A 57013-nucleotide genomic window follows, 5' to 3' on the forward strand; every position below is an offset into this window, starting at 1 on the left:
GAGGCCCTCCGCGACCCGCCGGGCTATCGGCGGCGTATCAGCAATCTCGCGGGGCGATAAATCAGCCCCAGAAGAAGTTATTATAGACGGTCACGACACGGCCGGAGCGCATGTCCACCATGGCAACGTCATTGCCGTAGCGAACCCAGCGGTGGCCGGCGCGCGGCGGGGCCAGGCGGTAGCGGCCATAGTCGTTCACCCAGTAGCGATTGCCGTAATAGGCCGGAGCGAAGCGGTAACCGACCGACACCGGGCGATAGGCATAGCCACGCGGGCCGACATAGGCCGGGCGGCGATAGTCGTTGCGGTGGGCCTGGCGGTAGTCGCGCCAGTCCTCATGCATTTCGCGACGATCATTACGCGCCTGGCGGTAGTCTCCACGCCGTTCGTCGTGGCGCACGTCGCGCTGGTCCTGCCGCACTTCGCGCATCGACTGGGCGGAGGCCATAGTGGGAATGGCCAGGCTGGGGACCGCGACGCTTGCTGTCAGCACCGCCATGATGATCTTGCGCATTATGGTTCTCCTTGAAATGGCGACCTTCTTTCGGGTGTTGCCCGATAAGTTCAGTTTCTAACCCCGCTACATGAACGGGGTTGCAATGATCTGTGCAGGAATCGGTCAGAAGTGTCGCTGGCTTGCGACAAACCGTTCAAACCGCGCCGAAATCCGGGGTTATCCCCCAGGAAGCGGGCAATTTTCGAAAACCCCCGCCTTGCGCGCAGCGACGCGCGGAGCCATCTTCGGGACAGAACGAAGCATCCTCACCCGAAAGGAGCGCATGGCCCGAAAAGCAGCCCGTGCCGGAGATCCGGCGCAGTTCCGCCCCGAAACCAATCGCAGGGCGCGTGCCGAGGTCGAGTTCGACGAGCCGACGCTGTTAGGAGCCGTGTTCGGCCAGTTCGATTCCAATCTCGTGCAGGTGGAAAACCGGCTTGGCGTCTACATCTCGGCGCGCGGCAACCGCATCCAGATCGAAGGCCCCGAAGATTCCGTCGCCCGCGCGCGCGATACGATCAAGGGCATGTATCACCGGCTGGAGATGGGCCAGGATCTCGATTCGGGCGCGATCGAGTCGCTGATTGCCATGTCCTCGGAACCGACGCTGGAAGGGATTATCAGCGGCGATGCCGGCGCACCGCCGATCATGATCCGCACCCGCCGCAAGACCATCGTGCCGCGCTCCGCCACGCAGATCGAATATATGCGTGCGCTGGCCCGGTCCGACGTGATTTTCGCGCTTGGCCCGGCCGGTACCGGCAAGACCTATGTCGCGGTGGCACAGGCGGTTTCGCAGTTGATGACCGGCTCGGTCCAGCGCCTGATCCTCTCGCGCCCGGCGGTCGAGGCCGGTGAGAAGCTGGGCTTCCTGCCCGGCGACATGAAGGACAAGGTCGACCCCTACCTGCGCCCGCTCTACGACGCGCTCTACGACTGCATGCCGCCCGAACAGGTGGAACGCCGCCTTGCCAACGGCGAGATCGAGATCGCACCGATCGCCTTCATGCGTGGCCGCACGCTGGCCGATGCCTTCATCATTCTCGACGAGGCGCAGAACACCACGCGCGAGCAGATGAAGATGTTCCTCACCCGCTTCGGCCAGAACAGTCGCATGGTCGTCTGCGGCGACCCCCGGCAGGTCGACATCCCCGGCGGCGACCGCATGAGCGGCCTTGCCGACGCGGTGCAGCGGCTTGAAGGCGTGGATGGGATCGATGTTACCCGCTTCACGTCGGCCGACGTTGTGCGCCATCCGATCGTCGGGCGGATCGTCGAGGCTTATGAGGGTAAGCCGGAATAGGAAGAACAAGCGGGGTCCCCGCCTTCGCGGGGACGACGTGGTTTTTGGGGCCGATGTTGGCTGTGCCCAACGTCGGTTTCGAATTGGCGGTGGTTTTCGAATTTCGCGCCAAAACTGATCGTCGGCTTTGAACGGAAGCCCGCACAAAAAAGCATCGTCGCCCCCGCGGAGGCGGGGGCCCCGCTTTTCTGGCGTCACAGCGCCCCGCCAAGCCGATCGAACATGTCCTCCCAGTCAGGGTTCATCGCCTCGATCAGTCGGATCTTCCACTCTCGCCGCCATTTCTTCACCGCCTTCTCCCGGCGAATCGCATGTTCGATTTCGTCGTACCGCTCGGCGTAAACCAGCCTTGTGAAACCGTATTCGCGGACAAACACGGACCCCGAACCCTCACGGTGCTGCCAGATACGGCGTTGGAGATGCGAGGAGACCCCGGTGTAGATGCCTCCGCGATAACGGTCGCTGGTCATGTAGAGCCAGCCGCCTTTCTCCATGTCGATGGCTCCAAGAAAAGCGGGGCCCCCGCCTTCGCGGGGGCGACGAAAATGTTTGCGGACACCTCATCTTCGTCACTCGATATATCCGCCAATTAAAACTCCCTCACCCAACCCCGTCATCCCCGCGAAGGCGCGCATCCCGCTTCCTTTTCTCTCCCCTCCGCTCGACCGAACGCGCGTCTGCGCGTAAGGACCCGGAAATGGACCTCGAAATCGACATCGAAGCACCCTGGCCCGCGGAAACCGACTGGGCCGACCTTGCCGAACGCGCGCTGGAAGCGCTGGTCGAGGTTGCGCCCGAACTGGACAATCAGCGGCTCATCACCAGCCTGCTGTTCACCTCGGACGAGGAAGTCCACGTCCTCAACCGCGAATGGCGCGCCAAGGATAAGCCTACCAACGTGCTGTCCTTCCCCATGCTGGACCGCGTCGACCTGCTCGCCCTCGCGCCCGACGGACCGCCGGAGATGCTGGGCGACCTCGCCCTCGCCTGCGAGACCTGCACGCGCGAGGCGGCGGAAAAGGGCATTTCGGTCGAGAACCACGCCACGCACCTGATCGTCCACGGCCTGCTGCACCTTGCCGGGCTCGACCACGAGATTTCCGAGGCCGATGCGGTGGCGATGGAAGCGCTGGAAACAAAGGCCCTTGCCCTGATCGGCATTCCCGACCCATATGGGGATCGAATTTAACGTCAGGGATAACCAAGCACGATGGCCGAGAATGGCCGCCACACCGAGCCCGGCTCGGGAGAAGGTGACAGTACCGGCACGCTCTGGCGTGTCTTCCGAAGGCTCTTCCAGAACGACGTCGATCAGTCGCTCCGCGCGCAGATCGAAGGCGTCATCAACGAGCACGAGGGCGACGCCGAGGAAACCAGCGCCGCCAAGGGCGATCTTTCGCCGCTGGAACGGCAGATGCTGCGCAACCTGCTCCACTTCAGCGAGCATGATGCCGACGACGTGGCCGTACCGCGCAGCGAGATCGTGGCGATCCCCGCCTCGGCCAAATGGGCCGACGTGATCGAGGCCTTTGCCGAGCACGGCCACAGCCGCATGCCGGTCTATGGAGATTCGCTCGACGCCATCAAGGGCATGATCCACATCAAGGACGTGTTCCCGATCCTCGCGCGCGGCGAACAGCCACCCGAGGATTGGTGCACGCTGCTGCGCCAGCCGCTCTACGTGCCGCAATCGCGCGGCGCGCTGGACGTGCTGGTCGACATGCGCGCCCAGCGCACGCATCTGGCCGTGGTGATCGATGAATATTCCGGCACCGATGGCCTCATCACGATCGAGGATCTTGTCGAGGAAATCGTGGGCAACATCGAGGATGAGCACGATGATGCCCCCGAAGAGTTGCTAATTTCGCAAGAGAGCGGTATCTGGGACGCCGACGCCCGCGTCGAGCTTGAGGATGTGGCGGAACGGATCGATCCGCGCCTCGCCGAAGTCGAGGAAGCGGTAGACACCCTGGGTGGCCTGGCATTCGTCCTGGCCGGTGGTGTCCCGGAAGTCGGCACGGTCCTCGAACACGGCAGCGGTTGGCGGATCGAAGTCACCGACGGCGACGAACGGCGCGTGACGCGGCTTCGGCTCCATCCGCCCGCCCCGGAGGCGGCGGAAACACCAGATTAACCCCGGCGTCGCCATTCCGGTCGGCGCTGTATTCCGAGTGAAAAGACGAGACATTGCCAGTACGCCGACTCCCCCCGCTGCGCGCGCTTGAAGCCTTCGTCCGCGTCGTCCGCCTTGGTTCGGCCAAGGCGGCGGCTAACGAACTGGCGCTTTCCCCCTCCGCCCTCTCGCGCCGCGTTGCCGCGCTGGAGGATTTCACCGGCAAGCGCCTGTTCACGCGCCAGCACCAGTCGATGAAGCTGACCGACGAAGGCATGGCCTTCTACAACGTGGTCGGCCCCAAGCTGGAAGAACTGGCCGAAGCGGTGGAATCGCAGATCGATCGCGGTCAGGTCCTGCGCCTGCACTTGGGCGTGCCGTCGCTGTTCGGCGGCCAGCGCCTGTTCCCGCGCCTGCCGGAACTGCGCAAGCTGCACCCGCGCCTGCATATCGACATCGATACCGGCACGCACCTTGAAGACCGCGTGGGCGACACGCTGGACGCCGCGATCATCCTCGCCAAGGAGCCGGACCCGGCCTACTATCGCATCCAGCTGGACCACAACAAGGTCTACGCCATCACCTCCAAGGAAATGGCCGCCGAGATCGGCAATGTCCCGGACGAGGCGATCCTGTCCAAGCAGACCTTCCTGATCCATCAGGACCTGCCCGAGAGCCTCGACGCCTGGAAGCAGGCGATGGGCATGAACAAGCTGGAGCCCGCCTCGGTAGACCGTTTCGATTCCGGCCAGCTGGTGCTGGAAGCCGCGGCGCAGGGCCTTGGCATCGCCATCATGCACGACGATCACTTCCGCCGCAGCCACGATAACCGTCTGGCCCGGCTGTTCGACGTCGATGTCGAGAGCCCCTATCGCTACTGGTTCGTGTGCAAGCCGAAGGCGCTGGAGAGCCGCCCGGTGCGCATCTTCCACGAATGGCTGCTTCAGGCGGGGCTCTGAAACCTCACGTCTTTGCCGGATGGGCCGTCAGCCACGCCAACGCTTCGGCGGCGGCGGCCTGGGTTGATGCCCCCAACAGGGGCGTCGCGCCGATGATGTGAACCGAGCCGCCGAGGTCCAGCTTGCCGGCTCGGGTCAACTGGTCCGCCAGCGCCGGACCTACACCGCTGAGGTAGAGCACGCCGCCGGCCTGGGCGATCTCGTCGGCATAGCGGTCCAGCACTTCGATGAACGTGGCCCCGGCCGGGCTATAGCCGCGCAGCCGCAGGATCGCCACGGGCGCGATCGCCTGCGAGGGATCGGGCAGCTTTTCGCCCAGCGTGCGCGCACCGGCGAAGAACAGGCTGCCGCGCACCTCCACAATGGTAATCGCGTGCGACGGCAGACGGGCCGGGGGCGCATCCTCGCGCACGCCGCCGTCGCTCTGGCGGGTCAGCGCGAACAGCGAAATGTCCGAAGCGGAGGACAGCAGGAAGGTCGCCACCGTCATCGCGACGCCCACCGCGACGGCATTGGGGATGGACGTGAGCAGGGTTGCCGCGAAAGTCACCACGATCGCCCAGCGCGCGCCGCCGCCCACGCGCCAGACGCTCAGCGCCTCGCGCCAGTTCAGTGCGCCGATCCCTGCCACCACCATCAGCGCGGCCAGCACCGGCATCGGTACTTTCGCCACCAGATGCGGGATCAGCACCACGAAGATCAGCATCCAGAGGCCGGAGAATATCGCCGCCCAGCGGGTGCGCGCGCCAAGGCTGATATTGAGCGCGGTCTGCCCCACCGATCCGCCCGCCGGAATCGCGCCGAACAGGCTGCCGACAAGGTTGGCCGCGCCCTGCGCGATCATGTCGCGCGACACGTTCGGCTTCGATCCGTCGAGATTGAACGCGCCCTGGCTCACGCCCGCCGCCTGCACGGCGATGACCAGCGCGATCGCCAGCGCCGTCCCCGCAAGCTGCGCGGTCACGATGCCAAGGTGCGGAATCTGCGGGAGGGGCAAGCCGCTCTCCCCCTGCCGGCCCACCGTCGCCACATCGCTCCAGCCCAGCCACGCGATCAGCACCGTGGGCACCAGCAGCGCAATCAAAGGCGCCCAGTTGTCCAGCCTCGTGGGGCGGAGCAGCAGCAGGATTGCCAGCGCCAGCCCGCCGATGGCCGCCGCCTTTGGCACGATCGCATCCAGATGCGCGAACAGCGCCACCGTCTGCATCACCAGATTGCCCGGCGGCGGATGATAGCCCAGCAATTGCAGCAACTGGTCCAGCACCAGCGCCGCCGCCACGCCGAGCAGAAAGCCGGTCATCACCGCGTGCGAGACGAAGCGCACCAGTCGCCCCGCGCGCAGCAGCCCCAGCACAACCAAAAACCCGCCGATCAGCAGCACCAGCGCGGCCAGCGCCTGAGGGCGCAACCCGGCGGGGTAGGCGGACAGCGCCTCTGCCGCAGCAATGGCCGAGGCACTGGTGGCGCTGATGAGCAAACACTGGGTACTGACAAGCGCGCCGCCCACGGCAGGCGAGATGGCGCCGGTATAGAGACCCAGCACCGGATTGACGCCGACCATCGCCGCCGCCGCAAGACCATCGGGAATCGCAACGACTGCCGCGATCAGGCCCGCGATGGGTTCACGCCCAAGCCTGCGCCACTTCCCGTGCGATCGGCTGTCGTCTGGAGAAGGCCCCGCGCTCATGCCCGGTGAATGCGCGCTATCTGCCGCGATGGATATACAGACTATCCCCGGTTCGGCAGGGCGACGGTACCAGAGGCGAAAAAGGGCGGCTCCTCACGGAACCGCCCCTTCGCATTTTCAGGCTTTCCCGAAAGGCCGATCAGCCTTCCGAAATGGTCGCCTTCACGATCTTGCCCGGCTCGCGCGGCGGCTCGCCCTTGGGCAGCGCGTCGACGTTTTCCATGCCTTCGACCACCTGGCCCCACACGGTGTACTGCTTGTCCAGGAAGCGTGCATCGTCGAAGCAGATGAAGAACTGGCTGTTGGCCGAGTGCGGCGCGCTGGTGCGGGCCATCGAGCAGACGCCGCGCACGTGCGGCTCGGCGTTGAATTCGGCCTTGAGGTCAGGCTTGTCCGAACCGCCCATGCCGGTGCCGTTGGGGCAGCCGCCCTGCGCCATGAAGCCCGGGATCACGCGGTGGAACTTGATGCCGTCGTAGAAGCCCTCGCCCACCAGTTCCTTGATGCGCTCGACATGGCCGGGCGCAAGGTCGGGGCGCAGCTTGATCTTGACGTCGCCGCCTTCGCCATTGCCGGTGTCGAGAGTGAAGGTCAGAAATTCGTCGGCCATCGCAGTAGTCTCCAATGTTGTCCGTCCACGCAGAACTGGCCGCGCGGCACTGGCTTGCGACCGATATAAGGCGGATGACCGTAATGTCACGTCCACCTGAATTTGTGCCCCAATTTGCGCACATTTCCCTGCCCCGGTTGCAATTGCGGATTTGCCGCTTAGACCGGCCAGCATGACGGAAACGGATCTTCAGGAAGAGCAGAGGGATCGCGCGTTGGGTGCGCAGGACGCTCCTCCCGATCCGGAGCCTGAATCCGGCCGCGATTCGGGCAAGGATTCGGATAGCCTCGACCGCGACAACCACCTGAAATCCGACTTCGTACGCAGCGTGAAGGACGCGCTGCACGACGAGGATTTCGAGCGCGTCTACGACCTTGTCGAGCCGCTCCACCCGGCCGACATCGCCGACCTTTTCGAGCTGTTCGACGAGCACGAGCGCCTCGACCTTGCCCGCGCCATCCGGGACCTGATGAGCGTCGAGGTGATCGCCGAACTCAACGACTGGGTGCGCGAAGCACTGGTCGAGGCGCTGCCCGCCGACGTCGTGGCCGAGATCGCCGAACAGCTGGACACTGACGACGCCGTCGCCATGCTGGAAGACCTCGACGAGGAGGACCAGCAGGCCGTCCTCGCCGAAATGGAGCCGGAAGACCGCGCGGCCATCGAAACCGCGCTGTCCTACCCCGAGGAATCCGCCGGCCGCCTGATGAGCCGCGATTTCGTCGCGGTGCCCGAGTCCATGACAGTGGGCGACCTTATCGATTTCCTGCGCGAACATCGCGAACTGCCCACCGAGTTCTGGGAAGTGTTCATCGTCGATCCGATGCACCGCCCGATCGGCACTTGCGCGCTCTCGTGGATCCTGCGCACCCCGCGCAACATTCCGCTGGGCGATGTGATGTCCCGCGATCAGACGCTGATCCCGGCCGACATGGACCAGGAAGAAGTCGCGCTGCGCTTCCAGAAATACGCGCTGATTTCGGCGGCGGTGGTCGACGGCGTGGGCCGCCTGATCGGCCAGATCACGGTCGACGACATCGTCCACATCATTCAGGAAGAAGCGAGCGAGGATATCCTGCGCCTGTCCGGTGCAGGCGACGGCGACATCAACGAACCGATCCTGGTCACCGTGCGCACGCGACTGGCGTGGCTGGTGGTCAACCTCGGCACGGCGATGCTGGCGTCCAGCGTGGTCGGGCTGTTCCAGGGCGCGATCACCAAGTTCGCGCTGCTGGCGGTCCTGATGCCGATCGTTTCGGGCATGGGCGGCAACGCGGGCACCCAGACGCTGGCCGTGGTCGTACGCGCGATCGCCACCAACCAGCTCACCGATTCGAACACCTGGCGCATGATCTTCCGCGAATTCCGGATCGCGATGACCAATGGCTTTGCCCTTGGCGCGCTGATCGGCACGGGGACGTGGCTGCTGTTCAACAACCCGCTGCTGGGTGCGGTGATTGCGACCGCCATGCTGGTGAACAACCTGACCGCAGGGCTGGCCGGCATCCTCGTGCCCGTCGCGCTCGACCGGTTCCGGATCGACCCCGCCGTATCTTCAGCCGTGTTCGTGACCACGGCGACGGATACGATGGGCTTCTTCTCGTTCCTTGGGCTGGCGGTGTTGACCGGACTGGCGTGATCGCCGAGTTCGCGCTTGGCGAAAGTTGAGAGGGCGCAAAGGCAGCGGGGCCCCCGCCTTCGCGGGGGCGACGAAAGTGTTGTGGCCGGCTCGTCAGACATTTCCCTGAACAAGGCCCGCACCCCACCGCCCCTTGCCTCGAACAAACCGGCGGCAACGTCCCCTCACCACCACCTCCAACCCGCTCAGCCTGAGCCTGTCGAAGGCCCCGAGACGAGGCGCCACGCCTCCCCATCCTTCGACAAGCTCAGGATGAGCGGAGTGGGGGCACCCGCCAGCCGCAAAGCTTTACACAAAACCCACTGGCCCTCACCCCCGCCCGCTCCTATCTAGCGTCGATGCCGCTGCACATGACCAAGATCGCCTTCTCCGCCGAGAGCCCGGCGGACCTTCGCGCATGGCTGGAAAGCCACGATGACGTGGGCGAGGCGCGGCTCACCACGCGCTATCTGCCCAAGCGGCACGAAGAGATGGTCGGCGGCTCGCTCTATTGGATCTACGAGCACGCGCTGATCGGCCGCTCCGAAATCCTCGGCTTCGAGCAGCGCGACGATGGCCGCTGGTGGATCCGGCTGGCGCCGCAACTCGTGCCCGTCGTCACCAAGCCCAAGCGCGCGCATCAGGGCTGGCGCTATCTGGCCGAGGCCGACGCCCCGCGCGACCTTCAGGATGGCGAGACCGCCGGCGACGCCATGCCGCCCGCCCTCGCCCGCGAACTGGCCAAGCTCGGACTGGTCTAACTCGGGCCGATCTGGCCTCGATCCATGGCGCGCAGCGGCCGCCCCGTCGCTTGCGCTTGAAAGGCGGGCAAGGCTCCACTAGCCTCCGCCCGTCGCCTCATAATCCAGATTCGCCCATGTTGTCCGAAACTTGCCGGACGACCCGGGCGCGCATGTTCGACTTTCCTCTCCTCCCCAACATGACGGAAAAGGACCGAGCCATGAGCTTCGTCACCACCAAGGACGGCGTTGAAATCTTCTTCAAGGACTGGGGCCCCAAGGAGGCCCAGCCGATCATGTTCCACCACGGCTGGCCGCTTTCGGCCGACGACTGGGACGCGCAGATGCTGTTTTTCCTCCAGCACGGCTTCCGCGTGGTCGCGCATGACCGGCGCGGCCATGGGCGGTCTACGCAAGTGAGCGATGGGCACACGATGGACCACTATGCCGCCGATGCTTTCGCGGTGGTGGAGCATCTTGACCTGCGCAACGTCGTGCATATCGGCCATTCCACCGGCGGCGGCGAAGTGGCGCGCTATGTCGCGCGGCATGGCCAGCCGTCCGGGCGCGTGGCCAAGGCCGTGCTGATGAGCGCGGTGCCGCCGCTGATGCTGCAGACTCCGGAAAATCCGGGCGGCCTGCCGATCGAGGTCTTCGACAGCTTCCGCGCCGGGCTCGCCGCCAATCGTGCGCAGTTCTATATCGACGTGCCGAGCGGGCCCTTCTACGGCTTCAACCGCCCCGGTGCCGAGGTGATCCAGGGCGCCATCAACAACTGGTGGCGGCAGGGCATGATCGGCAGCGCCAAGGCGCATTACGACGGTATCAAGGCCTTCTCGGAAACCGACCAGACCGAGGACCTGAAAGCGATCACCGTGCCCACGCTCTGCCTGCACGGGGATGACGATCAGGTCGTCCCGATCGACGACGCCTCGCGCAAATCGGTCGAACTGCTGCCGAACGGGTCGATCAAGGTCTATCCCGGCTATCCGCACGGCATGCACACGACTCATGCGGACGCGATCAACGCCGATCTGCTGGCGTTCATCCAGAGCTGACCGGTAGAGGGCGGGCTAACACTGCCATCGACCCGTCGCCCCCGCGAAGGCGGGGGCCCCGCTGCCTTTTTGCTACGCCGCAAGAAGAAGCGGGATCCCCGCCTTCGCGGGGATGACGGGTGGAACACGGGCGCGTGGTAGTGGAACGCACTGTAATTTGACGCAAAGCGACGAAACGGTCAGCATCATCGGATGATCCGCCGCCTCGTCGCTTTCGCGCTGTGCCTTGCACTCCCGCTATCCGCCGTCGGGGCCGCAACTCCGGCTCCGCCGCAGATCCTGACCGAAGACGTCGACCGCTTCTTCCGCCTCTACGACGCAGCGAGCGGACATCCCACTGCCGAGCAACTGGACAACGATTACCTCAGCCCCGGCACGGCCGGCCTGCACGAGATCGCGAAACTGCGTACAGTCACTGGGCCCCGGATCGCCGCCAATATCGCCGCTCATCCCCAAGTCTACGAGAAAGCCCGAAGCTGCCTTGCCGTGCTACCCGCCGTGAAGCTGCGGCTGGCCAAGGCTTTCGCTAAGCTGGCGGCGCTCTATCCCGAGGCGAGGTTCCCGCCAGTGACGTTCGTGATCGGGCGTGGGCGGCCGGTCGGGCTCACCGACGACAGCGGGGTGACGATGGGGCTGGAGGCGCTCTGTTCGGCGGACTTCATGGACCCGAATGTCGAGGACCGCTTCGTCCACACCATCGCCCACGAATACGGCCATATCCAGCAATCGGCTGCGCAGCAGGCGCTCGAACCCGATGCACCCGGCGCGACGGTGCTGGCGATGTCACTGATGGAAGGCGCGGGCGAGTTCACCGCCGAACTGATCTCCGGCGGCGTCGGCGACTACCAGCACGCGGCATGGACCAAGGGCCGCGAGGCCGAGATCGAGAACGCCTTCCTGCGAGATATGGACAAGACCGATCTCTCGGCATGGATGTACAACGGCGTCGGCGATGCGGCGCATCCCGGCGACCTCGGGTACTGGGTCGGCTATCGAATCATCAAGGCCTATTATGCCCGTGCGCATGACAAGAAGCAGGCCCTGCGCGAGATCTACGCGATGCGCGATCCCAAGGCGTTTCTGACCGAGAGCGGCTGGAAACCGGGGATGACCATTGCGGGCTAGGACCCGCCGAGTTTCCGCCTGAATCTCGCGCTTTTTCGAACATCGAAATTGGGCATGACGCAGAGATGCACGCACCGTGCCGCAATCTCTTTATCGCACGGCGCGGTAACCGCAGCCTTGGAGAAGAACGCGGCTTGCCACGCAACGCCACTCCTCCGCGTCTCCGCGTGAACCCATTTTTCTTTTTCAGTGCCGGGTTCGATGAGCGGCGGAAATTGCCCAAAAGTTGGCTGCCTCTCCCTCTCACACCCCGCTCATCCTGAGCCTGTCGAAGGATGGAACCTCGCGCCCCGCCTCCGGGGGCTTCGACAAGCTCAGCCTGAGCGGGTTGGGAGGTCAGTCAGTCAATTGGCAAGGTGATGATGGCTGTTTCGGCCCCGGCAGGATCGCGGAGCATGATGGCCGGATTAGAGAAGATGCGAGACTTCCTCCTCCACGTCATCCTGAACTTGTTTCAGTATCCATCTCGCGACCGGTACTGCGCTTTGATCCGCAATGCGCGCTCGCCGCGCCCTTCCCCCGCCGTTCGGAACAGGCCGAGGAATGGATCCTGAAACAAGTTCAGGATGACGATTCGCGAGGAACCACCCTTCCTCCATTGTCATCCCAGCTTCCGCAATGACGGCGAGTCCGGAACGTCCACTCCGACTCAAAACCGCGCGCGACACACCGTGCACAAACGAAAGGCCGGAAGCGGTTGCCCGCTTCCGGCCCTCTCCTTGAGAACAAGCCCGATAAATCAGAACGGCAGCTTGTAGAACCGCACCGCGTTGTCCTGCAGAACCTTCTTCTTGGTGGCGAAGTCGTAACCGCCCAGCACGTCCTTGATGTGCGCCTGCACGCCCGGATAGAGCGAGGTGGGGTGCGGGAAGTCGGTTTCGAACATCACGTTGCCCACGCCGATGGTTTCCAGCAGCAGCTTGGGTGCGATCTTCTCGAACCAGAAGGTGCACATGAAGTGGTCGCGGAAGTAGTCCCAGGGCTGCTTCTTCAGCACGTTGCGCTTGCTGGGCAGCATTTCCTGGAACTGGTGTTCCAGCGCTTCCACCGCGAAAGGCACCCAGCCCATGCCGCTTTCGATCAGGCCGATCTTGAGGTTCGGGTGACGATCCAGACGGCCCGAGACCATCCAGTTGCCCAGCGTTGCCGCGTTGCCGATCGAGAACATCGTGGCGACCACCGACAGCGTCTGTTCGAACTGGAAACCTTCCCAGGTCAGCGTGTTCGGGTCGATCGCGGCGTTGAGGTGGAAGTTGAGCGAGATGCCTTCGGCGTCGATCATCTCCAGGAACGGCGTCCAGTATTCATGGTTGAAGCTGGGCACGCCGACGCGCTCGGGCGTGTCGGGCAGCACGAAGCCGCGCAGGCCCATGTCGATGCAGCGGCGGGCTTCCTTCTCCATCTCCGCCTTGTTCCAGAACGGCAGGTGCGCCATCGGGAACAGACGTTCGCCCGATTCGCGCTGATAGTCGGCGTTGAAATCGTTGAACGTCTTCATGATGGTGACGGCCAGATCGTCATCGCCCAGCGTCATCAGCATGCCCGCCTGGGTGACGCCGGAGTTCTGGAAGCAGATCTGCGCATAGACGCCCATGTCGTCCATCGCCTGAAGACGCGGGGCAATCTCGTGACCGCCCGGATGCGCTTCTTCCAGCGTCGGGAAAGCGAGGCGGCCGAGCAGCTTGTTGTTGTCCTTGCGGATCACGTTGCCGCCCAGCGAACCGCAGTTGCGGTCCCCGATATACCACCGGTCGACGCCATCGGCATCGCGCTTCACGAAAGGCATCTTGCTCTTCAGGCCGATCGGCGCGCGGTCGGTGAACAGCGTCGGCGGTTCGCTGAGGTGGGTGTCGGTATCGACGATCTTGATGCCTTCCAGCGACGGGTCGAGCCCGCCCGACTGCGTGGCGTAGTCCACCTCGCGGATCACCCCGCCCCTGGTGTAGCCTTCGGAGGACCAGTACTTGCGTGCCGAGTCCTTCATTTCCTTGGTGTCTGCATCGGCCATGGCCGTATCTCCCAAAAACGTATTGAGGACTCATGTCGCAACCCACGGGGCTGCAATCAATCGATGAGCCCAACGCCGAGACGATGAATGGCCTTGGTGCCGGTCCGGGACTGTACGGCTGCCTTGCCGCGCCTTGCCGCCGGAAGGATGCCCGGGCATCCATGACCTCGGGAGAGACCATCATGCCACAAATGCAGACGCTCGACGATATCCGTGTCGAATTCGATGCCCCCGACAACGTGCCGAAGGACCGGATCGTCGATCTCGGCTTCGCGATGGGCACCCTGCCCAACGATCTTGTCGACCCTTACGAACCCTGCGGCTGGCTTTCCGGGCCGGAGATTCCGCGCCTGCTGTTCAACCCGCCCTCGATGCACGGCCTCGGCGCCATCAGCGGCAACCGGCGCGGCAACTGGGTGGTCACGCATTACGAGGATATCGAGCGCGTCTATTCGGACAACGAGCACTTCTCGAACGCCGGAACCGCCGAATTCCAGCGCCTGATCGGGGAGACGTTCAAGTCCATCCCGCTCGCCATCGACCCGCCGGACCACCAGAAGTACCGGCTCTACCTGATGCCCTACTTCAGCCCCGCGCGGATCACCCGCGAGCTGGAGCCGTCCATCCGCAAGATCGTGACCGAGATGATCGATGCCGTCGCCGACAAGGGCGAAGTGGACATGGCGTGGGACTTCGCGCGGGTCTATCCGGTGCGCATCTTCATGGGCCTGATGGGCTTCCCGGACGAGAAGTTCGACCAGTTCCTCGACTGGGAGTGGGACATCCTCCACTCCGGCAGCCTCGAAAAGATGCAAGCGGCGCTGCGCGGCGTGCTCGAATTCCTGCGCAGCTTCATCGCCGAGAAGGAAGCCAATCCGGATGAGCACCTCGTCTCGTCCATCGTCCATGGCCAGATCGAGGGCCGCGGGCTGACCGATGACGAGAAGATCGGCATGGTCTGGTTCCTCTGGCTCGGCGGGCTCGATACCGTGGCCGCCACGATCGCGCAGATGTTCCGCCGCATGGCGCTCCAGCCCGAATTGCAGCAGCGCATCCGCGAGAATCCGGAAGTGATCAACTCTGCGGTCGAGGAATTCCTCCGCACCCAGCCGATCCTCTCCTCCGCGCGCTCGGCAACGAAGGACTTCGAGTGGCACGGCATTCAGGTGAAACAGGGGGATTCGTTCTCCTGCCTCAATCCCTCCGGCAACTTCGATCCCACGCGCTTCGAAAACCCGCGCGAGTTCGACCCCGAACGCAAGGCAAACCGCCACTTCACATTCGTCGGCGGCGTGCACATCTGCCTTGGCGCCCACCTTGCCCGGCGGGAACTGCGGCTGCTGCTGGAAGAATGGTTTGCACGCATACCCGAATTCCGGGTGAAGCCGGGCGCGGACACCACGGTATTCCCCGGCCTGCTCTCGATCCGCAACCTGCCGATCGTGTGGGATGTAACGTAAAGAGAACGCGGAATTTCCGGGAGGCCTGCCTTCCGGATCCGCGATCTGTCTGGCGCGCGTTCAGCCGTTCGAGCGCGCGAAAGCCTGTCCTGCGGCCTGTTCCTGTCTCGGGAACGGGAAGAGCGGTTTACGCCTTCTGCCGCCTGACCTTAGATACCTTAGTGATACCGGCGGCAGCACAACCGCGTCAGATCCACGCGGGCTGCGGCAAGTTGTTCCGGCTTAGAAGCCTCTAATAATTCGACCGCGAGTTGTAATACTCTAAAAAAAAGAGTTTCCTGAGTCCTGCTGGTGAAACCGACTTCATAATTGTCCATGTAATCTAACAAAGATACACACTCCTGCATATCGTTTGCAGCTGTCTCCCATGGGCAGTGATAAGTATCGAATATCATCTCGCAGCGACCCCTCGCGCTTAATATTTGTCCAACCAATCCGCTTCGTTCGGCGCGCCCCTAACATTCTTATTTCATTATTCAAATTACAAAACGTTCAGCGATTGATATCATTTAGGTATCGGCATACAACCCTATAGGTATTAGATTGGTCCGTGGCGCCAGGGTCGAAAAATGCGATAAAAAACGGACGGCGACGGGCCTCGCGCCGACAGATAATTTCTGAGCGTACTTATTATTTAGGCAAATTAGTAATTTGCGACAGATGCGAGGCAATCGCAGTAAGAAAAGTTTGAAGATTTTATTTCCCGCGCACTGCCCGGGGGGGGCGTCAACAGCCCCCGCAATCGCCATTCACGCCATCGCGCTGATGGTCGAGCGGAAGCGGGCCAGCGCGATCGCGAAGAACGCCGCGCCAATGCCGATGGTGGCCGCGAACTGCGGCCAGACCACGTCGAACCCCGCGCCCCGGAACAGGATAGCCTGCCCCAGTTCGACGAAATGCGTAGTCGGCGCGAGCAGCATCACGTTCTGCACCAGCTCCGGCATCGATTCGCGCGGCGTACTCCCGCCCGACAGCATCTGGAGCGGCAGCAGCACCAGGATCATCAACATGCCGAACTGCGGCATGTTGCGCGCGATGGTGGCGAGGAAAATGCCCATCGAGGTGGTCGAGAACAGCACCAGCCCGGCGCCTGCGAAGAACAGCGGCAGCGACCCCGCGATCGGCACCTGCATCAGCGCCCGCACCACCAGATTCACCGACAGCGCCGAGGCCAGCAGCACCACCAGCGCCATCGACCAGACTTTCGACATCATGATCTCGAACGGCGTCACCGGCATGACCAGCAAGTGCTCGATAGTGCCATGCTCGCGCTCGCGGATCAGGGCGGCGCCGGTGAGGATGATCGAAAGCATGGCGATCTGGTTGATGATCTGCGCCAGCGCGCCGAACCACGTGCGGTTGAGCGTGGGATTGAACCGCGCACGGATCGCCAGGTCCACTTGCGGCGCGGCGTTGGCGCGGTAGCGGTTGACGAACTCGGTCACTTCGCCGGACACGATCTGCTGGATATGCCCGGTGCCGGTAAAGGCCTGGCTCATGCGCGTGGCATCGGTCAGCAACTGGATCTCGGCACCGCCTTCGTTCGAGCCGCGCCCGGCCAGCACGTCGCGCTGGAATCCGTGGGGAATGTGCAGGACGAACGTGAAGTCGCCCGCGTCCATGCCGGGATCGACCTGATCGGGCGTAATCATCCGGGGCACCACGAACTGCGGCGGATAGAAGGCCGAGATGATGCGCTGCGAAAGCGGGGTATCGTCTTCATCGACAATGGCGATGGCCGCGTTGTGCAGCGTCTCCGGCGTCGAATTGGCGGAGGTATAGACCGAGACGGTGAACGTGAAGACGATCAGCACCAGCATGATCGGATCGCGCCACAGGCTCCACAGCTCCTTCACGCCGAGCCGGTAGATGTTGGATATCTTGGCGAAAACGCGGCCGAACGAAGAAGCGGACATGTCAGGTCTCCTGTTTCTTCAGGAGCAGGATGGCCACCCCGACGATCACAGGGGCGGAGATCGCCAGCGGCAGGAACGCGCCCATGAGGTCCGAAAAGCCCAGCGCCTTGGAAAAGACGCCGCGGCTGATCGTGAACATGTGGCTGGCGGGGTAGATCTCTCCCATGAACCGCGCCCCGCCTTCCAGCGAGGAGACCGGATCGGTCATGCCGCCGAACGTGGTCGCGGGGATCATCGTGCCGATCATCGCCAGGAACATCGCCGCGATCTGGCTGCGCGTCAGGGCCGAGGCGAGCAGGCCCATCCCGGTCGCCGAAATGCAGTAGATCGTCGCCGCCAGCAGCAGCGTGAGGAAGCTGCCCTTCACCGGCACGTCGAAGATGAAGATCGCCATCAGCACCATCAGCAGGAAATTGATGAGCGCCAGCGCCACATAGGGCGCCTGCTTGCCCAGCATGAACTCGCTCCGGGTAACCGGGGTGACGTAGAGGTTGATAATCGAGCCGATCTCCTTCTCGCGCACCACCGCCAGCGCGGTGAGCATCGCCGGGAGCATCAGCAGCAGCAGCGGGATCACGATCGGCACCATCGCCGGCAGACTCTGCACGTCCGGATTGTAGCGGAAGCGGTTCTCTATGGAGAAGATCCCGGAGGTCGATCCCAGCCGCTGGCGCGCCTGCTCGGTCAGCCAGTGCTGGTGCAGGCCCTGGATATAGCCCTGCACCGTCTCCGCGCGCTGGGGATTGGCGCCATCGAACCACGCACCGATGGAGACCGGCCGCCCGGCACCCACATCGCGCGCGAAGCCCGGTGGAATCTCGATCGCCAGCGCCAGTTCGCCGGTCTGGAGCCGCCGGTCGAGATCGTCGTAATCGCGGATCGGCGCATGCTCCTTGAAGTAATCCGAACCGGAGATATCGAGCGCGTAGTTCTGGCTGAGCGTGGTGCCGTCCCGGTCGAGCACGGCATAGGACAGTTCGTTGATGTCGGTGGTCATGCCGAAACCGATCACCAGCATCAGGATCAGTGAACCGGCCAGTGCCAGCGTGGCGCGCACCGGATCGCGCTGCAATTCCAGCGTCTCGCGCCAGGCATAAGTAAGGCAGCGCTGGAGGCTGAAGCTGCCGCCCACGTCGGGATGCTCGTCGGGCGGCGGGGCCGACAGCGCGGGGCCGGTGCCGTCGGCGGGCCGGGTGTCGCCGCCCGCTTCCACCAGATAGCCGATGAAGGCCTCTTCCAGATCCTTTGCGCCGCGCTTCTCGATCAGGCGGGCGGGCGTGTCGCTGTCCAGCACTTTGCCCGCGTGCATCATCGACATCCGGTCGCACCGCATGGCTTCGTTCATGAAGTGGGTGGAGATGAAGATCGTCACTTTGTCGCGCCGCGACAGCGCCACCAGCAGGCGCCAGAAGGAATCGCGCGCCACCGGATCGACACCCGAAGTCGGCTCGTCGAGGATCAGCAAGTCCGGCCGGTGCACCATGGCCACCGCAAGGCTCAGCCGCTGCCGCATGCCGAGCGGCAGGCTGTCCGGCAGTTCGTCGATCTCGTGAGCCAGATCGAAACGCTCGACCATTTCGGTGACGCGCGCGGGGATCTCCTCACGCGGGACATGGAACAGCCGCGCGTGGAGTTCGAGGTTCTGCCGCACCGTCAGCTCGCCATAGAGCGAGAAAGCCTGACTCATGTAGCCGACCCGCCGCCGGGTGGTGATATCGCTGGAATCGACCTTGTTGCCGAACAGCCATGCCTCACCCTCGGTGGCGGCAAGCAGGCCGGTCAGCATCTTCATCGTCGTCGACTTGCCGCAGCCGTTGGAGCCCAGGAAGCCGAAGATCTCGCCCCGCCTGATCCGGAAGCTGACGTGATCGACGGCCGTGAAATCGCCGAAGCGCATGGTCAGGCCCTGCGCCTCGATGGCGACATCGTCCTCGTCGGCCTCCAGCGGCGGGATCACCACCGGCTCGTGCCCGCGCTTCTTCTCCTCGGGCAGCAGCGCGATGAAGGCTTCCTCCAGCGACGCGGTGCCGGTGCGCTGGAAAATCTCCTGCGGCGTGCCGGTGTCGAGCACATTGCCGTCGTCCATCGCCACCAGCCAGTCGAAGCGCTGCGCCTCGTCCATGTAGGCGGTGGCGACGATCACGCTCATCTGCCCCTGTGTCTTGCGGATATCGGCGATGAGATCCCAGAACTGCGCGCGGGCGAGCGGGTCGACGCCGGTGGTCGGCTCGTCGAGGATCAAGAGGTCGGGATCGTGGATCAGCGCACAGCACAGGCCCAGCTTCTGCTTCATCCCGCCCGAAAGCTTGCCCGCCGGGCGCGCGAGAAAGGGATCGAGCCCGGTCGCCCGCGTCAGTTCGTCGATCCGGCGGCGGCGCTCTGCGGTGTCGTGGCCGAACAGGCGGCCGAAGAACTGGAGATTTTCCTCCACCGACAGCGTGGGATAGAGGTTCTTGCCCAGCCCTTGCGGCATGTAGGCAATGCGCGGGCAGACCGCGAGGCGGTGCTTGCGATCGCGCATGTCGCCGCCGAGTACGCGGACCTCGCCCTCCTGCACCGCACGCGCGCCGGACACCAGTGAGAGCAGGCTGGACTTGCCGACCCCATCCGGGCCGATCAGGCCGATCATCAGCCCGGTGGGGATGTCGAGCGTGATCCCGCGCAGCGCCTCGGTCTTGCCATAGTGCAGCCTGACGTCGGATACGCGGACCACGGGTTCGCCCGGCGCAGCGGCTGCCGGGCTTCCGGGGGGACCGGCGAGTGACGGGGACAAGGTCACCTCCCCCGGCTCACTGCCCCGCTTTCGTTTCCGGCTTCGCCAGTGCCCCACTCAACCGGAGCGAGGCAGGCCATTCCGCCTTCGAATCGATCTTCACATAGGCCATGCCGGGAAGGCCGGTCTTCACCAGGCTCATGTAGCGGCGCAGCAGCGCGGGCGCGATCCGGGCGCGGACCCGGAACATCATCTTCTCGCGCTCGTTCGCAGTCTCCACGGTCTTGGGCGTGAACTGCGCGACATCGGCCACGAAGCTGATCGTCGCGGGAATCGGCGTGTTCGGCAGAGCATCGAGCACGATGCGCGCCTCGCTGCCGATGGCCAGCCGACCGGCGGCGGTGGCGGGCAGGAAGAAGGTCATCGTCACATCGCTGAGGTCGACAAGGCTGACCACGCGGGCACCGGCGCCCACGACTTCGCCGGGCTGGGCCAGCCGGAACTGTACGCGCCCGTCGCGCGGGGAGCGCAGCGTGGCGTCGTTGATATCGGCCTCGATGCGCTGGATCGTCGCCCGCGTGGCCTCCACCCGCGAGCCGGAGCCGATCACCTGATTGCGCGCATTGGTGATCGCCACTTGCGCCGAGGCCACTTGCGCGCGCGCCGCCTCCACGGCGGCGGAAGCGCCCTCCACTTGCGCGGCGTCGTCGTCGCGCTCCTGCACCGAAGTCGCGCCCTCGCGCGCCAATGTGCCCGAGCGGGTGAGCCGCTTGCGCGAGGCGTTCAGCTCGGCCAGCCGCTGGCGCACAACGGCGTCGGCCGCCGCTTTCTCCGCCTCACGCTGAGCGACCTGGGTCTGTGTCACCAGCACCGTGTTCTGCGCTTCGGCCAGTTGCGCCTCGGCTTCCGCCTTCTGCGCGGCCAGCACGTCCACATCCATATGCGCGACAATATCGCCCGCCTTCAGCATCTGCCCTTCGTCGACCACGATGTCGCGAATGCGGCCGGGCGACTTGGAGGCGATGTCGATCTCGGTCGCCTCAAGCCGGCCGTTGCCGCCGACGATGCCCTCCGGAAGGCCCGAGGGCGTCAGCAACTTCCACAAGCCGAAAGCCACGGCGATCAGCGCCGCGACGATCAGCCCCCTGACAAGCCAGGTCTTGTTCATCGTCACTGCCCCTCGCTGGTAGGTGTCGTGGTCTCGAATGGCTGGTTGGCCGGGAAGCCGCCGCCCAGAGCGGAATAGAGAGTAACCACGCTGGCCAGTTCGGCGCGGCGCAATTGCACCAGCGCCTGCTCGGCATCGAAAAGATCGCGCTGGGCGTCGAGCACTTCGAGATAGGCCGAACGCCCGTTATCGAAGCGCAGCTGCGCCAGTCGTGCCCGCTCGCGCTGCGCCTCCACCAGCGTGCGCGTGGTCTCTATCTGCTTGGCGAGTTGGCGGCGGCGCACCAGCGCGTCCGACACGTCGCGGAAGGCGGACTGGATGGTCTGCTCGTAGGTTGCCACCGCCTGATCGCGGCGTGCCTTGGCCACGTCGAGATTGCCCCGCAGCCGCCCGGCGTTGAAGATCGGCATGACGATCGTCGGCGCAAAGCTCCACGCGGCACTGCCGCCGCTGAACAGGCCGTCCAGCGCGGAACTGGACGTGCCGTAGGCCCCGGTCAGGCTGATATTGGGGAAGAAGGCCGCGCGCGCCGCGCCGATATTGGCATTGGCGGCGCGCAACTGGTGCTCGGCCGAAACCACGTCGGGCCGATTGACCAGCAGTTCCGAAGGCAGCCCCGGCGGCAGCGTGAATTCGGGAAAATCACCCGAGAGCCCAAGCGAACCCGGCGCGATCTGCACCGGCGCGCCCACGAGCAGCGCCAGCGCATTCCGGTTGACCTCGCGGTCCTGATCGAGCGCCTGCATCGTCGTCTGCGCCTGCGCGAGCAGGACTTGCGACTGCGCCATGTCCAGCTTGTTGCCCGATCCCACCTCGTAGCGGCGGCGCATGATCCGCAGGGTTTCCTCACGCGTGGTGATCGACTGGCGGGCAAGCTCGGCGCGTTCCTCGTACTCGCGTTCGAGCAGGTAGCCGAGCGCCACTTGCGAGACGAGATCGGTGGCGACCGCCCGCCGCGCCTCCTCGCTGGCGAGGTACTGTTCGCGCGCCGCATCGCGCAAGTTGCGCAGGCGGCCCCAGAAGTCGATCTCCCAACTGGCGCTGAGCTGGGCGGTGACCTGCTTGATGTCGGCGTACTGGTCGGTGCCCGTCACCAGCGTGCGGCCGCGCGTACCGGTGCCGACCGCGTCCAGCTGCGGGTAGAGCGAGGAACCCTCGATCCGCCACGCCGCGCGCGCCTCGGCCACGCGGGCGGCGGCCAGCCGGATGTCCCGGCTGTTGGCCAGCGCCTGCGTGATAAGTACCTGAAGCTGCGCCTCGCGGAAGAACGCCTGCCAGTCGAGCGCGGCGATGGACCGTCCCTCCGGCGCGCCCGCATAGCGATCGGGCACCGGCAGCGGCGGCTGCGTATAGGCAGGCGCGAACGAACAGGCGGAGAGGCTGAATAGAGGGACGAGCAGCGTAACGAGCACGCGGCGTCCGGGCGATCTTGGGCAGTCGGCCATGCTCAACAGCACAAAATCCCCTTCGCGCGCGATGGATTGCGGATGCAAGCGGAACTGGCATCCACGGGATCTGAGACGTGTCGATTGTTTTTATGGCTTGCGGGAAACTGTCCCGGCGACCGCACTATCCGTCTGGATAGCCAGATATTTATACGGGCCGGCCGAAGCTCCCGTCAATCTTGATAAGTTGGGAGGCGATAGCGGGATCGGCTATTGCGCACGAATACGGTTGTGACGGCGAAGTATCGCCAGCAATCGGTGCAGGCGATTCCCGGCCGAACCGCCCATTTCCGCCCCAAACTGACGCAGGCAAGAAAAAAGGCCCGGAAGCACTGGGCTTCCGGGCCAAGGAATGTGGCTGCTCTTTTCAGAGCCGCCTTCGGGTCGCACCCTCTTCCTACCTGAGGCAAAATCCACACCGTGTGACCGAAATCACGCTCCGCAGGGAATCACGACTTCCGCCCCATGGCTAAAATCGGTTAAGCGCGATCGGGTGGGTTCGGTCGCAAGGGGTGCGACGAAGGGGCTGGTTTTTGGATTCCGACGAGAAAATCGAGATTATCCGCACGATCTTTCGGTGCGACCGCCTCTCGGCCGAGAAACTCGCCCGCGTGATGATGCCCCATCGGCTTGCCGCAAGGGATATTTTGGCCCGTCAGGGCGAGGAATCGCACCATTGCTGGCTGGTGATCGACGGCGGCGTGCGAATCGAGGCTTTCGGGCTGGAAGGCCAGCGCCAGCAGCTGGCCCAGTACGGCCCCGGCGAATTCTTCGGCGCCTATCCCATGCCGACTGTCCACCGGGCGGAAATCGCCTCGCTGATGGAAACCAACCTGCTGCGGGCAGAGGCCGTGCGCATCGCCGAACTCGTGGCGGAGGATGCGCAGATCGGCGCGGGCATGGCCCGTCTGCTCGCCCGCCAGCTGGACCGCGCGCTTGACCGGATGATGGCGCGCACGACCTATTCGGCGGCGGGCCGCGTCTATGCCGAACTGCTCTCGCTGGCCGCCGGTGCCGACCGCATTGCCCCGGCACCCAAAGTGACGATGCTGGCGCTTTCGGCCAATACCACGCGCGAAACCGCCTCGCGCGCGATCGCCGCGCTGATCCGGCGCGGGATCATCAGCCGCGACGACCGCGAACTGATCATCCATGCCCCGCGCATGCTGATGGAATTGGTGTGCTGACCGTCAGCGAGTCCTAAGCGCTCGCCTCCGCCAGCCGCGCGGGGAGGTTTGCCCGCAAATGTGCTACCAGCGCGCCGACTTTGGGCGAGAGATGCCGCCGCTGCGGATAGACCGCCCAGATCGGCTCCTCCTCCGGCGCCAGTTCCGCCAAGACCGGCTCCAGCCGCCCCGCCGCGACATGATCGCCTAGGTAGAAGGCAGGCAACTGGCATAGCCCCATGCCCGCCAGCGCCGCTTCCAGCAGGGCATTGCCGCTGTTGCAGCGCCAGCGGCCTTGCGGGCGGAAAGTCTTGCCCCCGGTGAAATGCCACTGCGCCGCTGAGCCGACGAGGCATTCGTGATGCCTGAGGTCCGCCAGATCCTGCGGCCGTCCATGCGCATCGAGGTAGGCGGGCGAGGCCAGCGTCACCAGCGCGCGGCTGGCCACGCGCGTCGCAACCAGCCGGGAATCATCGAGATGGCCGGTGCGGATGGCCAGATCGTACCCCTCCGCGATCAGGTCCACGAGCGCATTGTCGAGGTCCAGCGTCACCGAGATCGCCGGATAGGCCTGCGACAGTTCGCGCACCAGCGGCGCCACGAACTTCTCGCCCAGCGCATAGGAACAGGTGACGCGCAAATGCCCGCGCGGCTCGCCTTGTGAAGTGATGGCGGCAATCGCCTCGTCCCGTTCCTCGATCAGGCGGCGGCAGGTTTCCAGGAAGATCTGGCCCGTTTCCGTCAACCGCAGGGTCCGCGTCGTGCGCAGCATCAGCTGGACCTGCAGCCGCGTTTCCAGCCGCGCCAGCGCCCGGCTCATATGCGTTACGCTGGCGCCATAGGCCTCCGCCGCCAGCGTGAAGCTGCCGTGGCGCGCCACCATCACGAACTCCTCGATCCCGTCCCACTGGCCGAGCATCATTTTCCCCATACGGTGATAATACTTTTCAGAACGGGCGCTTTATCACAGAACTCGCCGGTCCTACAAAGCGCGCCAGCAGTTCAAGGAGCATACCCCATGAAGACCCGCGCCGCCGTCGCCTTCGAGGCGAAGAAGCCGCTCGAAATCGTCGAACTCGATCTTGAAGGCCCCAAGGCGGGCGAAGTTCTGGTCGAGATCATGGCCACGGGCATCTGCCATACCGATGCCTACACGCTGGACGGTTTCGACAGCGAAGGCATCTTCCCTTCGGTGCTGGGCCACGAAGGCGCCGGCATCGTGCGCGAAGTGGGCGCGGGCGTCACTTCAGTGGTGCCGGGCGACCACGTGATCCCGCTCTACACCCCGGAATGCCGCCAGTGTAAGTCGTGCCTTTCGGGCAAGACCAACCTCTGCACCGCGATCCGCGCCACGCAGGGCAAGGGCCTGATGCCGGACGGCACCACGCGCTTTTCCTACAAGGGCCAGCCGATCTACCACTACATGGGCTGCTCGACCTTCTCGAACTTCACCGTTCTGCCCGAGATCGCGGTCGCCAAGATCCGTGAAGACGCGCCGTTCCAGTCCTCTTGCTACATCGGTTGCGGCGTCACCACCGGCGTCGGTGCGGTCATCAACACCGCCAAGGTGCAGGTGGGCGACAACGTGGTGGTCTTCGGCCTTGGCGGCATCGGCCTCAACGTGATCCAGGGCGCGCGCCTTGCCGGCGCCAACAAGATCATCGGCGTGGACATCAATCCGGACCGCGAGGAATGGGGCCGCCGCTTCGGCATGACCGACTTCCTCAACACCAAGGGCATGAGCCGCGAGGACGTGGTCGCCAAGATCGTGCTGATCACCGACGGCGGCGCGGACTACACCTTCGATGCCACCGGCAATACCGAAGTGATGCGCACCGCACTGGAAGCCTGCCATCGCGGCTGGGGCACCTCGATCATCATCGGCGTGGCCGAAGCGGGCAAGACCATCGAGACGCGCCCGTTCCAGCTCGTCACCGGCCGGAACTGGCGCGGCACCGCGTTCGGCGGGGCGAAGGGCCGTACCGATGTGCCGAAGATCGTCGACATGTACATGACCGGCAAGATCGAGATCGACCCGATGATCACCCACGTCATGGGCCTGGAAGAGATCAACACCGCGTTCGACCTGATGCACGAAGGCAAGTCGATCCGTTCGGTCGTCGTCTACTGATGGAGACGGTCTCCACCAACCGGGCTTTCGGCGGGGTGCAGGGTGTCTACACCCACGCCTCCGCCGAGACCGGCACACCGATGACCTTTTCGGTCTTCGTGCCCGAGCATGCGCCGGGCACGAAGCTGCCGGTGCTGTGGTATCTCTCGGGGCTGACCTGCACCCACGCCAACGTCACCGAAAAGGGCGAGTTCCGCCGCGCCTGTGCAGAGCATGGCGTGATCTTCGTCGCGCCGGATACAAGCCCGCGCGGCGACGATGTGCCGGACGACGAAGGCTATGACTTCGGCAAGGGCGCGGGCTTCTACGTCGATGCGACGGAGAAGCCGTGGAGCGCAAACTTCCGCATGCGCGCCTACATCGAGACCGAGCTTCCCGCCGTGATCGCCGAGCACTTCCCCGCCGACATGGCGCGGCAGGGCATTACCGGCCATTCGATGGGCGGCCACGGCGCGCTGACGATCGCGCTGCGTGATCCCAGCCGCTTCCGCTCGGTCAGCGCCTTCGCGCCGATCGTCTCGCCGTTGAACTGCCCCTGGGGCGAGAAGGCGCTGACGGGCTACATCGGTGCGGACCGTTCGGCGTGGCGTGATTACGACGCCTGCGCGCTGATCGAGGACGGCGCACGGCTGCCAGACCTGCTGGTGGATCAGGGCACGGCGGACGGCTTCCTCGAAGGCCAACTGAAGACGCACCTGCTGGAAGAGGCTTGCGCCAAGGCCGGTCAGCCTGCGACGATCCGGATGCAGGAGGGCTATGACCATTCCTACTACTTCATCTCCAGCTTCATGGCGGACCATGTGGGCTGGCATGCGGAGAGGCTGAAGGTATGAGCGCACACGACAGCATCGCCCTGATCGCGGACTACTATGACGCGTTCAACCGCCGCGACGTGGACGCGATGCTGTCGCTGCTGGCCGAGAACGTGGTGCACGAACCGAGTCAAGGCCAGCCGCGCCACGGCAAGACGGCCTTCGCCGAGTTCCTCGCGCACATGAACCGCTGCTATCGCGAGCATGTTCACGAGCCTGTAGTTCTGGCCACGCCCGATGGTTCGCACGCCTCGGCGGAGTTTCGTCTTACCGGCGAATATATCCAGACTGATGAGGGACTTCCGGAGGCTTCGGGCCAGTCCTATGCCTTGCGCGTGGGGGCGTTTTTCGACATCGAACTGGGGCGCATCGCGCGGGTTTCGAACCACTACAACCTTGCCGACTGGATCGCGCAGGTTGAGCGAGGCTGAGGCTTCGCCCGGATCACCAAACCTCACCCATAACACCCCGTCGTCCCCGCGAAGGCGGGGACCCCGCTTGTTCTTGCGGCCAAGGGAAAAGGAAGCGGTGCCCCCGCCTTCGCGGGGGCGACGTTATGTTTTGATGAATCGGAGGGAGCGAGCGAATTGCCCCCTTCAGATAGCCCGCGCCAGCATCCGCGCCTCGGGGCCGTACCCCTTCGCCGGATCGAGCAGCCCATCGCCAACCAACCCAAAACCCTGCTTTTCCCAGAACCCATGGGCATCGCCCACCGCGATCAGCACCACCCGATCCAGCCCGCGCGCACGCGCCTCGTCGAGCACGATCCGCACCGCACTGCCCGCAAGCCCCCGCCCGCGCGTGGCGGCGCCGAGCGCAAGATCATGCAGGAAATAGCAGTCGAACGGCTCGGCAAGAGCCGTCATCGGATGGTTCAATACTGGCGGTCGATCCTGCCGCCCGGGGTGCGAGACGAGATAGCCCGCAACGCGGCCCTGCTCGTCTTCCAGCACATGACAGCCTGAGGGATAGAGCCGAAAACAGGCAGCGAAGACCGCCGGGTTCTCCGGGTAGTCGAGGTGGACCGCTTCGGCCACTTCGGCCACGGCAGCCACGTCTTCCTCGCGCATTTCACGCCAGCGCATGTCCTGTCTCCCCGGAAATCGAAACCGCCGTGCGGCGCCCCGTGGTGCGCCGCACGGCGGGTAATCACAGTTCCTCGGGCCAGTAAAGCCGCATCGGGTTCGTCACCAGCAGCTTCTGCTGAAGCTCTGCCGTGGGCGCGATGCGGGGTATCATGTCCACGAGGTGGCCGTCGTCGGGGATGTTGTCCTGCATGTTCGGGTGCGGCCAGTCGGTGCCCCAGATCACGCGGTCCTGATAGTCCGCCACCAGCGGCGCCACCGCTTCGGCGAACTTGTTCCACGGGTCGTTCGTCGGGTCGAGACGGTCCGGGCAAGTGGCCTTGAACCAGATGTCGTCCCGGCTGTCGAGCAGCGTGCGGAACGCCTTCATGTCCACGCCGTCCGGCCCCTGCGTCACGTCCGGGCGGCCCATGTGGTCGATGACGACCGGCACCGGAATCGCATCGATGAAAGGGCGCATTTCCTCAAGGATATCCGCCTCGAAGTAGATCACCACGTGCCAGCCTTCGGGCAGGCGGCTGGCGACTTCGAGGAACTTGTCCTTCGGCGCATCGTCGACAAGGCGCTTCAGGAAGTTGAAGCGGATGCCGCGAATGCCGCCTTCATGCAGCTTGGCGAGGTCCGCATCCGAGATCGCCGGATCGACCACCGCAACGCCGCGCGCCTTGCCGTTCGACTTGGCGATGGCGTCCAGCGTCGCGGCATTGTCGGTGCCGTGGCAGCTGGCCTGCACGATCACGTTGCGGGCGAAACCCAGGTGATCGCGCAGAGCGAACAGCATGTCCGGACCGGCATCTTCGGGCAGGTACTTCGCCTTGGCGCTGAACGGGAACTGCGCCATCGGGCCGAACACATGGCAATGCGCATCCACCGCGCCGGCGGGCGGCGTGTAGAGCGGCTTGCTGGGCGCCGAGTGCCAGGAGGTGATCCGCTCAGACATACTTGAGGCCTTCCTTCTCCAGGCGCTCGCGCATCTTGTACATGTCGAGGCCGAGCACGCCGGCGGCCAGCTTCTCGCGCTTTTCGCCTTCGTTGGCTTCGCGGGCCTGCGCGGCGGCGAGCACTTCGGCAGCCTTTTCGCGCGGCACCACGACCACGCCGTCATCGTCGGCCACGATCACGTCGCCCGGGCGCACGGCGGCATTGGCGCAGACGACCGGCACATTGACGGAACCTACCGTGTTCTTGACGGTACCTTGCGCGCAGACGGCCTTGGACCAGACGGGGAACTGCATCTCGGTCAGATCGCGCACGTCGCGCACGCCGGCATCGATCACCAGACCACGGCAACCCCGCGCGATCGCGCTGGTGGCGAGCAGGTCTCCGAAGTAGCCGTCCTCGCAAGGCGACGTCGGCGCGAGCAGCAGGATGTCGCCTTCCTTGAGCTGTTCGATGGCGACATGGACCATCCAGTTGTCGCCCGGAGGCGCGCTGATCGTCACCGCCGAGCCGGCAATGCGGGCGCCGTGATAGATCGGGCGCATGTAGCTGGCGAGCAGGCCAGTGCGGCCCTGCGCTTCGTGGACCGTGGCGACGCCGCACTGGGCAAGGCCGTCGATCACTGCGGGATCGGCACGTTCGATGTTCTGGACGACGATGCCACTCATGACCTGCTCTCCTTCGATCTTTGGATTCGGCCAGCGCGATCTGGCGGGCCGGTTCGGGCGATCCTGTCTTGGCCCTGCCCCTGTTCAAGGGGAAAGAGAAACTTTGGACACGTCATAGGATTTAGCTAAGAACGATGCCATGGATATCTGGAGTCTCAACCTTCGACACTTGCGAGCTGTCGCAAAAATCGCGGAATTGGGCACGGTCAATGCGGCTGCCCTGGCAGTTAATCTAAGTCAGCCGGCCATAACACAGGCGTTGGCCCGGCTCGAGTCGCAGATCGGCCTGCCGCTGTTCGAGCGCCGTCACGACGGCATGGTGCCCACCCGCGCCGGAGAGATCCTGGCCCCGCGCATCGATGCCGCGCTCGATCATGTGAACAGTCCGCACGTCACCATGTCGCGCCTGCGCGCGCTGCTGGCGTTGGTGGAGACCGGCTCCTATGCCGGAGCCGGGCAGGAAACCGGGCTGTCGCTCCCCTCGATTCACCGCGCGGTCAATGACTTGTCGTTGGCGCTGCGCCGCCCGCTGGTGGTGCGCCGGGGCAAGTTCGTCATCACTACCGAGGCGGGCACCCAGCTCGCCCGCGAGTTCCGGCTTGCCAAAGTGGAGCTGGAAGCGGGCCTGTCCGAGGTCGCCGCGCTGCGCGGGGTGGAGACGCGGCATATCGCGGTGGGCGCGATGCCGCTCTCCCGCGCGCGCGTCCTGCCTGCCGCCGTGGCGCGGTTTCTCGCGCGCCGTCCGCATGTGAAGCTGACCATCATCGAAGGCTCGCGCGCCGAACTGGTGGAGCCGCTGCGCGGCGGCGTGCTGGACCTGATGGTGGGCGCGCTGCGCGATCCGCTGATCGAGCCAGATCTGGTCCAGAGCCCGCTGTTCGAAGACCGGCCCGCCGTCTACGGCCGCAAAGGCCATCCGCTGGAGGGCACCGATCCCACCCCCGCCGACCTTGCCCGCTATCCCTTCACGCTGCCGCCGCTGGGCACGCCGCTGCGCGATTCCTTCGAGCGCTATTTCGAGGGGCACGGCCTGCCGCACCCCAAGGTCCCGGTGGAATCGGGCTCGGTGATGATGATCCGGCAAGTGATGATGGGCGGCGATTTCCTCACCGTGCTCTCACCCGATCAGGTGACGGTGGAACTGGAAGCAGGCTGGCTCTGCGAACTGGCGCGGCTGCCGGAGAATTTCACGCGCCTGATCGGCATGACCACCCGCGCCTCGCTGCGACCGACCGAAGTGCAGGCCGAATTCATCGCCGATCTCGAATGGGCGGCGAAGCGGGTGAAGGACTGACCTTCACTCGCTTCGTTTTTGTTTGCCGCATTTTCCGAGCCGTCAGGTGATTCCACCTGACTTGAAAATGCTGCGGAGCGAGTGAAGGACTAACCTCCACCCGCTTACCACGTCAAACCTGCGCCGGAGCCAGCTTCGGGCTGAGCAGATGCACCACCAGCAGCGCCGCCAGATAGGCGCTCGCGCAAATCGCGAAGAGCACTTCGTAGCTGTGCGTGGCGTCGAGGATGTATCCCGCGAACAGCGCCATGCCCATGCCGCCGAACGCGCCCACGGTGCCGCCGATGCCGACCACCGAACCCACCGCGCCGCGCGGGAACATGTCCGACGGCAGGGTGTAGAGATTGGCCGAGAAAGCCTGATGCGCGGCCGTGGCAAGACCGATGATGAGCACAGCGGTCCAGACACTGTCGATCGACTGCGCGAACCAGATCGGCAGCACGCAGATCGCGCAGATCAGCATCGTCACCTTGCGGGCGAAGTTGGGCGTGCGCCCCGCCTTGATGAGCTTGGAGGACAGCCAGCCGCCACCCACGCTGCCAAGGTCGGAAATCAGGTAGATCCCCGCCAGCGGCAGGCCGAAGGTCTTGAGATCGAGGTGATAGCGCTCGAACAGGTAGCCCGGCAGCCAGAACAGAAAGAACCACCAGATCGGGTCGATCAGGAACTTGCCGAGCGCATAGGCCCAGGTTTCCTTGACGGTGAGCAGACGGGTCCAGCCGATCTTCTCGACCGGGTCGGCCGGGTCCTGCTGGATCCATGCCAGTTCGCCGGGGGTGACGCGGCCGTGCTCGCTGGGGTGGCGGTAGACAAGGTACCAGGCCCCGAGCCAGGCGATGCCGAAGATGCCGGTGACGAAGAAGGCCACGCGCCAGTCGAACCACAGCACCAGCAGCGGCACCAGCAGCGGCGTGATGATCGCGCCGACATTGGCGCCGGCATTGAACAGGCCGATCGCGAAAGCGCGTTCCTTCTGCGGGAACCAGTCGGTCACCGCGCGGATGCCCGCCGGGAAATTGCCCGATTCGCCAATGCCGAGGCCGAAGCGCGCAGCGGCGAAGGAGACGATGCCGGTAGCAAAGCCGTGGGCCATGTGGCTCACCGTCCAGATGACGATGGCGATGGTATAGCCCAGCCGCGCGCCCACCACGTCGACCACTTTGCCGAATGAGAGATAGCCGATGGCGTAGGCAAGCTGGAACCAGAAGACGATCCCGGCGAAATCGGATTCGCTCCAGTGGAACTCCGCCGCCAGCGTCGGCTTGAGCACGCCGATCATCTGGCGGTCGACATAGTTGATCGCCGTTGCCGCGAAGAGCAGCGCCACGATCGTCCAGCGATAGCGGCCCGCGCCGGGGTGAAGGCCGACCGGGTCCGGCCTCGGGCCCGCGTGGCCTCCTACCGGTGGCGGCGCATGATCACCGCCCGCCTGCCCTGCGATACCTGCATCCATTGATCCTGCTCCCATTTCGGCGGCGTTCTTTTCGTGCCTGCCGATCGCTGTCTGCTCAGGCCGGCACCGCTGCAACGATGATGCTGGCCACCGTTCCCTGTCCGGCGAAATGCGCAAGAACGCCCTGCCCCGGCACGACCGGATGAACCCCGGTAACCGCCCCGGTCGAAACCCAGGTGCCGCCGCTGCAATCGATCCCGCGCGCCGAAAGGTTGGCGAGCAGGAAGCGCACCGCACCCAGCGGCCCGTCGAGCATGGTGGCGGTAGTCGCCTCGCCGATCAAGGCGCCATCGATCTCGACCCGCACGGAAATCGCATTGAAATCCGCATCTTCCCAACCTTCGAGGACCGGGCCGATGACCATGCCGGCATTGTTGCCGAAGTCCGAGATCGTCACCGGCGGGCCATCGGCATTGATGCCGGGATAGGGCGAGCTGGCGATCTCGATGCCGATGTGCACCGCGTCGAGCACGGCAAGCGTACCCGCATCGTCGGCCGGAACCACGCCGTTCCAGCCGGGCGCGACATGCAGCAGGAACTCCGCCTCGGCAGCGGCGAAACCGTCTGCGAAGACGGGCATTTCCGGCGCTTCGCCAGCGAATGCCTCAACCACGCTGTCCGCGAAGATCGGCCCGGCCAGACGCTCGGCGCCCAGACGCGCATCGTCGGGCGCGTTGATCTTGCCGACTTTCCAGCCGACCACCTCGCGCCCGTCGAACGCCAGCGCGGCGCCCTGGATCGCATAGGCCGCATCGAGATCGGAAGGCGCCTCGCCGGGATAGGTCGCCAGCGCGCGCTTTTCGCGCCGCGCGGTTACAAATGCCTCTGCGATCGATTTCGCCTGCTCGGTCAAACTCATCCCTCCACCTTCGTTCCGGCTATAGCCATCGTTTTCCGACCCCATATCCAATTGCTCGCATCGCTATCGGAAAATCGGGCTATAGGAAACCGGTGTCATACGCAAATCCAAATAGGGCTTCCGGATCCCTGCCCGGCCTGTCCTCGCCAACAATGGATGCGAATGCCGGAAGGAATCCCCGGCGCCATCGGCAGGGTGATCTATCCGGGCTTTCCTGTTTCGGAAACCGGTGTCATCTTGCCTCCCGGTCAATCAGAAGGCAAGCAGATGGCGAAAAGGCCACTTGAGAACACGGAAGCAAGCGAGCAAGGGTCCATTCGGGGATCAGACTTGGCGTCTGGACCACGGTCTGAAACGCGGGTTGGGATGCCGAATGGAATGAAGCGCGACGCCAAGCCCACGATCAACGATGTCGCGCGCCTTTCCGGCGTTTCGAAAAAGACCGTCAGCCGGGTCATCAACAAGTCCCCCCTGCTCAACCAGACCACGCGGGAAAAGGTGGAGGCGGTCATTGCCGATCTGGGCTACGTGCCCAATCCGCAGGCCCGCGCCCTTGCCCTGCGCCGCAATTTCCTGATCGGCCTGATCCACGACAACCCTAACGCGCAGATGGTGCTGGGCGTGCAGGAGGGCATTCTCCAGACCATCCGCGATACCGAATTCGCGCTGGTGGTCCGCCCGGTGGACCGCCATTCGCCCACGCTGATGGAAGATATCCGCCACTTCATCGAACAGCAGCGGCTCTATGGCGTGCTGCTGCTGCCGCCGATTTCGGAAAACGACGGGCTGGCGGAAGTCTGCCGTGACCTCGGCTGTACGCTGGTGCGCATGGGTTCGGCCCGGCTCGATGACGATGCCCACCTGGTGGCCTCGAACGACCGGCAGGCTGTGCGAGAGGCCGTGGCCTGGCTGGCCGGGCTCGGCCATAAGCGGATCGGCTTCATCGCGGGCCCGGCGGGTTTCCGATCGGCCTTCGAACGCGAACAGGGCTTTATCGAGGGGCTGGCCGAGGCAGGCCTAGCACCCGACGCCGCGCTCGCCGTGCGCGGAGACTACAAGTTCGAATCGGGATACGAGGCCGGGCAGCGCCTGCTGGATGCCTCCCCCCGCCCCACCGCCGTCTTCTCCAGCAACGACGAGATGGCGGCCGGGTTGCTCCACGCCGCGCGCGAACGCGGGATCGACGTGCCCACCCAGCTTTCCATCATCGGCTTCGACGATACCGCCATCGCCGCGCATATCTGGCCGCCACTCACCACCGTCCGCTGGCCGATCGTGCCGATGGCCGCCGCTGCCGCGCACAAGCTGATCGATCCGGAAGGTGCATTCACGCGCCAGTCGCTGTTCCTTTCGGATCTCGTGCGCCGCGCCTCGGTCACCGCGCCGGGCTCTTCCTGAGCCGCTCCCGGCAAAAACCGCGTCAACCGGATTTTACCCACGCCAAAATGGTCTTCACTTGTCGTTGACACCGGTTACCAAAACCGGATAGGTCTTGACCAAACAGGAGGGAAATGTCCCTCTATACGGAACTGAATTCCAAAAGGGAGAGCCATCGTGTTCTGCAAGACCTACCACGCCACCCATCCGGACATGATGGAGTGCGTCTCCAACGAGGAACTGCGCGACCGCTACCTCGTCACCGGCATGTTCGAGGACGGCAAGGTCAACCTCAACTATTCGCACAACGAACGCTTCGTGATCGGCGGCGCGGTGCCTTCGCAGGGTCCGCTGAAGCTGCCCGCGCAGACCGTTCCCAAGAGCGCGGAAGGCAAGCCCTTCCTCGAACGCCGCGAAGCCGGCATCACCAATATCGGCGGCCCCGGCGCGATCACGGTCGATGGCCAGCGCTTCGAAGTGGGCAACAAGGAATGCCTCTACGTGCCGATGGGCTCGGACGAGGTGATTTTCGAGGGTGAGACCGCGCGGTTCTACATCGCCTCGGTCCCGGCGCATAAGGCCTGCCCGATCAAGCTGATCACGCTGGCCGAAGCCAACCCGCTGGCGCGCGGCGACCTTGCCAATTCGAACCAGCGCACGATCTACCAGCTCGTGATCCCCGGCGTGTGCGAGAGCGCGCAGCTGCTGCTGGGCCTTACCGTGCTGGAAGAAGGTTCGGTGTGGAACACCATGCCGCCGCACCTCCACGACCGCCGCAGCGAGATCTACCTCTACTTCGAACTGCCCGAAGAGAACGACCGCATCTTCCACTACATGGGCGAGCCCGAGCAGATGCGCCACATCGTGATCGCCAACGAAGAGGCCGTGATCAGCCCGCCGTGGTCGATCCACATGGGTTCGGGCACCAAGAAGTACGCGTTCATCTGGGCCATGGGCGGGGAAAACCTCGACTATACCGACATGAACGTGCTGGATATCTGCCAGCTTCAGTAAGAACGCGACCGCTTCAACCGCCCTTAATCCCTTCCGCCTCCGTTCGTCATTGCGAGGAGCGTAGCGACGAAGCAATCCAGAGCCGCGTAAACCGCCTCTGGATTGCTTCGCTACGCTCGCAATGACGAAGCTGGGGAACCGAACGTCCGGGTTAAGGTCGCACAAGACCGATCCTTTTTTGGTCGGTCAGATTGGGACAGGACAGACTTATGGCGATTTCCTTCAGCCTCGCAGGCAAGGCCGCGCTGGTGACCGGCGCGAACACCGGAATCGGGCAGGCCATTGCCGTGGCGCTTGCCGAAGCGGGCGCCGACGTCGCCCTCGCCGGCCGCAGCGAGCCCACCGAAACGATTGCGCTCATCGAAGCAACCGGGCGCAAGTGCGTGAACATCAAGGCCGATCTTTCCTCGATCGAGCCCGTCCAGCGGGTGATCGACGAGGCAGTTGCCGGCCTCGGCAAAGTGGACATTCTGGTCAACAACGCCGGGATCATCCGCCGTGACGACTTGCTCCAGTTCTCAGAGGAAGACTGGGACGCGGTGATGGACACCAACCTCAAGACGCTGTTCTTCCTCAGCCAGGCCGCGGCGAAAGGCATGGTCGAAAGAGGTGGCGGGAAGATCGTCAACATCGCCTCGCTGCTCACCTTCCAGGGCGGCATCCGCGTGCCGAGCTATGCGGCGGCGAAGTCGGGCGTCGGCGGCGTCACCAAGGCCATGGCCAACGAACTCGCGCCCAAGGGCGTGCAGGTCAACGCCATCGCGCCGGGGTATATCTCCACCAACAACACCGCCGCCCTGCAAGGCGACGAGACGCGCAACCGCCAGATTCTGGAGCGAATCCCGACCGGCCGATGGGGCGATCCCAAGGATATCGCCGGTGCTGCCGTGTTCCTTGCCTCACCCGCGTCTGATTATGTAACAGGCCACGTGCTCGCCGTGGACGGCGGGTGGCTCGCGCGCTGAGGAATTTCTAGACTATGACTGGCCACGTTACCTGTTTCGGCGAAGTGTTGATCCGTTTCGCTACCCATGACGCACGGCTGGTCGTCCAGTCCGACTCGCTCGACATGGTTGTCGGCGGGGCGGAAGCCAATGTCGCCTCGGGGCTGGCCTCGCTGGGGCATCAGGTCCGCATGGTCTCGCGCCTGCCCGCCAACCCGCTGGGCGACAAGGCCCGTGCGGCCTTGGGCGCGGCGGGTGTCGGGCTTTCCGGCGTTACCACCGGGCCGGGCCGCATGGGGCTCTATTTCCTCGAAACCGGCGCCGGGCTGCGGCCTTCGGCCATCACTTACGACCGCGCGGGCAGCGCCTTTGCGCAGTCCTCGGTGGAGGACTTCGATCTGGCCGCCGCGCTGAACGGCGCGAAGCTGCTGCACCTTTCCGGCATCACGCCGGCGCTCGGACCGGGCGGCGTGGAACTCGCCAAGGCGGCGGTCCGCGCGGCGCAGGCGGCGGGCGTGCCGATCTGCTTCGACGGCAATTACCGCGCACTGCTCTGGGAAAGCTGGGACAGCGATCCCTGCACCGTGCTGAACGAGCTGGTCGGCGCGGCCACGGTGATGATCGGCAACCACCGCGACATCTCGCTGCTGCTGGGCAAGACGTTCTCCGGTGACGGTTCCGACCGCCGCCGCGAAGCTGCCGAGGCCGCCTTCGCCGCGTTCCCCAACCTGCAAGTGATCGCCTCGACCGCGCGGCACGTGGTCAATGCGGGTCACCACCGCATCGCCGCCCGCGTCGACGGGCGCGATGACGCGGTGCAGACTGCCGAGGCCGACGTGACCGACATCGTCGACCGCATCGGCACCGGCGATGCCTTCGCGGCGGGCGTGCTGCACCAGTGGTTGGAAGGCGGCGACCTTGCCGCCATGGCACACTCCGGGCTCGCCTACACCGTGCTCAAGCATTCGCTGCACGGCGATATGAGCCTGATCGGCAAGGCGGAACTGGAAGCGTTCTCGATCGCCGGAGGCGATGTAAGGCGCTGATTTTCTGAAATAAGAACGACCTGCTGAAACGCCGCCCCGGATGACATCCGGGACGGCGGCGGGCGAGGGGGAACAGCATGATCGATACCGCAATCACCCGCCGAAGCCTCGTAAAGTCCGCCGCCGTTCTCGCAGCCACTCCGGCCCCGCTTTTCGCCCGATCTCCGGCCACTCCGGCGGTTGGCCGCTATCTCGGCCTCACCGAACAGGGCGTGCAGGCCTTCAAGGGCATCCGCTACGGCCGCGCCGAGCGCTTTGCCCGCCCGGTGGCCGAGCCCTGGACCGGTCCGCGCACCGAGGCGCAAAAGTTCGCCCCGATCTGCCCGCAACGCGGCCTCGACGGCGAGCCGCAGTCCGAAGACTGCCTGTTCCTCAACGTCTGGACGCCCGAGGCGAACCCTGCCGCGAAACGCGCGGTCATGGTCTATTTCCACGGCGGCGCTTACACGACCGGCTCGGTCACCGATCCCCTTACCCACGGCGCCCGGCTGGCGGCGCAGGGCGACGTGGTGGTCGTCACCGTCAACCACCGCCTCAATGCGCTGGGCTACGCATGGCTGAAACCCTTCGGCGCGCGCTATGCGGACAGCGGCAACCTTGGCCAGCTCGACCTGATCCTCGCGCTGCAATGGGTGCGCGACCATATCGCCGCATTCGGCGGAGACCCGGCGCGGGTCATGGTGTTCGGCCAGTCCGGCGGCGGCGCCAAGATCGCCACGCTCATGGCCATGCCCGCCGCCAAGGGCCTGTTCCACTCCGCCGCCACCATGAGCGGCCAGCAGGTGCAGGCCAGTGGCCCAATGCACGCATGGGCGCGCACGCAGGCGCTGATGGCCGCGCTCAAGCTCGCGCCCGGCGATGTCGAGGGCCTGCGCACCCTGCCCATCGAACGGCTGGTCGAAGGCCTCGCCGCCACCGATCCGGTGATGGGCAGCGGCCCCGCTTACTTCGGCCCGGTGCTCGACATGACCAACCTGCCGCGCCATCCGTTCTGGCCCGACGCCGCGCCGCAATCGCTTTCCGTGCCGATGATCCTTGGCAACACCCATGAGGAAACCCGCAATTTCCTCGATCCGCGCGGGTCCCGGCTCAAGGGCCTCGACTGGACCAACCTGGCCGAGCGCATGGGTCGCGAGGTCAAGATCGACCTCGACCCGCAATGGGTGGTGGACCAGTACCGCGCCCGCGAGCCGGGCTGGACGCCGGAGCAGGTCTACTATGCCGCCACGACCGCCGGGCGCTCATGGCCGGGGCAAGTGATCGAAGCCGACGAACGCGCCAAAGCGGGCGCACAGGCAACGTGGGTCTATCAGCTTGAACGGCCTTCCCCAGTCGATCCGCTGCGGGGCGCGGCGCATACGGACGATATTCCCTATGTCTTCGGCACGCTCGATGCGGCGGGCAGTTTTTCGGGCACGGACGCCGGGGCACAGGCCCTGAGCAAGACGATGATGGGGGCGTTCACCGGCCTCGCCAAGACCGGACGGCCGGGGATTGCGGACTGGGCGAACTACGCCTTGCCCGCCCGCGCGACGATGGTGTTTGGGGACGCGGTGCGCATGGAAAACGACCCGCGCGGCTGGCAGCGCGAACTGTGGGCAACGGCGCCCTACGTCCAGCCGGGGACGTGAACGGAGCCCGGCCTCAGTCGAAAGCTGTTAGAAAATCGACGGTTTCCGTCTCGGGGCCGCGCAGCCAGCCGCCGTGGCGAAACAGTGCCAGCGCCATGAACCCTGAAATGGCGAGCTGCATTCCCAGCATAACAGCCAGTGCCATCGCGATGCCGAGCCATGACTCTCGCGGAAGAGCACTCCATTCCAACATACGGGGAAGGCCCCTCAACGCGATCGCCGCGTTGAACAGGATGAAAATCGGCGCGAACACACGCCAAAACCGCTGCGGGCCCAACGGCCGCGCGAAGGCATATCCGGTCAAACCGATAACCGAGATCGTGTCGATCGCGTAACGCGCTGCATCATATGCAGAAGGTCTGCGGAACAGCGCGCCGAACTCGTACGGCAGGACCAGCAGCAAGGCCACTATCGAAAAGGCTTGCCAGCCACGGGACGGTCGCGGTTTCGTCATCCCGCGAGATTGGCGAGCCATTGTAAAATAAACGCTAAATATCGGTGCGCGGTTAGACGAGCCTCCTCCTCTCCTCTCCTCTCCTCTCCTCTCCTCCCTCCTGCCCTCCCCGTCGCCCCCGCGAAGGCGGGGGCCCCGCTTTATTGGGTTCACGCAGAGATGTCGGCGCGGCGCGCCCCCTCTGCGTCTCCGCGTCTCTGCGTGCTTTTAAAGGCAGCGGGATCCCCGCCTTCGCAGGGATGACGGGTCTTTCGATTGTCGGGTTGGCGGGCCCGAATTGCGGGTGAAACCGATCTACTTTCCGGCGGGTTCTGGTGGATTGGGATAGGCCACGATCAGCGACAGCGGCGCATCGCCCTTTTGCCAGATCCCCACGACGGCGCCGTTGTAGAGATAGGCCGTCATACCCGCCCTGAGCATGGCACGTTTCCCGTCGGACACCACTTCGCCCTCGCCCGAGAGCACGTAATAGACTTCGTCGTGTGCGATCGGGTGTTCGCCGATGGCTGCCCCCTTGTGGAGCACGCGGCGGCGGAACTCCATCGCGCGGGGAGCCGGTGCGGCATCGGAGATGCGGTAGGCGGTGCTCATGCCGATGGACCCGTGCGGCGGGGCCTCCTCGCGCACGGTGTCCTGCTCGTCGATCACGGCCATCGGCGGGGCGGAAGCGGCCATCAGCAGCAGCCCCGCGATCACCGGACCGGCCTTTCGCGCAGCGGACCGGCAGCGTTGATTCGTCTGCCCTCGCCACCATTCACCCGATTACGGGCCCGCGCGAAAATCGCGCAGGGCGCCGGAAAAATCGACAAGGATGCGCGCGGAAAGCCGCTGAACTGCTGGGGATTGTTCACTCTGCATCTCCCGTTCGCACTGGTTCTTGACAGGGTGGGGTCCCTGCGCTCATAACTCATGACACCGGTTACCAAGACCGGCAAGAAAGAACTGGGTGCTGGCCGGATGCTGTCCTGAAGGACATGGCGGCCGCCCTGGAATGCGTCCATGCGGCGCAGGGAGCAGAATGCCGGAGAAAGGGTGCGCGCTATTCGTGCGATCCCCATTGACACCGGTATCATCAGGACTGAAAAAGGTCTCGCAGGGGACCCGGGAAGTCCGCGTTGAAAAAGGCCGCAAAGGCCGTGAGGGGGAGTGATCATGCGCCTGAACAATTCCAGGGTTCATGCTTCGAGGATTTCGCTACTGAAGATCGCACTGGTGGCCGGGAGCGCGCTGGCGCTGCCGCAGCTGGCCTTCGCGCAGGACGCCGCACCGCAGGATGCCGCGCCGCAGGCCGCCGAAGCCACGCCGAACGCCGAAGACATCATCGTCACCGGCTACCGGCAGTCGCTTCAGGCCGCGCTCAACCTGAAGCGCGATTCGGTCAGCTCGGTCGATGCCATCGTCGCTGAAGACATGGCCAAGTTCCCCGACCAGAACCTTGCCGAATCGCTGCAGCGCATCCCCGGCATCTCGATCCAGCGCGACGGCGGCGAAGGCCGCTCGATCACCGTGCGCGGCCTTGGCGCCCAGTTCACCCGCGTTCGCGTGAACGGCCTTGAGACCATTGCCACCAGTTCCGACGGTGCCAGCGCCAACCGCGATCGCTCATTCGATTTCAACGTCTTCGCGTCCGAACTGTTCAGCAGCCTGGTGGTGCACAAGACCGCAGAAGCCAGCCTTGACGAAGGCTCGCTGGGTGCGGTCGTGGACCTCAACACCGGCAATCCGCTCGCGGGCAAGACCGGCCTTTCCGCCGTACTGAACGTGCAGGGTTCGTACAACGACCTGTCCAAGAACGTCGGCCCGCGCCTCGCCGGCCTGGTGTCGTGGAAGAACGACGCCGGAACGCTGGGCGTGAATCTTTCCGCAGCCTATTCGCACACCGATACGCTGGAAGTCGGCAACAACACGGTGCGCTGGGCGCAGGCCTATTTCAATTCGGTGGACGGCACCCCGTGCTATTATTCGGTAGCCCCGGCGACCGGCGGCAATCCCGTTAATTCGGGCGGTTTCTATCGCCCCTCTGCCGCGTGCGACCAGGCCTCGCTCTCGTTCCATGCCCGCATTCCGCGCTATGGCAAAGTGGAACATGACCGTGAGCGTCTGGGCCTGACCGGATCGATCCAGTTCGAGCCGACCGACCGCACCAAGCTCTCGATCGACGGGCTCTATTCGCGCTTCAAGGAAAAGCGCGCCGAACAGTGGCTGGAAGTGCTGGCCCGTTCGAACGAGCGCAGCTTCAACGTCGTCGACCCGACTTATGACGACAACGGCAACATGGTCAGCGGCACATACAATAACGCCTACGTCCGCACCGAAAGCTACCTGCGCAAGTCGGATACCGAATTCTACCAGATCGGCGCGACGCTGGATCAGGACATTACCGATACCTTCCGCGTCACCGCGCTGGGCGGCATCTCGCAGTCCAACGCCAAGATCCCGGTCGAAACCACCATCGCCTATGACGCGAAGGGCGCGAACGGCTTCAACTTCGACTATTCGGACATGAAGTCGCCGGTGCTCAACTACGGCATCGACGTCACCAACCCGGCCACCTTCCAGCTCGCCGAAATCCGCGACCGTCCTTCCTATGTGAAGAACCAGTTCAAGACCGCGCAGCTGCGCTCCGAATGGGATGTGACCAAGGGCTTCACCGTGAAGGCGGGCGCGGTCTGGCGGCGCTACAACTTCCGCACGCAGCTGTGGGCACGCGATACCGTGGCCTGCGGCACCAACGGCAAGCCCGACCTGATCCTGGGCACCACCACGTGCTCGGCCTCGGTCTATGGCTTGCCCGTCACCTCGGACATCTCGCAGCTGGTCAATCTGGGCGATGCCGGTCAGCCCAGCGGCACCACCAATTCCTGGCTGGTGGCGAACATCAACAACGCTGCCGACTATACCAACCTCTATCAGCGCACCGCCGTGGAGGATCTGGGCAGCAATCGCCGCGTCCAGGAAACCACTTCGGGCGGTTACCTCCAGTTCGACGTGAAGGGTGACATCTTCGGGCTGGAATTCGCCGGCAACGCGGGCATGCGCTATGCCCACACCAACCAGCAGTCGACTGGCTATACGGCCGGGATCCCCGCCACGGTCGGGCGGACTTACGACGACTGGCTGCCCTCGATGAACCTGGCCTTCTATCCCCGGCATGACGTGATCGTGCGCGGCGCCATCGCCAAGGTCATCACCCGGCCTTCGCTCGGCAACCTGAACCCCGGCGGTTCGGTCGACGGGTTCAACTACAAGGTCACTTACGGCAACCCGTTCCTCGATCCCTACCGCGCCACCAACTTCGACGCTTCGGTGGAGTGGTACTTCATGCCCGGCGCGCTGCTGTCGGTGGCGGGCTTCATCAAGAAGATCGAGAGCTTCCCGGTCGCCGGCACTTATGTCGCCACGTTGCCGCAGCTTGGCCTCGACAAGTCGGTGCTGCTGCCCAGCTCGCCGGCCTACATCAACTACGATCCCAATCAGGAATACGTGGTGTCCTCGCAGGTGAACGGTCAGGGCGCGACGCTGAAAGGCGTGGAAGTGGCCATGCAGATGCCCTTCACCTTCCTGCCCGGCCTGCTCAGCCACACCGGCTTCCAGGCCAATGCCACCTTCATCGACAGCCATGCCCAATATCAGCAGACCGGCCCGGCCGTTTCCGCCTGCACCCGCAATGCGGCCGGTGCCTGCACGCTTGTCGGCGTATCGGCGATCTACGATTCGACGCTTTACGGCGTGTCGAAGCGGAGCTGGAACGCCACGCTCTACTATGACGATGGCAAGTTCAGCATTCGCGGATCGGTCAGCTATCGCGGGCCCTTCGTCGATCAGGGCAGCGCCACCGGCAACGTGTTCGAGGGCTATGGCTCCTACACCAGCGTCGATGCCGCCGTGCGCTATCAGGCGACCGATTGGCTGGAACTCTCGATCGACGGTACCAACCTGACCGACGAATATCGCTACCGTTGGAACGACGTCGACGCACAGCGCAACTACGAGAACAACCACTTCGGGCGCACCATCCTGTTCGGGGCGCGGGTCAAGTACTGACCTCTCTCCCAAACCTGAAACACCTTGAATACCTGAGATAAAATGGGAGAGTGCCGCCATGACCATCGACCGTAGATCGTTCGTGGCGGCCTCTCTCGTTTCGGGGCTGCTGGCCGGAGAAACCGCCTTCGCGCAGACACCTCCACCGGGGTTAGGGGGAAGCCGTTCAACGGCCCTGCCCGACCCGACCGAAACCATCGACCTCTGGCCCAAAGGCGTGCCGGGCATGCCCGCCACGCCGCCGGTGGAAACCATCGACGATCGTTCCACCCAGGCCCACATCCCCGACCGCGCCGTCCACGGCACAGCCCGTCCGCGCATGGTCGTGTTCCGTCCCGATCGCCCCAATGGCGCCGCCGTGCTGCTGACGCCGGGCGGCGGCTACCAGCGGGTGGTGATCGACAAGGAAGGCTATGAAATGGCGCGCTGGCTCACCGCGCGCGGCTTCACCGCTTTCGTCCTGTTCTACCGCCTGCCCGGCGAAGGCTGGGCCAATCGCCCGGACACTCCGCTTTCCGATGCGCAGCGCGCCATGCGGCTGATCCGCCACCGCGCGAAGGACTTCTCGCTCGATCCCGAGCGCGTTGCCGCCATGGGCTTTTCCGCCGGCGGCCATGTCTGCGCCAGCCTTTCCACGCGCTTCGCCGCGACGGTCTACACACCCGTCGACGAGGCGGACCGCATGTCCGCGCGCCCGTTCTGCGCCGCGCCGATCTATCCGGTGGTCTCTATGGACCCCGCCATCGCCCATGCCGGATCGCGCGACCTGCTGCTCGGCCCCTCGCCCAGCGCCGCGCTCGAAGCCGCGCATTCGCCCGAGCGCAATGTCCCCGCCGATGCCCCGCCGCACTGGCTGCTCCATGCCGAGGATGACACCACCGTCCCTGTGGAGAACACCGTGCGCCTGCGCGCGGCGCTGAAAGCACGCGGCATCACAGTGGAAACCCATCTTTTCGAGCACGGCGGCCACGGCTTCGGCCTGCGCGGCGCCGTGGGCAAGCCGGTGGAAGTCTGGCCCGAGCTGTGGCGCGCCTGGGCGCGCACCAAGGGCCTTGGATAAGACGGCCCGGCTGACGGAATGACGATGGACAGACGTGACGCATTGAAAGCCGCCCTCATCGGCGGCGTGGGACTGACGGCAGGCGGGCTTCAGGGGGAAGCCGCTGCCGCCAGGGAGCCCGGGGCGGGCTATCCTCCTCTCCAGCCTGCCCCGGCTCCCGCACGCTGGCGGCGCGGGTTCGACAACCAGCGCATGTCCGACCTCGGCAACGGCACGATGCTGAACCCGGTGATCTCGGGCGACCGGCCCGATCCGGCCGTGCTGAAAGACGGGGAGGACTATTACCTCACCTTCTCCAGCTTCGATTCCTATCCGGGCCTGACGATCTGGCACAGCCGCGATCTGGTGAACTGGCAGCCGCGCAAACCGGCGCTCACCCGCAATATCGGCTCGGTCTGGGCGGTCAGCCTTGAAAAGCACAAGGGCCGCTACTTCCTCTACATTCCGGTCAAGGCCGATCCCAACGAGATCTACGTGATCTGGGCCGATCACATCGACGGCCCCTGGAGCGACCCGAAACCGCTGGGCCTGCACGACCACATCGACCCCTGCCATGCCGTGGGCGAGGACGGTTCGCGCTGGCTGTTCCTCTCGGGCGGAGACCGCGTGCGGCTGACCGACGACGGCCTCTCGCTCGCAGGCAAGGTCGAGCATGTCTACGATCCGTGGCACTATCCGGATGAGTGGGATGTCGAGGGTTTCTCGCCCGAAGGCCCCAAGATCCACCGCCACGGGGGCTGGTTCTACATGCTCACCGCCGTCGGCGGCACGGCCGGTCCGCCGACCGGACACATGGTGATCGCCGCCCGCGCCCGCTCGATCCACGGGCCGTGGGAGCAGCACCCCGGCAACCCACTGGTCCGCACCGAAAACCAGTCCGAAGCATGGTGGTCGCGCGGGCATGCCTCGCTGGTGGAGGGGCCGGACAAGCGCTGGTACACACTCTACCACGGGTTCGAGAACGGCTTCTGGACGCTCGGCCGCCAGTGCCTGCTCGACACGATCGAGTGGACGCCGGACGGTTGGTTCCGGATGACCGGCGGCGATCTTTCGAAGCCGCTGCCGATCCCGAAGGTCGCCAATCCGCTGCCGCATGGCATGCCGCTTTCCGACGATTTTGCGAAGCCGCTGGCGATGGGCTCGAAGTGGTCGTTCTTCCGCCCCGCGCCCGATGAGGCCAGCCGCGTGCGCGTTTCCGGCGGGGCGCTGCACTTGGCCGGCAAGGGCCTTGCGCCCTCCTCCGGATCGCCGCTGCTGCTGATCGCGGGCGACACCAGCTACCAGTTCGAATGCGATATCGAGATCCCGGCAGGCGGGACGGCCGGGCTGGTGCTGTTCTATGACGACAAGCTCTACGCCGGGCTCGGCTTCGACGAGGGCCGCTTCGTCACTCACCAGTACGGCATGGAGCGCGGCCGCCCCGCCAACCCGCATGGCCGCCGCATGAAAATGCGTGTGACCAACCGCCGCCACATCGTTTCGTATCATACCTCGGGCGACGGCGGCGCAACGTGGAAGCGATTTGACCGGGGGATGGAAGTCTCGGGATACCACCACAATGTCCGTGGGGGGTTCCTCATGCTACGTCCGGGGCTATATGCAGCGGGAGAAGGCGAAGCCACTTTCCGCGATTTCAGATTCACTGCCCTGGATGACTGATGCATCTCCGCCCCTTGGCCGACACACTGGCCCGCTCATTGGACCTCCACGCCGACCGCCTGCGGCCCGCCGCGCAGGTGCACGTTCCGGCCTGTAACCACGCCAGCAAGGGCTTTCGCCCGTGAGGCTTTCCAGCGAAACGCTCTCCCGCCTGTCCGACTCCGTCGCCCGGCCCGGCTATGACCGCAAGGCGCAGGCCGCCGGCATCGTCCATTTCGGCATGGGCGCTTTCCACCGCGCGCATCAGGCCTGGTACACCGACCGGGCCATGGCCGCGGGCGACCGCGACTGGGGCATCGTCGGCGTTTCGCTGCGCTCCGCCAATGTCGCGCGCCAGCTCAATCCGCAGGACGGGCTCTACACGCTCACCGAATGCTCGGCCGAGCGCAACCGGATGCGGGTGATCGGCTCGGTCCAGCGTGTGATCGTCGCCAGCGAGGATGCCGAAGCGGTGATCGCCGCCCTCGCCGCGCCGGAAACCCGGATCGTCACCTTCACCATCACGGAAAAGGGCTATTGCCGCGCCGCCGACGGATCGCTCGATCCCTTCCTGGCGCACCATGGCAGCATCTATGCCTTCCTCGAACAGGGGCTGCGCCGCCGCCGCGCGCAAGGCCTGCCCGGCCTGACCCTGCTTTCGTGCGACAATCTTGCCCTCAACGGCCGCCAGCTTGAGCGGCTGATGGGCGAATATCTCGCCCGCCACGATCCCGAACTTGGCGCATGGGTCGCAGCCGAGTGCACGTTCCCCTGCGCGATGATCGACCGCATCGTGCCCGCCACCACTGCCGCAGACCGCAAGATGGTGGCGACGCTCGCCCGCCTCGACGATGACGGCGCGGTGATGACCGAACCCTTCACGCAGTGGGTGATCGAGGACAAGTTCGCCGGCCCGCGCCCCGCGTGGGAGAAGGTTGGCGCCGAACTGGTGTCCGACGTCGCGCCTTACGAGGCGGCCAAGCTGCGCATGCTCAACGGCGCGCACTCGGCGCTGGCCTATCTCGGGCTCGAACACGGGCACGCCTTCGTCCATCAGGCGGTGGGCAACCCGGCGATCCGGCCGCTGATCGAGCAGATCATGCATGTCGAAGCCCAGCCGACGATCAAGGCCGCCCCGGCGCAGGACCTTCAGGCCTATGCCGACGCCCTGCTCGCCCGCTTTGCCAATCCGGCGCTGCAACACCGGCTGATTCAGATCGCCATGGACGGCAGCCAGAAGATCCCGCAGCGCTGGCTGGAAACGCTTGCCGCCAATCAGGCGAAAGGCAAGCAGTGCCCGGCGATCCTGACCGCGCTGGCCGCCTGGCTGCGCCACGTGCGCGGCGACAATTCCGCCAAGTGGGGCCCGGTGGACGATCCCATGGCTGTCCGCCTTGCCGACATCTGGCGCGAACAGGGCGTCAGCGGCACCCCGCGCGCGCTGTTCGGCGAAGGCGGCCTGTTCGCGAAGACATGGACCGCCGGCGAGACCGATTTCAAGGCCCTGGCCGAGCGATTGGCCCGGGCGAACGCCTGAGGATCGCTAGGCCAGGACCGCCTGCCCTTCGGCCGCCAGGCCGGCGACAAGGTCGAAGGGCGTGGTCTGGTAGATCTCGTTGATCCAGTTCGCGAACAGCAGGTGCGCGTGGCTGCGCCAGCGATTCTTCGGCTCCCGCGTGGGATCGTCGGCCGGAAAATAGCCGGCGGGAAGCTGGGCCGAACCGTCGCGGTGATACTCACCCGCAAGCGTATCGCTGTCATATTCCAGATGATTGAACATGTGCAGCGCGCCATGGGCCCGATCGTCGACGAGACCGGCCCCGGTTTCCGCGCTGTCGGCCAGAACTTGCAGGTCCTGCACCTCCGCCAGGGTCGATGAGCATATCTCCGTCCAGCGCGACACGGGAATGTCGAACGTGTCCGAAAAGCCGCGAAGATAGGGCGAAGTGGGCGCGAGATTGCGGTGCTCGAACACGCCGAAGGCTTTGCGCGGCAGATTGTGCTTCGGCACCCCGTGGAAATGGAAAAGCGCGGCCTGGGCGGCCCAGCAGATCGTGAAGCAGCGATGGACGTGCGTCTGCGTCCAGTCGAAGATCGCGCGCAGTTCGGGCCAATAGGCCACCTCTTCGAACGGCATGCGCTCGACCGGGGCGCCGGTGATGATGAAGCCGTCGAACCGCTCGTTCCGCACTTCGCTCCATGGCCGGTAGAAAGCCGCCATGTGATCGGCCGAAGTGTTGCGGGAAACGTGATCGGTGATCCGCACCAGCGTCAATTCGATCTGAAGCGGCGTTGCCCCCAGCAGCCGGGCCAATTGGGTTTCCGTGCTGATCTTGTCCGGCATGAGGTTGAGCAGGCCGATCCGCAAGGGCCGGATATCCTGACGCACCGCGTCGGTCTCTCCCATGACGCGCACGCCCTCTGCCTCCAGGACATGGCGAGCGGGGAGTTGATCGGGTATCTTAATCGGCACGGCGCGTCTCTTCCGCTTACGGGATCGACGCTTTGTGGCTTGCTCCGCTTGGTTGCCGGCTGGGCCACATCCTCCTTGCGGAGTGCCACCTTGCCCGGATCGGCAGGTTGGCGTTGGGCGTCGCCCCAACTCTTGATGCTGGGATCCTCCTACGTTGCCGCGCCGCATTTCGCAACGGGCAGTTTGTCATGTGAGGCAGAATCCGCGCCTGCGCGGGGGGGGGGGGGGAGCATGGTGTCGCTTTACCCGTCCGCCCTACTCACCCCGAACCACCACCCACTCCGCTCATCCTGAGGCTGTCGAAGGAAGTCGCGCCACGCCTCCGGGGGCTTCGACAAGCTCAGCCTGCGCGGGTCTGAAGGGTTTGGTGAGGGAGATCGGATGAAGCGTTTGGGCGTTCGGATCCCCGCTCCGATCATCCTGAACCATCACCCTCTCCGCTCACCCGAACCATCACCCAACCCCGCTCATCCTGAGCCTGTCGAAGGATGTCGCGCCACACGCCAAGGGCTTCGACAAGCTCAACCTGGGCGGGTCTGAAAGATTGGTGCAAGGAATCAGAGGAGCGTGGGAAAATTCATGTCCCGCGCCAATCAGGCCGCAGCGTCTTTCAGCTTGCTCTCCTCACCCAGCGCATAGTTCGGCAGCCCGTCGAGCGCATGCCGCAGGGCCTCGCCCCAACTGTCCGAAATCGACTGGTAGTAAGGATCGCCCGCCTCGATCCGGCGCTCGTGCAGCGGGGCGAACTTGTCGTTCTCCAGCACCAGCAGATCCAGCGGCATGCCGACCGAGAGATTGGCCTTCACCGTCGAATCGAACGAGACGCAGAGCAGCTTCACCGCCGCCTCGAACGTCATCGCCCGGTCGTAGCCGCGAATCAGGATCGGGCGGCCGTACTTGGTCTCGCCGATCTGGAAGAACGGCGTGTCGAAGCTGGCTTCGATGAAGTTGCCTTCGGGGTAGATCAGGAACAGGCGCGGTTCCATGCCCTTGATCTGGCCGGCCACGATGATCGAGGCGCTGAACGTGCCCGAAGCCGCGTTCTGGCCATTGTCGGCCGCGCGTTCGGTGATGATGTCCTGAAGCAGGTTGCCGACGATCGTGGCCACCTGGAACATGGTCGGCGCTTCCAGCAGCGAATTGTGCCGTTCCGCCGGGGCCTTGTTGCGTTCCTCAAGCTGGCTGACCACCGCCTGCGTGGTGGCAAGGTTACCCGCCGTCATCAGGGTGATGATGCGTTCGCCGGGGATGTTCCAGCGGTACATCTTCCGAAAGGTCGAAATGTTGTCGACCCCGGAATTGGTGCGGGTGTCGCTCATCAGCACGAGCCCGCGGTCCAGCATCATGCCCACGCAATAAGTCACACTACGCCCCGATCACATTCCGTTCCCCGCGTCCTGTCCTGTTCGGGGGAACGCGGCCCTCAGCCGCGCTGTTGTTGCTGCCCTCCGGCCGAGGACTGCTGTTGTTGCTGCTGACCTAGCACTTTCTCGCCCACCGACAAACGCACTTCGAGGCGGCTATCCCCACCTCCCATGGCAATGCCGGTCACCGGCGCGGCCTCGCCATAGTCGCAGCCGGTCGCCACGCGGATATAGCGCTCGTCCGGGCACATGGCATTGGCAACGTCGAAGCCCACCCAGCCGAGCCCCGTCACATACGCTTCGGCCCAGCCGTGCCCGGCCTCCTGCTCCTCGCGGTCGTTCATCTTCAGATAGCCGCCGACATAGCGCACCGGAATGTCGAGCAGCCGCCCGGCCGAGATGAAGGCATGCGCCTGGTCCTGACACACGCCCTTGCCCGCCGTGAGCGCTTCCTCGGCCGTGGTCTTCGCATCGGTGGCGCCGGGAACGTAGGCGATGCGCTCCGCCACCTTGCGCGACAGCGCGTGGAGGAATTCGAGCGGGTCGCGCGGGTCGGCATCGACATCCTCGACGAGCGCGCGCACGCGCGGTCCGGCGCGGGTGAGCCGGGTCGGCCGCAGGAACGTCCAGAGCGGCATCAGGCCGGTATGGTTGCCGGTGATCCCGTTGTTGTCGCTGGTGCGCACGGTGCCCCGGCACTGCACGACCACTTCATCCGCGCCCGGCGCGATCGAGACCAGCGTGGTGTGGCTGTCATGATGATCGTGGTAATCCGCCTCGGTCCGGGCGCCGGTGAGGTCCATGATCCAGTCGACCACCTCCTGCCCATGCGTGGTCTTGGGCCGGAGTTTGAGCCGCTGAAGACCATGCGTGACCGGCGTGTCGAACGTGTAGCGGGTGATGTGGGTCACGGTCAGCAGCACGGGACTGTCCCTTCTACTCGATGAAGCGGTAATCGGCGGCAATGGCCGCGCCAAGGCGGTTGGTCTTGCCGATGAAGTCCTGCAGGAATTCGTGCAGGCCGGTCTCGAAAATGTCCTCGATCGCGGTCTGGTGGAGCGCCGCGCCGGTCTCTCGCAGCAGTTCGTGCGCCGAGGTTTCCTCGCCATATTCTTTGGCGAGCCCGGCCATGTTGCTGCGCAGCTTTTCATAGCAGAACACCAGACTGCGCGGGAACTGGCCGTCGAGGATCAGGAACCGGGCGATCCCGCGCGGGTCCATGGCGCCTGCGTTGAGCCACGAATAGGCGCGATTGCCTGCCACCGAGCGCAGCAGCGTATCCCACTGCACATTGTCGAGGCTGGACCCCACCCACGCCACCGAGGGCAGCAGCACATAGTATTTCACGTCCAGAATGCGCGCGGTGCTGTCCGCCCGTTCGATGAACGTGCCGATCCGCGCGAAGTTGAACACCTCGTTGCGCAGCATCGTGCCTTCCAGCGCGCCGCGCACCAGAGTGCCCTGACGGCGGATCGCGGTGAGCACTTCGCCCAGATTCGCCTCGCGCACCGGGCGCGAGAGCAGTTCGGACAGGATCATCCACCCTTCGTTGGTGGCTTCCCAGACCGAATTGGTCAGGCTGGTGCGGACCATGCGCGCATTCGTGCGCGCATTCTCGATCATGCGCAGGACCGAGGCGGGATTGTCCTTCTCGCGCAGCAGGTAGTTGAACACCTGCGGGCCGCCGAAGTCCGAATGGCGGGCGGCATAGTCGTCCACTTGCCCGGTGGTGGTGAGGACCGATTTCCACTCCTCATCCTGCGCATGCTTGTCGCTGCGCGTGAGGGCCAGGTGGAAACCCACGTCGATCAGCCGCGCGGTATTCTCCGCCCGCTCAAGGTAGCGGCTCATCCAGTAAACGCCGTTGGCAGCACGTCCGAGCATTATTCGTCCAGTACCCAGGTATCCTTGGTGCCGCCGCCCTGCGACGAATTGACCACCAGCGAGCCCTTCTTGAGCGCCACGCGGGTAAGTCCGCCCGGCGTGATGTCGATCCCGTCGGGAGAGACCAGCACATAGGGCCGCAGGTCCACATGGCGCGGCGAGAGGCCGGCCTTGGTGAAGATCGGCACGGTGGAAAGCGACAGCGTGGGCTGCGCGATGTAGTTATGCGGCTTGGCGCGCAGCTTGGCCTCGAACGCGGCCAGTTCCTTCTTCGAGGAGGTCGGCCCGATCAGCATGCCGTAGCCGCCGGAGCCGTGCACTTCCTTGACGACCAGCTCCGCCAGATTGTCGAGCACATAGGCCAGCGAATCGGGTTCCGAGCAGCGCCAGGTCGGCACATTGGGCAGGATCGGTTTCTCGCCCGTGTAGAATTCCACGATCTCCGGCATGTAGCTGTAGATCGCCTTGTCGTCGGCGATGCCGGTGCCCGGCGCATTGGCGATGGTGATGCCGCCCGAACGGTAGACATCCATGATCCCGGCGATGCCCAGCACCGAATCGGGCTGGAAGGTCAGCGGATCGAGATAGTCGTCATCCACCCGGCGGTAGATCACGTCGATCGCCTTGTAGCCGGTGGTGGTGCGCATGGCGACGCGGCCGTCCACCACGCGCAGGTCCCTGCCCTCCACCAGTTCCGCGCCCATCTGGTCGGCCAGAAAGGCATGTTCGAAATAGGCCGAATTGTAGATGCCCGGCGTCAGCACCGCCACGGTCGGCCGGCCGGATCCCTTGAAGGCGGGCGGCGCGCAGGCGCGCAAGCTGCGGGCCAGCCGGCGCGGATAATCGGAAACGGGGCGCACCGGAACCTTGGTGAAGAGTTCCGGGAACATCGCCATCATCGTCTCGCGGTTCTCCAGCATGTAGGAGACCCCGGAAGGCGTGCGGGCATTGTCTTCCAGCACCATGAAATCGTCCTCGCCGGTGCGGACAAGGTCGATGCCGACGATATGGGTATAGACGCCGCCGGGCGGGGTCATGCCGATCATCTGCGGCAGGAACGCCACATTCTCACGCAAGGCGTGGACCGGCAGGCGACCCGAGCGGACGATTTCCTGACGGTGATAGAGGTCCTGCAGGAAGGCGTTGAGTGCGCGCACGCGCTGTTCGATGCCGCGCGTGAGCTTGCGCCATTCGCGCGCGGTGATGATGCGGGGAATAAGATCGAAGGGGATCAGCCGCTCTTCAGCGGCCTCATCGCCATAGACATTGAAAGTAATGCCGATGCGGCGAAAGAAGCGTTCGGCTTCGCCATGCTGGCGTTTGAACCAGGTCTTGTCCTGCGAATCGTACCACTGACTGAGATCTTCGTAGGCAGGCCGAACGGACCCGTCCGCGTTGAGCATTTCGTCGAAGTTCGTTCCGCCCGCAGCCGACATTGTGACTCCCTGTTGACCATGTGATGCAACAAGGATTCGCACTTGCCAAGCGGTTACGCTGCAAGTGCGAAGAAAAATTTTTACCCTGTGAGTGCCGGCCGGGAACTATTCGGTCGCGCCAGCGGCTTGCGGGGCAACTTCAAGCGGCACCGGCCCGCTCTCTCACCCGACTACCCATCAGGGTACGCTCGTGAGAGGTCGGGTGGGGGAGTGGGCCGGTGCCGCAAAATCCGCCTGCAGCGGATTTTCAAACAGACTCCAGCAGGCCGCGCGCGGTCAGATCCGCGCGCAAGGCTTCCGCGTTGTGGAAGTGATGGACCTGCCAGCCGAGCGCGCGGGCACCGGCGATGTTGTCCGCATTGTCGTCGATGAACAGCATCGCCTCCGGCGCGTGGCCGAAGCGGCGCGCGGCAAGGTCGTAGATTTCGCGGTGCGGCTTGATCATCTTCTCGTCGCCCGAGACGACGACATCGCCGAACAGGTCGAACAGCGGCTCGCTCGCGCGGTATTCGCGCCAGAACGTGCTGGCGAAATTGGTGATGGCGAACAGCGGCGTACCGCGCGCCGCAAGCTCGCGCACGATCTCGTGGCTGCCGGGCACATTGCCGGGAATCGTTTCGAGGAAGCGCGTGGCGTAAGCGTCGATCAGCGCGTCATGGCCGGGAAACTCGGCCTTGCGCGCGGCGATCAGTTCGCCAAGATCGCCCCCGGCATCATGCGCGGAATGCCATTCCTCGGTGATGACCTCGGAACAGAACCAGTCGAGCTTTTCCGGATCGTCGATCAGCTTCGCGAACAGCGCACCGCGCATGTCCCATTGGACAAGCACGCGGCCGACATCGAACACGACGGCTTCGACCGGCGCGGCACCTTGCGCTTTCGCGCGTTGATCGGACATGACAAGACCCCCGCTTGTGGCGGGGGTCTGCTGTCGTCGCGATAGACCGTCCGCCTTGTGGTCCCCACCCATCGGGCAGGGACAGGCAGAACGAATCAGCCCTGGCGAGCCTTGAAGCGACGATTGGTCTTGTTGATGACGTAAGTACGGCCGCGACGACGGATCACGCGGTTGTCCCGGTGGCGACCCTTGAGCGACTTCAGGCTGTTCACAATCTTCATGGTTCGTCTCGTCTTGGTGGTTCGGCGGTTGTTCCAACAGCAACTGGGCCGCCGCCAGAAATTTGAAGTGGCGCCGTTAGTGCCAGCGGGTTGCAAAGTCAAGCGGGAGAGCCCATTCCCTCACCTCGAACTTGCCCCGAATGCCCGCGATCCGGCACCGTTTTGCGTCCATACACTCCGTTCATCGCGGGGCAATGGCAACGGCCGGATAACCTGAGAACGGGCGCGACCCAACCGATTCTTTCGGACACAAGAACACCGATGCACACGCTTAAAGCCGCGATTCTCGCCTCCGGCATGGTCCTCGTTCTCGCTGCGTCTTCCGCTCAGGCCCAACCCGGTTGGGGTGGCGGCTGGGGCTCGCGCTGGGGCGGCGGCTATGGTTCGGGATGGGGCGACCCGCTGATGGGCGGGCCGGTCGGTTCGCCTATCAACAACCGCAACAGCCGGGATCCGCGCGAAGGCCGCGTCGAAGTCAGCCGATTCGCGGCGCAAGGCCCCGAAGCAGGCGAACTGGGCCACGGCCCCGTCACTGTCAGCTCCGAATCGGGTGACGGCCCCTGGGTCGCCGGTCCCGAACGCGCGCGCTATGAAGCGGCGATCATCGATGCTCTCGTCGGCGCCGGTTACGATACCCAGACCAAGGCCGACACCGGCGGGCAGGACGTTCAGCTCAAGATCACCCGGCAGGTGCTCACCCCGGCCGAAGAGAAGCGCAGCCCGGTCAGCGGCACCGCCGCGATGGGCGTCAGCAATCGCGGCTCTGCCTATGGCCTTGCCGTGAATGTGGACCTCAGCAAGCCGCGCAGCGCGCTCATCAGCACCCGGCTCGACACCCGCATCGTCGACAAGGCGAGCGGCAAGGTGCTGTGGGAAGGCTATGCCACCATCGCCACGCGCGAAGGGGACAACAACTGGCCCGACGACCGCATCGCCGGCAAGCTGGCCAGCGCCCTGTTCGACGGCTTCCCCAAAGCGGACCCGGTTCCCGGCGCGGCTGGTTGAACGGCGCCTGATCGGTCTGGCTCCCGGCGGCATGAAGGGTTATCGTGTAACCACTTAGCCGGAGAGCCCTGATGACCCGAAGCGCCCGCCCCCTCCTTGCCGCCGTGTTTCTTGCGGGCGCACTCGCGCTCGGCGGCTGCGCCGCGCAAGTCGGCCCGGTGGAGGTCACGCGGTTCATCGCGCCTGACGCTCCGGCGCTGGGCAGCGGCGTGATACGCGTCGACGCCGGCCCCGGCCAGGACGCATCGAGCCTTGAATTTCGCGCTTATGCGACTGCCGTGGAGCAGGAACTCGCCCGCATCGGCTTCCGGCAGGCGCTGCCGGGCGAGGCCGCCTCCGATCCGCAAGTCGCCGTGCTGACGGTGGAACGGCGCGTGATCCAGCCGGGAAGTTCGGGCAGCCCCGTCTCGGTGGCGGGCCTTGGCAGCACCGGGACTTACGGCTCTGGCGTGGGCATAGGCGTGGGCATCAACTTGTCCGGCCGCCCCTCCGATCAGGTCGAGACGCGCATGCAGGTGATGATTCGGGACCGTCCGGGTGGCCGCACGCTGTGGGAAGGCCGCGCCGCCTTCACGGTGAGTTCCAAGTCGCCGATGGCGCAAACCTCGCTTGGCGCGGCAAAAATGGCCGAGGCCCTGTTCAAGGGGTTCCCGGGCAAGTCGGGCGAAACTATCCTGGTGCAATGAGCAGCATCCAGATTCATTCCGCATTCGATTCCGGCAACATCGAAGTCCTCTCCACCGAAAGCACGTCGGCACGCCTCGCGATCCGGCGGGACAAGGATTCGGAGTTCTTCCAGTGGTTCCATTTCCGCGTCAGCGGAGACGGGATCGCCGGCAAGGAACTCGAACTGAAGATCACCGGGCTGAACGGTTCGGCCTATCCCGGCGGCTGGCCCAACTATCGGGCGCGCGTCACGGAAGACCGCCAGTACTGGGGCCTTGCCGACACGTCGTGGGACGCGGGCGAGGACAACGGCACGCTGACCATCCGCTATACCCCGGTGGGCGACATCGCGTGGTTCGCCTATTTCGCACCCTATTCGATGGAGCGCCACCACACCCTGATCGCCGATGTGTCGAGCAGCGAAGGCGTGTCCAGCCGCTGCCTTGGCACCACGCTGGACGGCCAGCCGATCGACTGCCTCGAAATGGGCGAAGGCGCGCTGGAAGTCTGGCTCTATGCCCGCCAGCATCCCGGCGAATCGATGGCCGAGTGGTGGATGGAGGGCGCGCTGGCGGTGCTGGCCGATCCCACCGATTCGGTCGGCCGCGAGCTGCGCAAGCGCTGCCGCTTCCACGTGGTGCCCAACATGAACCCGGACGGCTCGGCACGCGGGCATCTGCGCACCAATGCGGTGGGCGTGAATCTCAACCGTGAATGGGAAAACCCCACCGTTGAAAAGTCCCCCGAAGTGCTCGCCGTGCGCGGCGCGATGGACGAGACCGGCGTCGACTTCGCGATGGACGTCCATGGTGACGAGGCGATTTCCGCCGTGTTCCTTGCCGGGTTCGAGGGCATTCCGGGCCTGCGCCCGGGCCAGAAGGAAGGTTACGACCGCTTCGGCGAGATCCTCGACCGCCGCACGCCCGACTTCCAGCGCAAGCAAGGCTATCCGGTCGCCGCGCCGGGCAAGTCTAACCTGACGATGTCCACCAACCAGCTGGCGGAGCGCTACGGCGCGGTCTCGATGACGCT

At 65.1% G+C, this 57013-nt stretch carries 52 protein-coding genes and 1 riboswitch (1 of these 53 running past the window's edge); of the genes, 28 read left to right on the forward strand and 24 right to left on the reverse strand.

Annotated elements, in window-relative coordinates; genetic code table 11:
• Positions 1-61 precede the first annotated feature (61 nt).
• Complete coding sequence (locus EDF56_RS11160; RefSeq protein WP_132387273.1) at positions 62-514, reverse strand: RcnB family protein; 453 nt, start codon at positions 512-514, stop codon at positions 62-64.
• A 265-nt stretch (positions 515-779) separates the two neighbouring features.
• Between EDF56_RS11160 and EDF56_RS11165 the strand changes: the two genes are divergently transcribed.
• Complete coding sequence (locus EDF56_RS11165) at positions 780-1799, forward strand: PhoH family protein (RefSeq protein WP_132387275.1); 1020 nt, start codon at positions 780-782, stop codon at positions 1797-1799.
• Between the two features lie 194 nt (positions 1800-1993).
• On the opposite strand, the gene EDF56_RS11170 is transcribed toward EDF56_RS11165, so the two are convergent.
• Entirely contained in the window at positions 1994-2293 is a 300-nt protein-coding gene (locus EDF56_RS11170) for a GIY-YIG nuclease family protein (RefSeq protein ID WP_132387277.1), read from the reverse strand.
• Positions 2294-2496: 203 nt separating this feature from the next.
• On the opposite strand from EDF56_RS11170, the gene ybeY reads away from it, so the two are divergent.
• The 3 genes from ybeY to EDF56_RS11185 are packed head-to-tail and all read left to right on the forward strand — an operon-like array spanning position 2497 to position 4871.
• Positions 2497-2988: an rRNA maturation RNase YbeY gene (gene ybeY / locus EDF56_RS11175; RefSeq protein ID WP_132387279.1), complete on the forward strand. Its 492-nt coding sequence runs from the start codon at positions 2497-2499 to the stop codon at positions 2986-2988.
• A gap of 21 nt (positions 2989-3009) precedes the next feature.
• Positions 3010-3933 carry a hemolysin family protein gene (locus EDF56_RS11180; protein ID WP_132387281.1) on the forward strand — a complete coding sequence of 308 codons (924 nt, stop codon included), beginning with the start codon at positions 3010-3012 and terminating at the stop codon, positions 3931-3933.
• Between the two features lie 53 nt (positions 3934-3986).
• Complete coding sequence (locus tag EDF56_RS11185) at positions 3987-4871, forward strand: LysR substrate-binding domain-containing protein (RefSeq protein WP_132387283.1); 885 nt, start codon at positions 3987-3989, stop codon at positions 4869-4871.
• A 4-nt stretch (positions 4872-4875) separates the two neighbouring features.
• Here the strand turns inward: EDF56_RS11185 and EDF56_RS11190 are convergent, their stop codons facing one another.
• Positions 4876-6558: a SulP family inorganic anion transporter gene (locus tag EDF56_RS11190; RefSeq protein ID WP_132387285.1), complete on the reverse strand. Its 1683-nt coding sequence runs from the start codon at positions 6556-6558 to the stop codon at positions 4876-4878.
• Between the two features lie 139 nt (positions 6559-6697).
• Positions 6698-7168, reverse strand: coding sequence for a peptidylprolyl isomerase (locus tag EDF56_RS11195; RefSeq protein WP_132387287.1), 471 nt, complete (start codon positions 7166-7168; stop codon positions 6698-6700).
• Between the two features lie 172 nt (positions 7169-7340).
• Here EDF56_RS11195 and mgtE point away from each other — a divergent pair, with 172 nt between their 5' ends.
• The 5 genes from mgtE (at position 7341) to EDF56_RS25920 (ending at position 12331) form a co-directional block, all read left to right on the forward strand.
• On the forward strand, positions 7341-8807 hold the full coding sequence (mgtE, locus tag EDF56_RS11200; RefSeq protein ID WP_132387289.1) for a magnesium transporter: 1467 nt from the start codon (positions 7341-7343) through the stop codon (positions 8805-8807).
• Positions 8808-9145: 338 nt separating this feature from the next.
• Positions 9146-9547, forward strand: coding sequence for a DUF1489 domain-containing protein (locus EDF56_RS11205; RefSeq protein WP_132387291.1), 402 nt, complete (start codon positions 9146-9148; stop codon positions 9545-9547).
• A 200-nt stretch (positions 9548-9747) separates the two neighbouring features.
• Positions 9748-10584 carry an alpha/beta hydrolase gene (locus EDF56_RS11210; RefSeq protein WP_132387293.1) on the forward strand — a complete coding sequence of 279 codons (837 nt, stop codon included), beginning with the start codon at positions 9748-9750 and terminating at the stop codon, positions 10582-10584.
• 192 nt (positions 10585-10776) lie between these two features.
• Positions 10777-11709, forward strand: coding sequence for a DUF2268 domain-containing putative Zn-dependent protease (locus tag EDF56_RS11215; protein WP_132387295.1), 933 nt, complete (start codon positions 10777-10779; stop codon positions 11707-11709).
• 226 nt (positions 11710-11935) lie between these two features.
• Positions 11936-12331 (forward strand): hypothetical protein, encoded by a 396-nt coding sequence (locus EDF56_RS25920; protein ID WP_165912172.1) that lies wholly within the window; start codon positions 11936-11938, stop codon positions 12329-12331.
• 117 nt (positions 12332-12448) lie between these two features.
• Here EDF56_RS25920 and EDF56_RS11220 read toward each other — a convergent pair whose 3' ends face one another.
• A complete protein-coding gene (locus tag EDF56_RS11220) occupies positions 12449-13717 on the reverse strand; it encodes an amidohydrolase family protein (protein ID WP_132387297.1) in 1269 nt (422 codons plus the stop codon).
• A gap of 32 nt (positions 13718-13749) precedes the next feature.
• On the opposite strand from EDF56_RS11220, the gene EDF56_RS11225 reads away from it, so the two are divergent.
• Positions 13750-15177 carry a cytochrome P450 gene (locus EDF56_RS11225; RefSeq protein ID WP_243652539.1) on the forward strand — a complete coding sequence of 476 codons (1428 nt, stop codon included), beginning with the start codon at positions 13750-13752 and terminating at the stop codon, positions 15175-15177.
• Positions 15178-15926: 749 nt separating this feature from the next.
• Here EDF56_RS11225 and EDF56_RS11230 read toward each other — a convergent pair.
• From EDF56_RS11230 to EDF56_RS11245, 4 genes are all read right to left on the reverse strand, one after another.
• Positions 15927-17093 (reverse strand): ABC transporter permease, encoded by a 1167-nt coding sequence (locus EDF56_RS11230; protein ID WP_132387301.1) that lies wholly within the window; start codon positions 17091-17093, stop codon positions 15927-15929.
• Between the two features lies 1 nt (position 17094).
• Complete coding sequence (gene rbbA / locus EDF56_RS11235; RefSeq protein WP_132387303.1) at positions 17095-19806, reverse strand: ribosome-associated ATPase/putative transporter RbbA; 2712 nt, start codon at positions 19804-19806, stop codon at positions 17095-17097.
• A 76-nt stretch (positions 19807-19882) separates the two neighbouring features.
• Complete coding sequence (locus tag EDF56_RS11240; RefSeq protein ID WP_207904679.1) at positions 19883-20974, reverse strand: HlyD family efflux transporter periplasmic adaptor subunit; 1092 nt, start codon at positions 20972-20974, stop codon at positions 19883-19885.
• A gap of 2 nt (positions 20975-20976) precedes the next feature.
• A complete protein-coding gene (locus tag EDF56_RS11245; protein ID WP_132387505.1) occupies positions 20977-22419 on the reverse strand; it encodes an efflux transporter outer membrane subunit in 1443 nt (480 codons plus the stop codon).
• Between the two features lie 533 nt (positions 22420-22952).
• Here EDF56_RS11245 and EDF56_RS11250 point away from each other — a divergent pair.
• Complete coding sequence (locus tag EDF56_RS11250; protein ID WP_132387307.1) at positions 22953-23606, forward strand: Crp/Fnr family transcriptional regulator; 654 nt, start codon at positions 22953-22955, stop codon at positions 23604-23606.
• A 13-nt stretch (positions 23607-23619) separates the two neighbouring features.
• On the opposite strand, the gene EDF56_RS11255 is transcribed toward EDF56_RS11250, so the two are convergent.
• The gene (locus tag EDF56_RS11255; RefSeq protein ID WP_132387309.1) at positions 23620-24507 is read right to left on the reverse strand and encodes a LysR substrate-binding domain-containing protein; all 888 of its coding nucleotides are present in this window, start codon (positions 24505-24507) and stop codon (positions 23620-23622) included.
• A 96-nt stretch (positions 24508-24603) separates the two neighbouring features.
• On the opposite strand from EDF56_RS11255, the gene EDF56_RS11260 reads away from it, so the two are divergent.
• The 3 genes from EDF56_RS11260 to EDF56_RS11270 are packed head-to-tail and all read left to right on the forward strand — an operon-like array spanning position 24604 to position 26959.
• Complete coding sequence (locus EDF56_RS11260) at positions 24604-25716, forward strand: S-(hydroxymethyl)glutathione dehydrogenase/class III alcohol dehydrogenase (RefSeq protein WP_132387311.1); 1113 nt, start codon at positions 24604-24606, stop codon at positions 25714-25716.
• Complete coding sequence (fghA, locus tag EDF56_RS11265; protein WP_132387313.1) at positions 25716-26549, forward strand: S-formylglutathione hydrolase; 834 nt, start codon at positions 25716-25718, stop codon at positions 26547-26549. Before EDF56_RS11260 ends, fghA begins: the two co-directional genes overlap by 1 nt.
• On the forward strand, positions 26546-26959 hold the full coding sequence (locus tag EDF56_RS11270; RefSeq protein ID WP_132387315.1) for a ketosteroid isomerase-related protein: 414 nt from the start codon (positions 26546-26548) through the stop codon (positions 26957-26959). The genes fghA and EDF56_RS11270 overlap by 4 nt, the downstream gene beginning before the upstream one ends.
• A 165-nt stretch (positions 26960-27124) precedes the next feature.
• Here EDF56_RS11270 and EDF56_RS11275 read toward each other — a convergent pair whose 3' ends face one another.
• The 3 genes from EDF56_RS11275 to ligK form a co-directional block, all read right to left on the reverse strand.
• Complete coding sequence (locus EDF56_RS11275; RefSeq protein WP_132387317.1) at positions 27125-27613, reverse strand: GNAT family N-acetyltransferase; 489 nt, start codon at positions 27611-27613, stop codon at positions 27125-27127.
• A 64-nt stretch (positions 27614-27677) separates the two neighbouring features.
• Positions 27678-28553, reverse strand: coding sequence for an amidohydrolase family protein (locus tag EDF56_RS11280; RefSeq protein WP_132387319.1), 876 nt, complete (start codon positions 28551-28553; stop codon positions 27678-27680).
• Complete coding sequence (gene ligK / locus EDF56_RS11285; RefSeq protein WP_132387321.1) at positions 28546-29220, reverse strand: 4-carboxy-4-hydroxy-2-oxoadipate aldolase/oxaloacetate decarboxylase; 675 nt, start codon at positions 29218-29220, stop codon at positions 28546-28548. The genes EDF56_RS11280 and ligK overlap by 8 nt, the downstream gene beginning before the upstream one ends.
• A gap of 139 nt (positions 29221-29359) precedes the next feature.
• On the opposite strand from ligK, the gene EDF56_RS11290 reads away from it, so the two are divergent.
• Positions 29360-30514, forward strand: a complete 1155-nt coding sequence (locus tag EDF56_RS11290; protein WP_132387323.1) for a LysR family transcriptional regulator — start codon at positions 29360-29362, stop codon at positions 30512-30514.
• A gap of 112 nt (positions 30515-30626) precedes the next feature.
• On the opposite strand, the gene EDF56_RS11295 is transcribed toward EDF56_RS11290, so the two are convergent.
• Both EDF56_RS11295 and EDF56_RS11300 read right to left on the reverse strand, forming a co-directional pair.
• Positions 30627-31967: an MFS transporter gene (locus EDF56_RS11295; RefSeq protein WP_132387325.1), complete on the reverse strand. Its 1341-nt coding sequence runs from the start codon at positions 31965-31967 to the stop codon at positions 30627-30629.
• 55 nt (positions 31968-32022) lie between these two features.
• Positions 32023-32826 carry a 2-keto-4-pentenoate hydratase gene (locus tag EDF56_RS11300; RefSeq protein WP_132387328.1) on the reverse strand — a complete coding sequence of 268 codons (804 nt, stop codon included), beginning with the start codon at positions 32824-32826 and terminating at the stop codon, positions 32023-32025.
• A gap of 378 nt (positions 32827-33204) precedes the next feature.
• Here EDF56_RS11300 and EDF56_RS11305 point away from each other — a divergent pair, with 378 nt between their 5' ends.
• The 5 genes from EDF56_RS11305 (at position 33205) to EDF56_RS11325 (ending at position 38838) form a co-directional block, all read left to right on the forward strand.
• Positions 33205-34224: a LacI family DNA-binding transcriptional regulator gene (locus tag EDF56_RS11305; protein ID WP_132387330.1), complete on the forward strand. Its 1020-nt coding sequence runs from the start codon at positions 33205-33207 to the stop codon at positions 34222-34224.
• Between the two features lie 156 nt (positions 34225-34380).
• Complete coding sequence (gene kduI, locus EDF56_RS11310; RefSeq protein WP_132387332.1) at positions 34381-35217, forward strand: 5-dehydro-4-deoxy-D-glucuronate isomerase; 837 nt, start codon at positions 34381-34383, stop codon at positions 35215-35217.
• 209 nt (positions 35218-35426) lie between these two features.
• Complete coding sequence (gene kduD / locus EDF56_RS11315; RefSeq protein ID WP_132387334.1) at positions 35427-36182, forward strand: 2-dehydro-3-deoxy-D-gluconate 5-dehydrogenase KduD; 756 nt, start codon at positions 35427-35429, stop codon at positions 36180-36182.
• A gap of 14 nt (positions 36183-36196) precedes the next feature.
• Positions 36197-37207, forward strand: a complete 1011-nt coding sequence (locus EDF56_RS11320; protein ID WP_132387336.1) for a sugar kinase — start codon at positions 36197-36199, stop codon at positions 37205-37207.
• A 77-nt stretch (positions 37208-37284) separates the two neighbouring features.
• Positions 37285-38838 (forward strand): carboxylesterase family protein, encoded by a 1554-nt coding sequence (locus tag EDF56_RS11325; RefSeq protein ID WP_132387338.1) that lies wholly within the window; start codon positions 37285-37287, stop codon positions 38836-38838.
• A gap of 13 nt (positions 38839-38851) precedes the next feature.
• On the opposite strand, the gene EDF56_RS11330 is transcribed toward EDF56_RS11325, so the two are convergent.
• A complete protein-coding gene (locus EDF56_RS11330; protein WP_132387340.1) occupies positions 38852-39241 on the reverse strand; it encodes a hypothetical protein in 390 nt (129 codons plus the stop codon).
• Between the two features lie 345 nt (positions 39242-39586).
• Complete coding sequence (locus tag EDF56_RS11335) at positions 39587-39988, reverse strand: cupin domain-containing protein (protein ID WP_132387342.1); 402 nt, start codon at positions 39986-39988, stop codon at positions 39587-39589.
• A gap of 456 nt (positions 39989-40444) precedes the next feature.
• Here EDF56_RS11335 and EDF56_RS11340 point away from each other — a divergent pair, with 456 nt between their 5' ends.
• From EDF56_RS11340 to EDF56_RS11355, 5 genes are read left to right on the forward strand one after another with little or no spacing between them, the layout of a single operon-like run.
• Positions 40445-43336 carry a TonB-dependent receptor gene (locus EDF56_RS11340; RefSeq protein WP_132387344.1) on the forward strand — a complete coding sequence of 964 codons (2892 nt, stop codon included), beginning with the start codon at positions 40445-40447 and terminating at the stop codon, positions 43334-43336.
• Positions 43337-43394: 58 nt separating this feature from the next.
• Entirely contained in the window at positions 43395-44396 is a 1002-nt protein-coding gene (locus EDF56_RS11345; RefSeq protein WP_132387346.1) for an alpha/beta hydrolase, read from the forward strand.
• An 18-nt stretch (positions 44397-44414) separates the two neighbouring features.
• Positions 44415-46055: a family 43 glycosylhydrolase gene (locus EDF56_RS11350; protein WP_132387348.1), complete on the forward strand. Its 1641-nt coding sequence runs from the start codon at positions 44415-44417 to the stop codon at positions 46053-46055.
• Positions 46055-46180 carry a hypothetical protein gene (locus EDF56_RS26595; protein WP_279389710.1) on the forward strand — a complete coding sequence of 42 codons (126 nt, stop codon included), beginning with the start codon at positions 46055-46057 and terminating at the stop codon, positions 46178-46180. Before EDF56_RS11350 ends, EDF56_RS26595 begins: the two co-directional genes overlap by 1 nt.
• Positions 46177-47571: a mannitol dehydrogenase family protein gene (locus EDF56_RS11355; protein WP_132387350.1), complete on the forward strand. Its 1395-nt coding sequence runs from the start codon at positions 46177-46179 to the stop codon at positions 47569-47571. The genes EDF56_RS26595 and EDF56_RS11355 overlap by 4 nt, the downstream gene beginning before the upstream one ends.
• Positions 47572-47577: 6 nt before the next feature.
• Here EDF56_RS11355 and metA read toward each other — a convergent pair whose 3' ends face one another.
• From metA to ykgO, 7 genes are all read right to left on the reverse strand, one after another.
• Positions 47578-48507, reverse strand: coding sequence for a homoserine O-succinyltransferase (gene metA, locus EDF56_RS11360; RefSeq protein ID WP_132387352.1), 930 nt, complete (start codon positions 48505-48507; stop codon positions 47578-47580).
• Between the two features lie 38 nt (positions 48508-48545).
• Positions 48546-48651: riboswitch (SAM-I-IV-variant riboswitch) on the reverse strand.
• Positions 48652-49100: 449 nt separating this feature from the next.
• The gene (locus tag EDF56_RS11365; RefSeq protein ID WP_132387354.1) at positions 49101-49871 is read right to left on the reverse strand and encodes a proteasome-type protease; all 771 of its coding nucleotides are present in this window, start codon (positions 49869-49871) and stop codon (positions 49101-49103) included.
• A gap of 59 nt (positions 49872-49930) precedes the next feature.
• Positions 49931-50794 (reverse strand): transglutaminase family protein, encoded by an 864-nt coding sequence (locus EDF56_RS11370; protein ID WP_132387356.1) that lies wholly within the window; start codon positions 50792-50794, stop codon positions 49931-49933.
• Between the two features lie 13 nt (positions 50795-50807).
• Positions 50808-51755 carry an alpha-E domain-containing protein gene (locus tag EDF56_RS11375; RefSeq protein WP_132387358.1) on the reverse strand — a complete coding sequence of 316 codons (948 nt, stop codon included), beginning with the start codon at positions 51753-51755 and terminating at the stop codon, positions 50808-50810.
• Positions 51755-53191 (reverse strand): circularly permuted type 2 ATP-grasp protein, encoded by a 1437-nt coding sequence (locus tag EDF56_RS11380; RefSeq protein WP_132387360.1) that lies wholly within the window; start codon positions 53189-53191, stop codon positions 51755-51757. Before EDF56_RS11380 ends, EDF56_RS11375 begins: the two co-directional genes overlap by 1 nt.
• A gap of 247 nt (positions 53192-53438) precedes the next feature.
• Positions 53439-54089, reverse strand: a complete 651-nt coding sequence (locus EDF56_RS11385) for an HAD family phosphatase (protein WP_132387362.1) — start codon at positions 54087-54089, stop codon at positions 53439-53441.
• Between the two features lie 95 nt (positions 54090-54184).
• The gene (gene ykgO / locus EDF56_RS11390) at positions 54185-54310 is read right to left on the reverse strand and encodes a type B 50S ribosomal protein L36 (protein ID WP_029724010.1); all 126 of its coding nucleotides are present in this window, start codon (positions 54308-54310) and stop codon (positions 54185-54187) included.
• A gap of 261 nt (positions 54311-54571) precedes the next feature.
• On the opposite strand from ykgO, the gene EDF56_RS11395 reads away from it, so the two are divergent.
• From EDF56_RS11395 to EDF56_RS11405, 3 genes are all read left to right on the forward strand, one after another.
• Positions 54572-55315, forward strand: a complete 744-nt coding sequence (locus EDF56_RS11395; RefSeq protein ID WP_132387364.1) for a DUF4136 domain-containing protein — start codon at positions 54572-54574, stop codon at positions 55313-55315.
• Between the two features lie 71 nt (positions 55316-55386).
• Complete coding sequence (locus tag EDF56_RS11400) at positions 55387-56001, forward strand: DUF4136 domain-containing protein (RefSeq protein ID WP_132387366.1); 615 nt, start codon at positions 55387-55389, stop codon at positions 55999-56001.
• Positions 55998-57013: the 5' portion of a M14-type cytosolic carboxypeptidase gene (locus tag EDF56_RS11405; RefSeq protein WP_132387368.1), read on the forward strand. It continues 133 nt past the right edge of the window; the window shows 1016 of its 1149 coding nt (coding positions 1-1016); it begins with the start codon at positions 55998-56000; its stop codon lies off the right edge, out of view. The genes EDF56_RS11400 and EDF56_RS11405 overlap by 4 nt, the downstream gene beginning before the upstream one ends.

Origin of the sequence: Novosphingobium sp. PhB165, assembly GCF_004341845.1 — a bacterium.
Taxonomy (GTDB): Bacteria; Pseudomonadota; Alphaproteobacteria; order Sphingomonadales; family Sphingomonadaceae; genus Novosphingobium.

What these genes read in the sequence shown, in the direction of transcription:
- EDF56_RS11160 (WP_132387273.1), bottom strand. Translation starts at nt 514, where the DNA reads ATGCGCAAGATCATCATGGCGGTGCTGACAGCAAGCGTCGCGGTCCCC.
- EDF56_RS11165 (WP_132387275.1), top strand. Translation starts at nt 780, where the DNA reads ATGGCCCGAAAAGCAGCCCGTGCCGGAGATCCGGCGCAGTTCCGCCCC.
- EDF56_RS11170 (WP_132387277.1), bottom strand. Translation starts at nt 2,293, where the DNA reads ATGGAGAAAGGCGGCTGGCTCTACATGACCAGCGACCGTTATCGCGGA.
- ybeY (WP_132387279.1), top strand. Translation starts at nt 2,497, where the DNA reads ATGGACCTCGAAATCGACATCGAAGCACCCTGGCCCGCGGAAACCGAC.
- EDF56_RS11180 (WP_132387281.1), top strand. Translation starts at nt 3,010, where the DNA reads ATGGCCGAGAATGGCCGCCACACCGAGCCCGGCTCGGGAGAAGGTGAC.
- EDF56_RS11190 (WP_132387285.1), bottom strand. Translation starts at nt 6,558, where the DNA reads ATGAGCGCGGGGCCTTCTCCAGACGACAGCCGATCGCACGGGAAGTGG.
- EDF56_RS11195 (WP_132387287.1), bottom strand. Translation starts at nt 7,168, where the DNA reads ATGGCCGACGAATTTCTGACCTTCACTCTCGACACCGGCAATGGCGAA.
- mgtE (WP_132387289.1), top strand. Translation starts at nt 7,341, where the DNA reads ATGACGGAAACGGATCTTCAGGAAGAGCAGAGGGATCGCGCGTTGGGT.
- EDF56_RS11205 (WP_132387291.1), top strand. Translation starts at nt 9,146, where the DNA reads ATGCCGCTGCACATGACCAAGATCGCCTTCTCCGCCGAGAGCCCGGCG.
- EDF56_RS11210 (WP_132387293.1), top strand. Translation starts at nt 9,748, where the DNA reads ATGAGCTTCGTCACCACCAAGGACGGCGTTGAAATCTTCTTCAAGGAC.
- EDF56_RS11215 (WP_132387295.1), top strand. Translation starts at nt 10,777, where the DNA reads ATGATCCGCCGCCTCGTCGCTTTCGCGCTGTGCCTTGCACTCCCGCTA.
- EDF56_RS11220 (WP_132387297.1), bottom strand. Translation starts at nt 13,717, where the DNA reads ATGGCCGATGCAGACACCAAGGAAATGAAGGACTCGGCACGCAAGTAC.
- EDF56_RS11225 (WP_243652539.1), top strand. Translation starts at nt 13,750, where the DNA reads ATGTCGCAACCCACGGGGCTGCAATCAATCGATGAGCCCAACGCCGAG.
- EDF56_RS11230 (WP_132387301.1), bottom strand. Translation starts at nt 17,093, where the DNA reads ATGTCCGCTTCTTCGTTCGGCCGCGTTTTCGCCAAGATATCCAACATC.
- EDF56_RS11240 (WP_207904679.1), bottom strand. Translation starts at nt 20,974, where the DNA reads ATGAACAAGACCTGGCTTGTCAGGGGGCTGATCGTCGCGGCGCTGATC.
- EDF56_RS11245 (WP_132387505.1), bottom strand. Translation starts at nt 22,419, where the DNA reads ATGGCCGACTGCCCAAGATCGCCCGGACGCCGCGTGCTCGTTACGCTG.
- EDF56_RS11255 (WP_132387309.1), bottom strand. Translation starts at nt 24,507, where the DNA reads ATGATGCTCGGCCAGTGGGACGGGATCGAGGAGTTCGTGATGGTGGCG.
- EDF56_RS11260 (WP_132387311.1), top strand. Translation starts at nt 24,604, where the DNA reads ATGAAGACCCGCGCCGCCGTCGCCTTCGAGGCGAAGAAGCCGCTCGAA.
- fghA (WP_132387313.1), top strand. Translation starts at nt 25,716, where the DNA reads ATGGAGACGGTCTCCACCAACCGGGCTTTCGGCGGGGTGCAGGGTGTC.
- EDF56_RS11270 (WP_132387315.1), top strand. Translation starts at nt 26,546, where the DNA reads ATGAGCGCACACGACAGCATCGCCCTGATCGCGGACTACTATGACGCG.
- EDF56_RS11275 (WP_132387317.1), bottom strand. Translation starts at nt 27,613, where the DNA reads ATGCGCTGGCGTGAAATGCGCGAGGAAGACGTGGCTGCCGTGGCCGAA.
- EDF56_RS11280 (WP_132387319.1), bottom strand. Translation starts at nt 28,553, where the DNA reads ATGTCTGAGCGGATCACCTCCTGGCACTCGGCGCCCAGCAAGCCGCTC.
- ligK (WP_132387321.1), bottom strand. Translation starts at nt 29,220, where the DNA reads ATGAGTGGCATCGTCGTCCAGAACATCGAACGTGCCGATCCCGCAGTG.
- EDF56_RS11290 (WP_132387323.1), top strand. Translation starts at nt 29,360, where the DNA reads ATGGATATCTGGAGTCTCAACCTTCGACACTTGCGAGCTGTCGCAAAA.
- EDF56_RS11295 (WP_132387325.1), bottom strand. Translation starts at nt 31,967, where the DNA reads ATGGATGCAGGTATCGCAGGGCAGGCGGGCGGTGATCATGCGCCGCCA.
- EDF56_RS11300 (WP_132387328.1), bottom strand. Translation starts at nt 32,826, where the DNA reads ATGAGTTTGACCGAGCAGGCGAAATCGATCGCAGAGGCATTTGTAACC.
- EDF56_RS11305 (WP_132387330.1), top strand. Translation starts at nt 33,205, where the DNA reads ATGAAGCGCGACGCCAAGCCCACGATCAACGATGTCGCGCGCCTTTCC.
- kduD (WP_132387334.1), top strand. Translation starts at nt 35,427, where the DNA reads ATGGCGATTTCCTTCAGCCTCGCAGGCAAGGCCGCGCTGGTGACCGGC.
- EDF56_RS11320 (WP_132387336.1), top strand. Translation starts at nt 36,197, where the DNA reads ATGACTGGCCACGTTACCTGTTTCGGCGAAGTGTTGATCCGTTTCGCT.
- EDF56_RS11325 (WP_132387338.1), top strand. Translation starts at nt 37,285, where the DNA reads ATGATCGATACCGCAATCACCCGCCGAAGCCTCGTAAAGTCCGCCGCC.
- EDF56_RS11340 (WP_132387344.1), top strand. Translation starts at nt 40,445, where the DNA reads ATGCGCCTGAACAATTCCAGGGTTCATGCTTCGAGGATTTCGCTACTG.
- EDF56_RS11345 (WP_132387346.1), top strand. Translation starts at nt 43,395, where the DNA reads ATGACCATCGACCGTAGATCGTTCGTGGCGGCCTCTCTCGTTTCGGGG.
- EDF56_RS11350 (WP_132387348.1), top strand. Translation starts at nt 44,415, where the DNA reads ATGACGATGGACAGACGTGACGCATTGAAAGCCGCCCTCATCGGCGGC.
- EDF56_RS26595 (WP_279389710.1), top strand. Translation starts at nt 46,055, where the DNA reads ATGCATCTCCGCCCCTTGGCCGACACACTGGCCCGCTCATTGGACCTC.
- EDF56_RS11375 (WP_132387358.1), bottom strand. Translation starts at nt 51,755, where the DNA reads ATGCTCGGACGTGCTGCCAACGGCGTTTACTGGATGAGCCGCTACCTT.
- EDF56_RS11380 (WP_132387360.1), bottom strand. Translation starts at nt 53,191, where the DNA reads ATGTCGGCTGCGGGCGGAACGAACTTCGACGAAATGCTCAACGCGGAC.
- EDF56_RS11385 (WP_132387362.1), bottom strand. Translation starts at nt 54,089, where the DNA reads ATGTCCGATCAACGCGCGAAAGCGCAAGGTGCCGCGCCGGTCGAAGCC.
- ykgO (WP_029724010.1), bottom strand. Translation starts at nt 54,310, where the DNA reads ATGAAGATTGTGAACAGCCTGAAGTCGCTCAAGGGTCGCCACCGGGAC.
- EDF56_RS11395 (WP_132387364.1), top strand. Translation starts at nt 54,572, where the DNA reads ATGCACACGCTTAAAGCCGCGATTCTCGCCTCCGGCATGGTCCTCGTT.
- EDF56_RS11400 (WP_132387366.1), top strand. Translation starts at nt 55,387, where the DNA reads ATGACCCGAAGCGCCCGCCCCCTCCTTGCCGCCGTGTTTCTTGCGGGC.